Source organism: Streptomyces sp. ISL-36, assembly GCF_018614205.1.
Taxonomy (GTDB): domain Bacteria; phylum Actinomycetota; class Actinomycetes; order Streptomycetales; family Streptomycetaceae; genus Streptomyces.
On the sequence record NZ_JAGGOS010000033.1, the window covers coordinates 1 to 53,470 of the forward strand.

Consider the following 53,470-nt stretch of genomic DNA (forward strand, 5'->3'; position numbering starts at 1 on the left):
TGTCATGAACAACAAGGGGGGGAAGTCATGCCGGACCCGAAGGCCGGTGGCCCCGTTGCGGAGCCACGAAAAAGGTAACGGGGGGGGGAGGGGCGGGCACTGTGTGGTGCCCGCCCCTCGGTGCGGAGGCCGGTCGTCAGGCTGTCGCGGGTGTGGGGCGTGCTTCCTGCGCGGGTTCGGCGAGGCGGCCCGTACGGTGCAGGCCGTGGAGCGCCGCGGCGCAGGCGAGGCCGAGCGCGAGCAGCGCGAGCCAGGGGATGGCCGGGACGCCCGCCGTGCGGGCGGCGTCCAGGGCTGCGCCGGTGAGCAGGTTCCCCACGGTGATGCCGATGCCGCAGATGGTGTTGTACAGCCCGTAGTGGGTGGCGACGAGGTGGTTGCCGGACAGGCGGACGATGGTGTCCATCTCGAACGGGTAGGCGATCATCGTGCCGACGGCGAGCAGGAGTGCGGCGAGGATCGGCGGGAGCGCCGCGAGGGCCCAGAGTCCGGGGCCGCCGTCGGGTACCGGAATCGCCGACGCGGCGAGCAGTGGTACGAAGGCGGCGCCCATGGTGAGCAGGCCCCAGGCCAGGGCCCGGCCCGGCTCCATCCTGGCCTTGCACCAGGCCGTGATCTTCGTCTGGTAGAGGATCGTGCTCAGCCCGGAGACGGCGAAGAGGACGGCCACCGCGCCGGTGCCGAAGGTTCCGTCGCCGCCGAGGCGGCGGACTTCGAGCGGCAGCGCCAGGTACACCTGGAACGTGAGGACGTACGAGCCGATCATGGCGGCGGAGAACAGCAGGAACGGCCGGTTCCGCAGGATCCCGCGCCACTGGGCGAGAACACCCTCCCGGTGCTCCGCCTTCTTGTCGTCGGCGTCGGTGCCCCGTCGCTGCGGCAGGCTGCGGATCTGCACGATGCTGAGCAGCGCGAAGACGCCGGCAGACACGAGGCAGGTGACGCGGAAGTCGACGCCGGTCAGCACCATGCCGACCAGCGGGCCCAGCAGGATGCCGGCCTGGTAGAAGACGTTGAACAGGGCGAAGGCTTCCACCCGCCGTTCCCCGGAGTCCGCGGCGAGGTAGGCGCGGACGGCGGGGTTGAACAGAGCCCCGGCGAGCCCCGTCGCTGCCGACGCGGCCAGCAGTGCGGGCAGGGAGTCCACGAGCCCGAGGGTCGCGAAGCCGACAGTGCGCAGCACGCAGCCGGCGACGATGAGCGGCTTGTAACCGAATCGGTCGGCGAGGGTGCCGCCGACCAGGAACATGCCCTGCTGGCTGAAGTTGCGTACGCCGAGGACGAGTCCGACCACCCAGCCGGCGAGCCCGAGCGTCCCGGACAGGTGCGCGGCCAGGTAGGGCATGAGCATGTAGAAGCCGAGGTTGATGGTGAACTGATTCGCCATCAACAGCTGGACGCTCCGGGGGTAGGAACGGACCTGTGCGAGGGTGCTCTTCACCGCTGGTCGTCCTCCGGCTCGTCTTCCGGCTGCTCGGACTGGGCGCCGAGCGCGAGGGGGTCGACGACGGTGCTGCACCGGGTCCAGCGGGTGACCTCCTTCTCGTCCACGGCGCCGATGACCTCGGGCTCAAGCGGGGGCGGTCCGTCGAGCAGGCCGTGGGCGGCGCAGTAGTCGTCGTCATACACCGTGCCGAGGTAGCGTTGCGGGCCGTCCGGGAAGACGGCGGCGATCCGGGCGTCCGCCGGGAGCGTACGGGCGAGCCAGCCGGCGACCAGGGCGACGGCGCCCACGCTCCACCCGCCGGTGGCGTAGTGGGAGGAGGCAAGCTGTCGGCAGGTCCGGACGGCTTCGCCGGGGGCTACCCAGTGCACCTCGCTGAAGTTCTCGTACGCCACGTTGCGCGGGTAGATGCTGGAGCCGAGTCCGCGCATCAGCCGCGGCCTGGCCGGCTGGCCGAAGATGGTGGAGCCGATGGTGTCGACGCCCACGACCTTCAGGTCCGGATAGAGCTGGCGCAGGACCCGGGAGACGCCGGCGGAGTGGCCGCCGGTGCCGACGCTGCACACGAGAACGTCGATGTGGCCGAGTGCTGAGGCGAGTTCGAGGGCGAGCGGGGTGTACGCGGTGGTGTTGTCGGGGTTGTTGTACTGGTCCGGGCACCAGGAGTCGGGGTGCTGGGCCATCAGTTGCTTCACGCGCTCGCGGCGGGCCTCCTGCCAGCCGCCTGTCGGGTGCGGTTCGGAGACCACGTTGACCTGGGCGCCGTACGCGGTCAGGAGGCGGGTCATCGACATCTCAAGGCCCGGGTCGGTGACCAGGGTGACGGGGTGCCCGTGGACCATGCCGGCCAGCGCGAGGCCGAGGCCGAGGGTGCCGCTCGTGGACTCGATGATCCTCGCGCCGGGCTTGAGCTCGCCGCGGGCGCGGGCGCGTTCGACCATGTGCAGGCCGGGCCGGTCCTTGATGCCGCCGGGGTTGAAGCCTTCCAGCTTGGCCCAGAAGCCGCGCCCGTAGGAGGCGAAGGGTTCGGTCACGCGGAGGAGGGGCGTGTTGCCGACCAGCTCGGAAAGGGCGGTGCGGGCGGCGACGGTCGTGTCGGTGGGAAGGGTGGTCATCATCGGCTCTCATTCGTAGATGGCGGTGTGGTGCGCGCATCTCGCCTGCCGTCGTGTCCGGGGAGCCCGGCGACGACGGCTCGGCGGCGGCCGGCTGGTGCCGGTCGCACGAGGGAGCTCTAGATCCGCCAGCAGCAGATGCCGGTGAGGGTGGCGCGGCCGCTCCGTATGTCTGCCGGACCGATGGGAGGCGCGGGGCCGGCCGTTGGGTGCGCGGCCTCGGAGTCGTCGAGGGACGTCAGGGCCACGGCAGCGGGCATCGTTCGCGAGGCTGCAACTTCCGCCCTGGGACTCGGCGCGGATGGAACGCACGACTCGGCCGAATGACGTTCCTCGGAGCCGTGGGCGTACGTGAGGTCGATCTCTGCGTGCTGGGACGCCGAGGACGTCCGGCCGTGGGTGTGGCCTTCTGCCCGGGAATGGTCGACGCAGACGACCGCGACGACGGTGAAGAGAAAGAGGAGACAGGCGAGGACGGAGCGCAGTGCGGGCGCTCCGGTGACACCAGGAATTGCGTGTTTCCGAATCGGCACATTTCCTCCACGCGGAGTCTTCATTCCCGACGGGCCGACTCGACACTCGGGACTGAAGGTGACGGGTGATGAATTCCGGCCATGACGAATTCTGGCGACTTTTCCGGTGCGGCGCGCGGCGCCGTCGGGCTGTCGATCGTCAGTGGGCGTGGAGGTCTACACCCGAAGGATGTGTGCCGCTCTTGTCGGCGTGTGCGCCGCTCTGCTTCTCGGGGCGCTGTCGGCGGTGGCCGCAGGCTGCGCTGGTGCAAGCCGAGCGGGCGCCACATGCCGGTCCGAGCAGGCGCTCTGTCGAACGGCTTCGTGCTCGGCCTGGGCCGGGGCGCACTGCTCCAAGGGGAGTATGCGGCTGTCCGGATGGGGCGCCGTGGGAGAGGCGGTTGCCGTCACCTTTGCGACGTTCACGGCAGCGGCCGAGTGATCCTCCGGAGGCGCTCCGTGGATGGAGAGGAGACTGACCGTGAGGAGAATCGACCAAAGCGCGCACAGCGGACCCGAGGGAATTCGGGTCCGCAGAACACCGATAGGTGAGGGCGCCGTGATCATGCCGTAATCCTAGCGTGCGTCATCCGCCTTTTGGCAACTCACTCCTCAGAGGTCTCTGCCACATCGCACATTTGGTGCGGGTGTGGATATACGAATGAGTGAGCGTTGAGCGAAAATTGGTGTGGACCTTTCCCGGCCTCCTGGGCGAGAGTCATTTTCCTCAGGTGCTGGAGACGGTCAGGCGCTTGTCGAACGTCTTTCCGCCGTCCTTCGACTCGTACACGCCGTCCTGGGTGGCGACGAGCAGGTGCTGCGGCGTGACGGCCGTGAGGGCCTGCGGCCGCCCTCCTGGCACGGTGGAGACGCTCTTCCAGGACTTTCCGCTGTCGGTGCTCCGGTTGAGCGTTCCGCCCGGATCCACGCCGTACAGCCCGTCGTCTCCCGCCCAGGAGGTGAACGCGAGGACGGGTGCCGCATCGGTGCCGAACGTCCTGCCTCCGTCGGTGCTTCTGGCGATGCCCTCCTGGGTCGTCGCGAGGACGACGTCCGGGGCGGCGGGGTTCACCGCGATGTCCAGTGCGTCGAGGGTCGCACGGTTCTCCCAGGAGACACCGTCCTTGCCACGCGGAGCAGGCCGTTCGTGCTGTCGTACCCGAAGATCTGGCCGTTCGCGTACTCGAGCGCGTGTAAGTCCACCTCGCCGGCGAGGGACTTGGTCTTCCAGGTCTTGCCGGTGTCGGTGCTCTCGGTCAGGCCGCGGTTGCCGGGCTCGTCGCTGCCCGGCTCGGGGTAACCGCTGGCCAGGAAGGTGCGTTCGCGGGCGACGGTGAAGCCCATGAAGTCGGCCTTGCTCGGCCGACGAGTTGGGGAGCGCCGCTGTCATCGGGCGTGTAGACGCCGTCGTGCGTCGCGACGTAGAGCCGGCCGTCGGCCGGGTCGACGCCGAGTCCGTGGATGTGACTCAGGGACCCGCCGGTCGCCTTGTCGCCCCGATGCGTCGACGCCGGCTCGGTCCTCGTGGTGCATCTGCTGGGCTTCGCGGGAGTGAACCAGGGCGTCGGCCTCGTCGACGACGAGGATCTGTACGGCGCGAGCACCTTGGGGGCGTCTTGGCGACGACCGGAAGCCCGTCGAACGACTTGGGCGAGCGGGAAGACAAGAGTCTGATCCGAGTCGCCTGGAAACTGCCAACGGCGCGTACGTGTACGCGCCGTTGCAGCTATCGCCGTGACCTTGGCGGCCGAGACTACGGGTACGCGTTCACTCTCCGTCTTCCGGTGCCGCCCCGTGCAGCGCAGCACGGACGAGAGGGACGTCCACGGCAGGGATGGCGAGTTCCCAGTGGCGATCGGCGGCTTGTAGGGACAGCAGACGGAACTGTCCCTTGCTGATCCCTTGGCTGCCCCGGCCGGCGACCGGGCCCACCCCATGGACGTGAAACGGAGCAACCAGGGCGACGCCTTCACGGGATCGGCCGAGGACTCGGAACGGCAGCCACACCACCGGCGACGCCGCGGCAGGATCCAGAATCAACGATCCCTGTCGGAAGCGATGGCCGTCACGGGCGAACGCGGTGACTTCCCGCGCCTCTCCCGCGTTCAACGCTACGAGGTCCGCCTCGGCGCGATGCCGAGCATCTCCGGTGAACTGCCCGACGAGACGACTCGGATGCCGCAGCAGATCCGAGAACGTCTGCGTCCCCGCGGCCCGTCGCAATTTTCGCCCCACCTTTGCCCCCTTGCATCGCGGTCGTACCCAGATTAGCGACGGGGTGGGCGGGATCATTCCTCAGCCACGTGCGCGTTCAGCGGGTGGGGGAGCCGACGGGCCGGACGGCTGGGTTCGGGCCCCCCGGGGCACCGCCCCCCGGCCCCGAGGCACCGGCCCCCCCGAGGCACGTTCTCAGCGTCGGGGGGCGCGCTACGTGCCGGCCGGATTCGCCACGCCGTTTGCATCGACCACGAAGTGGCCGTTCACCGCGCCGTCGAAGGTCCCGGCCTTGATCCATTCGATCACCGCCGCCTGGTACGTGGCGTGCGGGCCGGCCCAGGGACGGCCGGGGCGGCCGCCGTACGGCGTTCCCGATTCCGGGGTGCACCGTGGGCCGGTGCAGCCGCCGAGGTGGAGCAGGTGGCTGCCGCACTCCACCTGCACCAGCACCTTGTTGCGCACGGTGAGGCTGTTGTAGAGGACGGTCGAGCCGCTCGGCGCGGCGACGGTGTCGTCGAGACCGTGGATGACCAGCGCCGGCGTGGACTGCTGCGCCGCGACGGTGGCGTTCCAGCCGTACAGGTTGAGTGTGGGCGCGCGGCTGACGCCGGCCGGGTGCGCCGGGTCACTGCCGCCCCACGTGCTCCCCAGGGGGTCTTCCTCCATCATCTGCTGCCACAGCTGCTCCTGCGTGCCGGGGATGCGATGGCCGGTGCAGACCGCGTCACGTCCGGGCGGCAGCGTCGGCCCGGACAGGATGTTCTCTTCCTGTGTAAGTCGGGTCGGGAAGGTCGGGAAGCCTCCCGGCGGGGTCACCTCCTCGGTCGGAGTCCCGAAGGGCGACGACTGGAACACGGCGCGGTCGACCTTCTTGATGACGTCTGCGCTCCCGGGGATGACCGGGTTGGCCGCGTACAACGTCCGGCCCACGTACGCGGCGCCGAAGGACCAGCCGATCAGGGTGACCTTGCCGCCCCTCGGCTTGGCGCGCGCGATGGCGTCGTCGATGACCTGGCCGATGTCGCGTACGAAGACGTCGGCACGGGCGAAACGGGTGAAGGTCGAGTGCGCGCGCCGCTGCCCGTCGAGCGGGTTGTTCAGGAGCAGCATCCCCTGCTGATCGAGCGGGGCGGGCGGGGTACCGGGGCGGTCGCACCCTTCGGGGTGGGGGCAGCTGCCGTCCGCCGAATAGGGCCGAAGGCTCGCGTTGCCGGGATCGTCGAGACCGTCCGCGAATCGCGTCGAGAGGCCATAGCCCAGAAGGCTGGGCGCGAAGGTGTCGATTCCGGCTTGGGCGAGCGCCCGCTGTGTGCTGAGCGTCCCGCCGTCGGGGTCGCTGTGGCGCAGGTCGAACGACGGAGTGCCGGAGACGCCGCTGCCGTGGACCAGCACGGCAGCGCGGTTCGGCACCCTCGGGCACTTGCCGTGCGCGTACACCGGTTGGACGCGGTGGACCTGGATCTTCGCCGGGCGGCCGTCGAACTTCGGGTCGGGCATCAGCCCCGGCGGCACGGTGAAGGACAGCCAGTGGTCCGTCGCACTGACGCCGGTCGGCTCCCGGTCGCAGCGCACGGCCGAGGGTACGGCGCCGGCGGCGGCCGCGAAGCCGGAGCCGAAAGTGCTCGCGATCAGGCCGGCGGACAGGAGGAGGAGCCACGGCTTGCGAGCCCGGGACCTCGGGCGCGAGCCGGTGCGGTGTGCTCCGGCCGGCCACGGGCCCCGGCTGAGTCGGGACCGCTCGGTCCGTGCCGTACGTGCCCGCTGTGCGGCAGACCCGCTGGTTGAGCCCACAACTAAGCTGGTCGGCCGGTCATCGCCACGGATCACCACGGCTGCTGTGCACGTGAAAGTGCGCCCGGTCCGGCTCTCTGTGTCGGCGCGTCGTCCGGCCCGCAGGGCAGGCCGTCACCACTGTCCGGCGCGCCGACGCTGTATCAAATGACGCCGAAGGCCAGCGCTTTCGGTTCGGCGGCGCTCAACTGCTCGCTCGGGTTGCGCTGTTGTGGAGGGAGTCGAGGAGGGCCAGCTCGTCCGTGGAGAGGCGCAGGGCACCGGCGGCCACGTTGGCGGCCAGGTGGTCGGGGTTGCCGGTGCCCGGGATGGCCAGTACGTGGGGGCCCTGGTGCAGCGTCCATGCCAGCCGGATCTGGGCCGCGCTGGCCCCGTGCGCCCGTGCCAGGGCCCGTACCTCGGCGCTGTCGGCGACGCCGCTCGCACCCGCCTCGCGCCCGGTGCCGGCGATCGCGTAGAACGGCACGAAGGCGATGCCCTGTTCACCGCAGGTGCGCAGGAACGCGTCGTGCTCGGGCCGTACGCCGATGCCGTACATGTTCTGGACGCAGACCACGGGCGCGATGGCCCGGGCCTCGGCCAGGTGGTGAGGCTGGATGTTTGAGAGGCCGAGGTGGCGGATGAGGCCGGCCTGGCGGAGTTCGGCGAGCGCGCCGAAGCGGTCCGCGATCGAGTCGGTCCCGACGATGCGCAGGTTCACCACGTCGAGGTGTTCCCGGCCGAGCTGGCGCAGGTTCTCCTCCACCTGGCCGCGTAGCTGCTCGGCGGTGGCGTGAGGCAGCCAGGCCCCTGACGGGTCCCGGCCGGGCCCCACCTTGGTGGTGATCACAAGATCGTCCGGGTAGGGGGCCAGCGCCCGGTTGATCAGCTCGTTGGCGGAGCGCAATGGGGAGAAGTAGAACGCGGCGGTGTCGATGTGATTCACCCCCAACTCCCGCGCACGGCGCAGCACACCGATCGCCTCGCCGCGGTCGCGGGGGACGGCGTCGGGGGTGAGCGCCTCGCCGCTCTGCGGCAGGCGCATCGCGCCGAAGCCCATCCGGTTGACCGTGCGGTCGCCGAGCGTCCAAGTGCCGGACGCCGCTGCTGTGATCGTCTGTGAGGTCATGTCGGGATGATCTCCGCCCGGTAGGCTGCGGGGCCATTGGTTAAGAAATACGTGAATCCTCGGGGTGGGTGTGCTGGCGGAGCTGGCGTTTTCGGTGAGCGACTTGGCGCGGATGCGGTTCGTGGTCTCGCCGATGTGGGAGGTCGGGCCCAGCATGCGCCTGATGCGGGTCGGCTCCGTCCACCCGGCGCACCGGAAGTGGGCCTCGCAGGTACGGCCACGGCTGGCAGCCGCGGGCCTCGACCGCGGCATGCTCGCCGAACTGGTCCCGTCGTCGGGGTACGTGCCCGACTTCCTCAACCCGGCGCCCATCGGGCCGGCCCCCACTCTGGAGGAGGAGCTCGCCAGGATCCGGGCCACTCCCGCCGGCCGTGTCCGCCGGGAACTCGACCGCATGGCGCACGAGCAGAGGGGTCTCGGCCCCCTGCTGCGCAGCCTGTACGCCGATCCGCGAGGCGAGTTGGTCCGGGTCGCGGAAGAGATCGAGACCTACTGGGAGCTGGCCTTGGCGCCCTACTGGCCACGGGTCCGGGAGGTGCTCGACTCCGACATCTTCCACCGACTCCGGCAACTGGCGGAGCACGGGGCGGCCCGTCTCTTCAACGAGCTGCACCCGTCGGTGAGCTGGGACGACCATGCCCTGCGGCTCGCCGGGCGCCCGGGCCCGCTGTCCCGGCGGACGGCCGGCACAGGACTGCTGCTGATCCCGTCGGCGTTCACGGGGCCCGGTCTGTTCACCCGCGCGTCGCCGCCGGACCCGCCGCAACTGGCTTACCCGGCCCGGGGTACCGGCTCACTGTGGGAAGCCCGGCCCCTCCCGCGGACCGATGCCCTCACCGGCGTGCTGGGCCGCTCGCGAACCAGGCTGCTGACCGAGCTGGACTCCCCGGCCTCCACGATCGAACTCGCCCGCCGCACCGGGCTCTCGGCGGCCGGCGTGTCCCAGTGCCTCACCGCGCTGCGTGACGCGGGCCTGGTCAGCGCCCACCGAGTCGGCCGCCGCGTGCTCTACGCCCGTACGTCCGTCGCCGAGGACCTCTGCGCCGCCTCCGCTCCCGAACGCCCGTGAGACGGCGAGGGGGCGCCCGATTCCTTGCCGCCGGGGGAAGCGCTGTGGGGCGGTTGCCCAGCGCCGACCGCCCCCGCGCCCTTCGGGGCTCCTCGCTCGCCCTGCGCCGGACGGATCGCTCAGGCTCCCACGACTCCGTCGACACCCTCACGGAGGAAGTCCGCGTGACCGTTGTGGCGGGCGTACTCCAGGAGCACGTGTATCAGCACCATGCGGAGCGACACCTCCTCGCCCCACCGCGGCTGGTAACCGGCAAGGTCGAGTGACTTGGCCGCCCTCTCGATGCGGCGCGAGTTCTCGACCTCGGCCTCCCAGGCGGCGAATGCCTCGGCCCCGGTCGACTCGCTCGCGTCGTACGCGGCCTGGAAGTCGATCCTGTCGCACCAGACCATCGGCGCTTCGTTGTCATCGAACACCCGGCGGAACCAGGCGCGTTCCACCTCGGCCATGTGCCGCACCAGGCCCAGCAGCGAAAGAGTCGACGGCGCCATCGACTGCTGCCGCAACTCCTCGTCGGTGAGCCCGTCGCATTTCATCGCGAGCGTGGCACGGTGGTAGTCGAGGAAGGCGCGCAGCGTCTCGCGTTCACTGCCGAAGTGGGGCGGACCGATACGGCTGTCCTTGGTCATCGTGGTGCTCCTCGTCGATCGACGGTCCCAGAAGGTCGCCCACGCTAACCGCGATCGTGATCGACGGACCACCTCCGCCGCGCAAGTCCGGAGCACTCACCGACACAGACCGGCCGCCAGCCGGAGCCGACAGCCCAGCCCACCATGATCCCTCGGTTCCCGGTCATAAGAAATCTTATGAAGCTCATGGTGCCCAGGGATGATTCGTGATGGATTCTGGGGTTGCTCCCACAGCCGCCCGAGAACCGGCGGCACGCGACAGTCGACCATTGCGTTCCACTCCACCGACAAGGCCAGGTACACCCCATGCCGAAGATCGTCATGATCATCTCCGCTGCCACCAGCCTGCAGCTGGCCGACGGCTCCACCCACCCCACCGGCTACTGGGCCGAAGAGGTCGCCGCCTCGCACCAGGTCCTGAAGGCGGCCGGTGCGGAAGTGGACATCGCCACCCCGGCAGGCGTCCGCCCCACCGTCGACGCCCTCAGCCTCAGCGAGCAGGGCGGCGTCTCCGAGGCGGACGCCGCGGAGTTCCGGGCCTACCTCGCCGGCATCGAGGAGCAGCTCGCGACGCCGCTCGCCCTGTCCGAAGTCGCTGCCGGCGACTACGACGCGATCTACATCCCCGGCGGCCACGCCCCGATGGCCGACCTCGCCGGCGACGCCGACCTCGGCCGCCTGCTGAACGAGGCCGATGAGCGGGGCACGACCGTGGCAGCCCTCTGCCACGGCGTCGCGGGCATGCTCAGCGCCACCAAGGAGAACGGCGACTTCACCTTCGCGGGCCGGGCTCTGACATCCTTCACCGACGAGGAGGAGCGGCAGGGCGGCCTCGGCGAGAACACACCCTTCTTCGTCGAGACCCGACTGCGGGAGAAGGGCGCGGTCGCGCGGACCGGCGCGGCCTGGAGCAACACCGTCGTCGTGGACGGCAACCTGATCACCGGCCAGAACCCGCAGTCCAGCACGAGCACGGCCGAGGCCGTCCTGAAGGCGCTCACCAACTGACGTGAACCTCGGCACGAACGTCGGCACGAAGAAGGAAAGGGGAACATCTGTGACCGGCCCGGTCCTCAACCAAGGTCTCGACCACATCGCCCTCCGCGTCTACGACATGGTCGGGTCGCCGCCCTCGTGCACTTCGCCATCCGTACCGACGACGTCGCCGCGCTCTTCGACCGGGCCGTCGGCGCCGGTGCCCGCCCCATGGGAGGGCCGATGAAGATCATGACCGACGGCGAGGATCCGATGTCCTTCCAGGCCGCTTTCGTCCACGGCCCGAACGACGAGGTCATCGAGGTCATCGAGTTCATCGACCGCGAGACGAGCGAAGGAAGCACCCGGTGAACGGCGGCGAGCGAGGGGAGCACCCGGTGAACGGCGGCGAGCGAGAGCGACCGATTCTGGCCGTGGTCACTTCGACCGGGGAAGCCCTCCGCTTCTTCGACGGCTTGACCTACGACCCTCTCGGCGACCTCCCGGTCACGGCCCAGCCGCACGAGATCGCCGTCGATCAGGACGCCGGACTGCTGTACGTCTCGCACACGTACCGCTCGGGGGTCTACACCGCCCCCGGCGTGAAGGCCCACGAGATCTCCGTCGTCGATCCCTACCGGCGGGAAGTCGTGGACGTCCTCTCGCTCGCCCCCGAGGAAGCGCCCCACGGCCTTGCCCTCGACCCCGCTCGCGGCCTGCTGTACGCGACCGTCGAGGCCGGCCCCGCGGGAGGCGGTGCCGTCGTGGTCGTGGACACCACCACACGCGAGCAGCTGGACCGGATCGAGGTCGGTGCCCGCGGCCCGCACTGGTTCGCGATCACCCCGGACGGCCGAAAGGGATACGCCACCAACAAGGCCGACCCCTTCATCTCCGTCCTCGATCTCACCGAGCGCGCCCTTGCCGGGCGGATCCCCGCCCCGTACGGGACCGAGGAGGTCGCCGTGTCCCCCGACGGCCGCCACGCCTACGCGTCCGGCATGGCCCTGCACCACGACGACAAGGGCGCCGGCCGGCCCGCACCCACGCTGATCGTCATCGACACCGCCACGGACCGCGTCATCGGCCATGAACCCCTGGACGCCCCAGGATGCCCGGTACACGTGGCCGCGGACGGCCGCGTCCTGGTCGGCCTCGTACGTAGCGACGCGGAGGGGCGATCGAGGGACGGACAGCTGGCCGTCCTCTCCGCCGGCCGTCGTACGCCGCTCCTCACCGCTCCCGCCGGACAGGTGCCGATCACCATCCGCACCACCCCGGACGGCGACCGTGCCTTCGTCGCCAACCTCCGCTCGGGCACCCTGCACGTCGTCGACCTCGCCACTGGCACGGTGAGCACCGTCCTGGACATCGACCCAGGCGACCCCGACACCACCCAGGGCGCGCACGGCATCGCCTACCTCTCCTGACATGGAGCGCACGCCCGTTGCCGACACGGGCGTTCTCCACGCGACGGCTCCTTACACTGTGCCGCTGTGCCGCTGTGCGCTGTGCGCTGTGCGCTGTGCCCACGTCCCGCGCACCCGGCGCCGCCTGGGCGATCGATGGAAGGAAGGCCACGTGCCGAGCCTCGACCTGCTGGCCACGTTCCTGGAGATCTACCGCGCGGGCTCCCTCTCCGCGGCCGCCCAGCGCCTGGGCGTGACCCAGCCCGCCGTCACCGGGCAACTCGCCCGGCTGGAGGAGCAGATCGGGGAGCAACTGTTCGTTCGCTCACGTCAGGGCGTCGCCCCCACCACCCACGCCGCCGCCCTCGCGGCACGGGTCAGCCTGCATCTGGACGGACTCCGCGATGTCCTCGGCTCGACGGGGGCGGAACCGGCGCTGCGGGGTACGGTGCGGATCGGCGGCGCGGCCGAGGCCATGACCGTTCGGGTACTGCCCGCGCTCGCCCCGCTGACCGGCCGCGGCCTGTCACTCCATGTGGCGCTCGGCCTGGCCCAGGATCTGCTCGCGGAGCTGGCCGAAGGCAGGCTCGACCTGGTCGTCTCCGCCGTCCGCCCCACCCAGCGAGCGCTCCTCGCCGTACCGCTCGTGGACGAGGAGTTCCTCCTGGTCGGGCCGCCGTCCGCCGCCCACACCGTGGACGCCGAGCGGCTCCGCACCGCCCCGGCGGACGCACTCGCCGCACTGCCGCTCGTCGCCTACGCCGAGGAGCTGCCCATCGTGCGCCGGTACTGGCGCAGCGAGTTCGGCCACCGTCCCGCCAACCCCGTCGCCCTCCTCGTCCCCGACCTCCGCGCGGTCCTCGTGGCCGTCGAGGCGGGCGCGGGCATCTCCGTTCTGCCGCGCTATCTCGTCGAACCGGCCCTGGCCGCGGGCCGCGTCGTCCAGCTCCACCACCCCGAGGTCCCGCCACTGAACACCCTCTACCTCGCCACCCGCCGCGGCACACCGATCAACCCGGCCCTCACCGTCGTACGCGACCAGCTCATCGAGGCAGCGGCCGAATGGGGCGGACTGTGAAGTGACGACGGCCCCGGCCGATCACCCGTGACGCCTGGTGGGGAGGGGGCCCCACCAGGCGCGCCGATGCTGTGTCACGGGGTGAGGGAGGTGAGCAGGAGCTGCACGAAGCAGGTGATCCGAACCACGAGGACACGGCAGGGAAGCTTCTGGTCATTCTCGACGGCGCCCAGGTACTCGCCGCCGCTCTGGCGACCGACACCCCGGGTGATCGCGTGATCCAACTGGCTGAGCAGGTCCTCGACGCGAGGCTCGCCGTCACCTTCCTGACGTGGCCGGCCGTCATCTCCTGACGTGGCCAGGTCGCGCGCGCGACGTGATGCGCCGCGGGTTCACGCCGACTGCGGGGTGTGGCCGTCCGGCACGGCCTCCTCGCGGGCCACCGGTTCGGGCGGTGTGCCGTCGCCGAACGGGCGGCCGCCCAGCGCCGCGCGGTCATGGGGTGCGAGCCAGCCCGACAGGTCCGGGCCGTCCGGCACGATCCCGGTGGGGTTGATGTCCCGGTGGACCAGGTAGTAGTGCCGTTTGATGTGGTCGAAGTCGACGGTGTCACCGAAGCCGGGCGTCTGGAAGAGATCGCGTGCGTACGCCCAGAGGACCGGCATCTCGGACAGCTTCCGCCGGTTGCATTTGAAATGACCGTGGTAGACGGCGTCGAAGCGCACCAGCGTGGTGAACAGCCGCACGTCAGCCTCGGTGAGGGTGTCGCCGACCAGGTACCGGGATCCTTCGAGCCGCTGCGAGAGCCAGTCCAGGCGGGCGAAGAGGCGCTCGAACGCCGCGGTGTACGACTCCTGGGAACCGGCGAACCCGGCGCGGTAGACACCGTTGTTCACGTCCTGGTAGACCACCTCGTTCACCGCGTCGATCTCCGACCGCAGCGCGGGCGGGTAGAGCGCCGGAGCTCCGACGCGGTGATGCGGCAGCCACTCCAGCGACAGGTCGATCGTGATCTGCGCGAAGTCGTTGGTCACCACCTTGCCGGTCGGCACGTCGACGATCGCCGGCACCGTGATGCCCCGGTCGTACGCCGGATCGCGGGCGAGGTACGCCTCCTGGAGCCGCTCGATCCCGAGGACGGGGTCGCGGCCACCGGGGTCGAGGTCGAACGTCCAGCTGCGCTCGTCGTGCGTCGGACCGGCGACGGCCATCGGCAGCGCCTTCTCCAGTCCGAGAAGACGCCGCACGATGACCGCCCGGCCGGCCCACGGACAGGCCCGGCTGACCACCAGCCGGTAGCGGCCGGGCTCCACGGGGAAGCCGTCGCGGCCGTCGGCGGTGATCCGGGTGGTGATGTAGCGGCTGTCGCGGGAGTACTCCCCGCCGGGGTTCACGTAGCTCACGTTCTTGCCCTACCCGGAATCGGCCCGGGCGATCGCGGCGCACCCCTGGACGAACAGGGTCGGGAACCTGGCATCGTGCAGCGGGACAGCGGGACAGCGGGACAGCGGGACAGCGGGACAGCGGGACAGCGGGACAGCGGGACAGCGGGGCCACAGCGAGGGGGGGCGGGACGGTGGGGCGGCGGGGTGACGTGGGTCACGGGAACCCGCGGCGTCCGCCGGACAGTCGATGGATGTGACCACTGACATGCGCGCGCGCATCCGGGCCGGAGACCCAGCGGCTTTCGCCGAACTCTTCGACTCCTGTGCCAAGAGCGTCTACAACCATGCCTTCCGACTCACGGGTGACTGGTCGGTCGCCGAGGACGTGATGGCGGCGACCTTCATGGAGGCCTGGCGCCTGCGGCTCAAGGTCGAGCCCGAGGGCGGGTCGCTCCGCCCGTGGCTGCTCGGCGTCGCCACGAACGTCGCCCGTAACCATTGCCGTGGGAACCGCCGCTACCGCACCGCGGTCGCCGCCTACGTCGCGACCGGCGCGGCACACAGGGACGTGCCGGACTGTGCCGACGAGGTCGCAGGCCGGCTGGACGACCGGCGCCGCATCCAGGCCACGCTCCAAGCACTGGGCGCGCTCCGCAGGACGGAGAGGGAGATCCTCGTTCTCTGCCTGTACGAGGGACTGGAGTACGCCGAGGCCGCGAAAGCGCTGCGGATCCCGGTCGGCACCGTCCGATCCCGCCTCTCGCGCGCCCGAACCAAGCTGCGTCGACTCGCCGACGCGGAATTGGAGCGGCCGCGACGGGAACCCGCCGCGCGCCCACGACAGACAACAGGTGATCGCGCGAACGCGGTCCGGCCCGCACAGGAGGGAACCCGATGAACGTCCACCGCAGTGAGCACCGTCCGGTCGGCAGCCGGCAGAGCGAAGACCTGCCGACGTTCGAGGAGCGTGACCTTCCCGCCGGCCGTCACCAGTTCCACAAGGAGCGCCTGATGAGCCAGATCCACCACGACCGCCTTGCCGACGCCGCGGCACGGAGTCCGCGCAACCCGTTCTTCCGGAAGGCGGTCCTCGTGCCGGCCGCGGCCGCTCTCGTCGGCGCGCTGGCCATCGGTGTCCTCGCCCTCACGCCCGGCGACGCCGTCGACGCGGGGAGCGACCGCGCGACCGGACCCGTCCTCACCACCGAGATCGGCGCCGCGGACCCCCAGGGCGCCCCGCGGCTGCTGGACCGTATCTCGCTCGCCGCCGCGGGGACCCAGGCTCCGCGTCCGAGCACCGGTCAGTACATCTACATCGAGACCAAGAGCGCGAACACCTACGTCAGGACGGTCGGCGACAAGGCCTCGCTGGTCAGCGAGCCCCTCCACACCCGCCGTTCCTGGAGGTCGCCCGACGGTCTCAAGGGCTGGCTGATCGAACCGGGCACCACAGGCCCCGAGGGCATCACTCTCGAAGGCACCGACGAGAAGGGCAACGTACCGACGCCGCACCTCGGCGCCCCCTCGCACAACTACCTCGCCGCCCTGCCGACCGACCCGGACGCCCTGCTGCGCAAGATCTACAAGGAGACCGAGGGTCAGGGGAACGGGCCGGACCAGCAGGCGTTCACGACCATCGGCGACCTGCTGATCGAGAGCTGGCCCTCTCCTCGGCTCAGCGCGGCGCTCTACAAGGCCGCCGCGAAGATTCCCGGAGTGGTCATGGTGAACGACGCGACCGATGCCGCGGGCCGCCGAGGTGTCGCGGTCGCCCGGCTCGACGAGACCAGCGGTCAGCGCACGGAGTGGATCTTCGACAGCAAGACCCTCACCTTCCTGGGCGAGCGGACGGTTCAGGTGAGGGAAGCCGCCGACAACGGTGTGCTCATCAAGCCCGGGACCGTCGTCTTCACGCACGCGATCATCAACCGCGCCTTCGTCGACGACATCAAGCAGCTCCCGGTGCGGAACGGCTGACGCGCGGCCCGTCATCCGTATGGGCATCCAGCACTGACCCGCCGGGCGGGACGGCCTCGTTCGTGGAGGAGGCCGTCCCGCTTCCGAGCACCCGATCCGCCTCCGTACTGGCATTGACTCACAGAAACCGATCACATTACGGTTTTCGTGGTCGCAGGGGTGCGAGCCGTTCAGGCGCCCCCTGTCCGGCCTGCCCCTGGGCACCACACCCCGCCGGCGATGCGTTGCCGGCCCTCCAGACGGAGAAACACCATGAGGTATTCCGCTCGACGTAGTGCTCTCGCGGCCGGCGTGGCCGTGGCCTCACTGGTCCTCGCGGGCTGCGGGGGAGGCGGCGGCTCCGCGCAGGGCGATGCGGCCACGCTCGACATCGCCACCCTCACCACGGCCCGAAGCCTCGACCCCGCGGACGCGATCGGCAGTGCGCTCCCGTACTTCCAGGCGGTCTACGACACGTTGATCCAAAGGGCGCCGGACGGCGCGTACCGCCCGATGCTCGCCACCGAGTGGGCCTACGACAAGAGCCGGACGCGGCTGTCGCTCACCCTTCGCCAAGGCGTGAAGTTCAGCGACGGGACCGCCTTCGACGCCACCGCGGTCAAGGCCAACATGGAGCACTTCAAGAAGGGCGGCGGCGGCGCGGCGAAGTACCTCGACACGCTGAAGGGCGTCACGGTCGAGGACGCCACCCACCTCACGCTGGAACTGACCGCGCCCGACCCCGCGATGCTCTTCCACCTGAGCGACGCGGCCGGCCTCATGGCGAGCCCGGCGAAGCTCGCGGACGGTTCGCTCAAGACGACCCCGGTGGGCACCGGCCCGTACACCCTCGACAAGGCCAGGACGGCCGTCGGCAACAAGTACGTCTTCGAGCGCAAGCAGGACTACTGGGGGCAGGAGCTTCCCTACAAGGCGCTGACGATCAGCGTGTTCGACAACGAGACGGCCGTCGTCAACGGGCTCAAGACCGGCCAGATCGACAGCGCCGTCCTCCAGGACGCCAACCAGCAGGCCGCGCTCGCGTCCGACACCCGGCTGAAGAAGGACGAGTACACCTTCGACTTCCAGGGGCTCCTGCTGTTCGACCGGGCGGGTGTCCACACCCCGGCGCTGCGCGAGGTCAAGGTCCGGCAGGCGCTGAACCACGCCCTGGACCGCAGGACGATGCTCGCCCAGATCAGGCAGGGGCGCGGCGAGAGCACCGACCAGGTCTTCGGCCCGGAGACCAAGGCGTACGACAAGGCTCTCGACACGTACTACGCGCACGATCCGGCGAAGGCGAAGCAGCTGCTGGCGCAGGCCGGGTACGGGAAGGGCTTCACCCTGAAGCTGCCTCGCATCTCCGCCATCGTCGGCGACGCGCTCGCCTCGTCGATCCAGGCCGATCTGAAGGCGGTGGGCATCACCGTGGTCTGGGACCAGCTCGACGGCGGCAGCGCGCTGCAGAAGGTCTTCCGTGAGCGCGCGTACTCCGCCATGGTCATGAACATCGGTCAGTCGCCGAACGACTGGGTGGCCGCACAGGAGTTGGTGGCCCCGGGCACCTTCAACATGTTCGGCTCCTCGGACCCGACCGTGCAGCGCCTGCTGCCGCAGGTCCGGACGGGTTCGGACCAGCAGGCGGCCGAGGCGGCTCGCGCCCTCAACAAGCACCTGGTGGTGGAGGGCTGGTTCGTGCCCTTCTACCGGATGACCTACCAGCTCGTCTCGAGCGCCGATGTGAAGGTGCTGCCGCAGTCCGGCATGGCGGTGCCCTCGATCTACAACTACAGCCCGGCCGCTTCCTGACCGGCGACCGGCGACCGGCGACCGGTGACCGGCAGGCGTGAGGCGTGAGGCGTGAGGGGGTGAGGGGCCGGGGGCGGCTGAGCCCCCGGCCCGCGGTCGCGTTCCGGGTCCGTTTCCGGGTCCGGCTCCGGACCGTCCGGTCGCCTCGGCGTGTTCCGGGACCGTCCGGTCGTGCTTCGGTTCAGTGCCAGGGGATGTCCGTGGCCGGGAAGTGGGCCAGGCCCCTGTCCCGCCACAGCCGCGCGTGCCGGGCGGCGCGGGCGCGGTGCTCGGTCCACTCCGGCGGCCGGCCGGACCAGGCCGTCTCGGCGATCGAGCCGAGCCGGGGCAGGAGCATCGTGGTCAGATCGTCCAGCCCCCGCAGTGTCTCGCCGAACAAGGTGGCCTCCACACCGGCGATCCGGTCGTCGGGGATGCCGTGGGAGGCCGGGTTCCAGGAGGCCGTGTACCGGACATCGCGCGGTCGGTAGCCGGGGAATCCGAGGCGGGCGGCGTCCGCCGCCGCGGCCGGAGGGGTGACGTCGAAGGCGTAACCTCGGTCGAGATAGAGATGGGACTGCGGCGAGAGGAGCAGCTTCCCGCCGCCCGCCAAGACCCGCTCGACGTCGTGGTCGGACGGGGCGAAGAACCGCCGGAGCGCCTGGACCAGCTCAACGGTGTATCCCGCGGCCCGCAGTTCGGGGCGTGCGGCCAGCTCCTCCGCCGTGTCGGGCAGATCCATCATCGGTACGTCCACCCAGAACTGCGCGATGTCGTCCGGGGTCACCCCGGCCCGCGCCGACTCCTGCCAGGCCAGTGGGCGCTTGCCGAAGCTCCGTACGAGAGTACGCAGTCGACGGACGGCGGTCGCGAAGCCGTCGTCCGTGATACCGACCGCCTCGTCGCCGCCGATGTGGACGAACGGTCCGGTGGTGAGGGCGCACACGTCGGCCAGTACGTCGGAGACGACGGCGTGGGTGTCCGGGTCGGCGAGGTCGAGCGGCGGCACGTAGGGGAAGCGACCGGCCAGCCCTTCGGGCGCGGGCGCCGGCGGGAGCCCGGGCAGGGCGGCCCGCAGGGCCGCGCAGTGGCCGGGCAGGTCGATCTCGGGAACGAGGGTGACGTGACGGCGGGCCGCGTACGCCTGGAGCGCCCGGTACTCGTCCGCGGAGTAGAAGCCGCCGTCGCCGCCGTCCAGACGGCCGGCCGTCAGGGCGGGAAGCGAGGGGACCTCGATGCGCCAGCCCTCGTTGTCCGTGAGGTGCAGGTGCAGCACGTTGAGCTTGTAGAGCGCGGCGAGGTCGATGACGCGACGCACCTCGTCGGGGGTGATGAAGCAGCGGGCCGGGTCGATCATGAGGCCCCGCCAGGCGTAGTGCGGGGCGTCCGACACGTCCTGGAAGTCGAGGAGCCCGGAGGGCCCGGCGGCGGCCAGCAGTTGGAGGGCCGTGGTGGCGGCGCGGAACACGCCCACGGCGGTACGGGCGCGGCAGGTGATGCCGCCCGGTCCGACGCTCAGCCCGTACGACTCGTCGGCGGGCGCCGTACCGCCGTCCGGGGCCACTCCGGTGACGGCGCGCGGCGGCGGGGGCGGGGCGTCGAGCGTCAGGTGCAGGACGGACGGCGGGGGCGGGGCGTCGAGCGTCAGGTGCAGGACGGACCCGGGCGCACCCGCCACGCCCGCCGTGCCCGCCGTGCCCGACGTGCCCGACAGGTCCGAGGCGCCCGGCACGACCGTCAGGTCCGAGGCGCCCGACGCGCCGTGAGGGAGCAGGCGTTCGCCCAGGTGTGGCTCGAGAAGGGCTCGTACGGTCTCGGTGACCGTTTCCAGTTCCGGGTCGGCCCGGAGCTGCCAGGGCCCGGCGGCCGGCAAGGCCCCTTCCGATCCGCGGGCGGCTCGCACCGCGGGGGCGGGAATGACGGTGTTCATGATTCCTCCGCCGGACGCTCAGGGGCCCAGGGACCCGAACGCCGGTGTCAGGTGCGGCGTCCGGCCCCTGGGCGATCGGACCGGTCCCGGCCGTGACTTCCCCCCAGGAGCCCCTTCCTCCCGGACCGGAACCGCCTGTACGCTAACACGAAAACCGATCAATGAACGCTTTTTGTGGTGCCGTACCGACGCTCGGCATCGCGGGCGAGAGGAGCACCCTCATGACACCCTCGGCCGGGCGCCGATTCCCTTTGCCCGACGGCTTTCTGATGGGCGCCGCCACCTCCGCCCACCAGGTCGAGGGGAACAACGTCTCCAGCGACTGGTGGGCCCTGGAGCACGGGCCGGACACCTTCGTCGCCGCGCCGAGCGGGGACGCCGCCGACAGCTTCCACCGGTGGCCCGAGGACATGGATCTGCTGCGTGAACTCGGCTTCAACTCCTACCGTTTCGGCATCGAGTGGGCACGGATCGAGCCGGAGCACGGCCGCGTCTCACGCGCCGCCCTCGCCCACTACCGCGCCATGGTGCGCGGAGCGATCGAGCGCGGCCTGACGCCGGTGGTGACGCTGCACCACTTCACCTCGCCGCACTGGTTCAGCGCACGGGGCGGCTGGCTCGCACCCGACGCGGCGGACCTGTTCGCCGCGTACGCCCGCACGGCCGTCGAGGTGCTGCGGGAAGGCGTACGCCATGTCGCGACGATCAACGAGCCCAACATGATGGCCCTGATGTACGCGCTGCGCCGGCTCGCCACCGAGCACGGCTGGTCCGCCCTCGCCGAGGGAGGCAGCACCGGCGGCGCCGCTTTCGACCCCTCGGCCGTCGAGCCCGACCCCGACGTGACCCGGGCGCTGGTGAAAGCGCACCGGGCCGCGTACACCGCCCTCAAGGAGGCCGACCCCGACCTCCAGGTCGGCTGGACCGTCGCCAACCAGGTGTACCAGGCCGAGCCGGGAGCCGAGGCGGTCGCGGCGGCGTACGCACGGCCCCGCGAGGACGTCTTCCTGGAGGCCGCCCGCGAGGACGACTGGATCGGTGTACAGGCGTACACCCGCCACCGCATCGGGATCGACGGGCCGCTGCCCGTGCCCGAGGGCGCCGAGACGACGCTGACCGGCTGGGAGTTCTACCCCGAGGCGCTCGGTGAAGCCGTCCGCCACACCGTCCAGGTCGTGGGGGCGCAGATACCGATCCTCGTCACCGAGAACGGCATAGCGACCTCCGACGACGAGCGGCGCATCGCCTACACCGCACGGGCGCTCGCCAGTCTCTCCCGGGAGATGCGGGAGGGCGCCGACGTGCGCGGATACTTCCACTGGAGCGCCCTCGACAACTACGAATGGGGCACCTACCGTCCGACGTTCGGACTGATGGCCGTCGACCCGGACACCTTCGCCCGTACGCCCAAGGAATCCGCCCGCTGGCTCGGCTCACTGGCCCGCGACGGCCACCTCCCGAGCGGCGCCGCACCGGCTCCGGCCGCCACCTCCGCCGCACGTTAGGGTGATCCGCATGGCGAAACGGGGCCCGTACGAGAAGGGCGAGGCGAAGCGCAGCGAGATCTTGCACGCGGCACTGGAGATCTTCGCGGCGGAGGGGTACCGCGGTACCTCGCTGCGGAAGGTCGCCGCCCGGTGCAGCCTCAGCCTGCCGGGCCTCATGCACTACTTCGACTCCAAGGAAGACCTCCTCACCCAGGTCCTGCGGATGAGGGACGAGACGGCCCGGGCGCGGCACCGGGAGCTCACCGGGCCCGAGAGCTATCGCGAGATCATCCGTGAGGGAGCACGCACCCCCGGGCTCGTGGAGCTGTTCGTCTCCATGGCCGCCGCCGCGAGCGACCCGGGGCACCCGGCCCACGACCACTTCGCCGAACGCTATCCCGCGATCCGCGAGCAGATCGCCACGTACTTGCGCGGGCGGATGGACGAGGGCGCGATCCGTTCGGACATCCCGCCGGAGCGGCTGGCGGTGCTGCTGGTCGCGGTGGCGGACGGGGTCCAGCTGCAGTGGCTGATCGACCGGTCCACGGACATGGAGCAGCCCGTCAACGACATGATGCAGCTGCTGGCGCTGCGGCCCGACACGACCTGACCGGGCGCGCGGCCGACGACGGAGGGCTCAGTCCGCCTGCGCCTCCCGTTCCGCCTGCGCCTCCGGTTCCGCCTCCCCTTCGGGTTCCGGTTCCGTCGCCCTCGCGTCCCGGGTGGCGGCCGCCGCCGCCCGTTCCGCGAGGTCCTCGACGTCCTTCGGTGACACCGGGCTCTGCGGGAACTCGGAGATCACGTCCAGCGGCATCCCGGCGAGGAACCGCCGCATCACCGGGTCGGTCAACGCGCCCGCGCCGGCCTGAGGATCGCGCCGGCTCGCGAACGTGTCGAGCAGCAACGGCCCGCCCACGGGATGAGCCAGCCACTCCGCCAGCGTGTTCCGCCCGGTCAGACGGATCCGCGAGGGATCCCCCTCCACCGGCAGCGCTACGGAACACCGGATGTCACGGGAGGAGGCACCGACCTCGATGCGGTACGTACCGCCCTCCACCCGCCAGCCGCCCTCCCGCTCGCTGAAGTACGCGAGGTCGGCCCGGTCCAGCTCCAGCAGCACCTCGCGGCTCTCGCCGGCCGCCAGGTCGACCGCGGTGAACCCGCGCAGCTCGCGCACCGGGCGGGAGACCCTGGATTCCCGCGGGCCCCGGCTGTAGACCTGCACCACTTCACGTCCGGCGCGCTCACCCGTGTTGACGACGGTGACCCGTACCCTGAAACGCCCGCCGCCGGCTTGGGGAGTGACCGAGAGTCCGGCGTACTCGAACGTGGTGTACGACAGTCCGTGGCCGAACGGGAACGCGACCTCGTCACCGCGTGCGTCGTGCCCCCGGTAGCCCACGAACACGCCCTCGCCATAGCGGACATGGCCTTCCTCGCCGGGGAAGGACAGGTGGGACGGGCTGTCCTCCAGGCGCAGAGGGATGGTTTCGGCGAGCCGGCCCGAAGGGGCGACCGCGCCGAACAGGATGCGGGCGAGCGCCGCGCCCCCGGCCTGGCCGAGGAGCCACCCTTCGACGAGTGACGGCACGCGGGCGTGCCAGGGAGCCGTGCGTACCACGCCACCGTTCGAAAGGACCACGGCCACCCTCGGATTGACCGCGAGGATCCGCTCCAGGAGGAGGATCTGCACCTCGGGCAGATCGATGTGGTCGCGGTCGAAGCCCTCGGACTCGTCCTGGGCGGGAAGGCCGAGGAAGAGCAGGACGGTGTCGCTGCGCGCGGCGAGTTGTTCCGCCTCCGCCGCCAGATCGTCCCCGGCGGCCGTGTTTCCCGCGCCGTCCGGCAACGCGTAACCGGCCGCGAACTCCACGCGGGCACCGACGGCCGCTTCCCGCAGACTCTCCAGCGCCGTGTCCAGCCGGGTCGGCGTCACCTGGGAACTGCCGGCGCCCTGGAACCGCGGGGTGCGGGCCAGTTCGCCGATCACGGCGATGCTGCCCGTCGCCGGGTCCAGGGGCAGCAGATCCGTGTCGTTCTTCAGCAGGACCACACAGCGTTCCGCCGCCGCCCGCGCCAGCCGGTGGTGCTCGTCGTACGAGACGGGGGCAGGGGGCGGAGCCGTGACGGATGCCCGGACCGTCGTCCCGACCGGCTCCGAGACCGGCTCCGAGACCGCCTCCGCGACCGTCCGAGCGGTCGCCTCTCCGACCGTCTCCGCGACCGTCCGGGCGGTCGCCTTTCCGACCGTCTCCGTGACGCTCCCAGCGCTTGCCTCTCCGACCGTCTCCTTGACCGTCCCGGCGGTCGCCCCCGCGACCCCGGTCACACCCGCGCCCGCGGTCACCCGCCGGGCGAGGAGTGCGAGCCGTTCCACCGACCGGTCGAGGACGCCCATGTCCAGTTCGCCGCTCTCGACGGCGGCGACGACCTCGCGGTCCGTCCTTCCGCCGGTGCTCGGCATCTGCAGGTCCAGCCCGGCCCGCAGCGCGGCGACACGGTCGCGCACCGCGCCCCAGTCGGACATCACGACGCCGTCGAAGCCCCACTCCGTCCGCAGGACGTCGGTGAGAAGGCGTCGGTTCTCGCTGAGCGGCACCCCATTGAGAGCGTTGTAGGCGGCCATGACGGACCAGGGGCGGTCCCGGCGGACGATGCGTTCGAAGGCGCGGAGGTAGATCTCGCGCAGCGGGCGCTCGTCGATGTCCGCGCTGACCCGCATTCGGTCGGTCTCCTGGTTGTTCGCCGCGTAGTGCTTCAACGCGGCCGCCACCCCTGCCTCCTGTAGTCCGCGCACCATGGCGCCGCCCAGTTCGGCGGTGAGGAAGGGGTCTTCGGAGAAGTACTCGAAGTTACGGCCGCACAACGGCGACCGTTTGATGTTGATGCCCGGGCCGAGGACCACATGGACGCCGTGGGCCCGGGCCTCGGCCGCGATGGCGGCGGCGACGCGGCGTGTCAGCTCGGGGTCCCAGCTGCTGCCGAGGGCGACGGCGGGCGGGAAGCATGTGGCGGGGGCGGCGCTGTGCAGGTCGACCTGGACACCGGCGCCGTTCTCCTGGGGCAGGCGCAGACCGTGCGGTCCGTCGGACAGCGAAAGCGCGGGCACGTCCCCGACGGATTCGGTGACGAAGTCGCCCGCGCCGCTGGTCAGCGAGGCCTTCTGGGGGAGTGTCAGACCACGTCCGCTCGCCGGGGCGAGGGGGGACGGGACGTACGCGGACGGGACGTACGGAGCCTGCTGGGTCATGGTGCCTGCCAGGTCGGTCGGCGCGACGGCGCTCTGCCGCCAACCCAAAACCGTAAGTTGATCGGTTTTCAGTGTCAAGGTATGTGTCCGGGGCCGTGGCCCGCGGGTGAGGGGTTGGGTGTCGGCGTGTCGGATGGGCGTGCTTTCTCTCGTGCGCGATGAATCGACGACTAGGCATTGACGACTAGAAACCGATCGCTCTACGGTTTTCGCGCTCGACCGGCTCCCTTTCTGCGAAGCCGTGTCTCCCCAGGCTCCGGCCACTCACGAGAAGAGGTACAGCAATGCCGCTGCACCCTGCCCAGAATCCCCCGGCACCTGGAATTCCGCCCGTCCGGAAAGGCGGCCGGCGCCGACGGGCCGTACTGGTCATGGGCGTTGCCGCGGTGATGGCGGCGGCCCTGGTTCAGCCCGCCACGGCCGGACCGGCCCTCGGGCGGCACGCGCCGGCCGCGGCGAAGCAGGCGGTCGGGCACTACGCGGCCCTCGGTGACTCGTACAGCTCCGGTCTCGGTATCCCCACCGAGACGAACGTCAACTGCGGCCGGTCCGACCACAACTACCCCACGATTGTCGCCACGGCCGTGCGGGCCGACGAGGTCACCGATGTGACCTGCGCGGGCGCGGACACCCGTCACATGAGTGGATGGCAGGACTCCGCGCCGCCCCAGCTCGACGCCCTGCGTACGGACACGGCCCTCGTCACCCTGGGCATCGGCGGCAACGACCTCGACCTCCCCGGGGTCATCACGCGGTGCGTCCTGCTCGGGTACGTGAACCCCCAGGGTGCCCCCTGCAAGTCCAGTTACACGCTGCTCGGCACGGACGAGATCCGCTCGCGCATCAACGCCACCGCGCCGAAGATCGCGGCGGCGCTTCAGGAGATCCACGCCCGGTCGCCGCAGGCGAAGGTGATGCTCGTGGGCTATCCGGTGATCTTCCCTGACGACGGCTCCGCCTGCCGGGAGACGATCCCCCTCGCGGTGGGCGACTTCGCCTGGCTGCGGGACAAGACCAAGCAGTTCAACGCGATGCTGGCCCAGCAGGCCGCGGTCTACGGTGCCACGTACATCGACACCTACGGCCCGTCGGTGGGGCATGACGCCTGCAAGCCCGCGGGGGTGCGCTGGATCGAGCCGGCGGACACCGAAAGCGCCGCCGGCTTCCACCCCAACGAGGCGGGGCACCGCAGCACGGCCGACGCGGTGCTCGCCGCCGTCAGCCGCTGACGGCGTTCCGCTGCTGTTCCGGCTTCTCCTCCGGCTTCTCCTCGGGCTTCTCCTCCGGCTCCCGGCCCGGAGCCGCGTCCGACGCCTGCACGTCCAGACCGTACGGGGCGAGGAACTCCCGTACGCGGGCCTCCATCGGCACCTCCCCGGGCTCCAGCATCCACTGCGTCTGCAGACCGTCCATCAGGGCGAGCAGTTGCTGGGCCACGGAGTCGGGGGAAGCCGTCACCGGGGGATCGGACGCGGCAAACAACTCACCCAGGAGCACGCCCAGCTCGGCACGCAGCAGGCGGTAGCGCTTCACGAAGTACGAGCGGGCCGGATGGCCGGGCTCCGACGCCTCGACGGAGAGCTTCGCGTAGAGGGCCACCAGCCCCGGCGTCCGGCTGTTCCGCCCGACCACACCGACGAGCCGGTGGAGCCGCTCGGACGCGCTCGGCTCAGGTGCCCCGTTCTCCTCCGTCGCGCCGTCGAGCAGACCGCCGTCGATGCGACGGCTGTCGATCAGACCGCCGTCGATGCGACCGCCGTCGATCAGACCGCCGTCGATCAGGCCGCTGTCGAGCAGGCCGGGGAAGAGCCATGCGGCGTCGAGCCGGTCGCGCCGGCTCAACACCTCCAGGAGGAGTGGTTCCTTGCCCGAGAAGTGGTGCAGGAGCCCGGCGTGGGTGAGGCCCGCGTGTGCGGCGATCTCCCGCAGGGAGACGGAGTTGTACCCCGAGCGGAAGAACAGCTCGGTCGCGGAGGCGAGGATGCGGGCACGGGTGCGCTCGCCCTTCGTCCGGGGCGCGTGGCTCAACGGGGGTTCTCCTCGGGGGGGCGAGGTCGTCTGCGCGCGGAGGGGCGCGCGGTGCGTCACGGAACCTACCAGCTGGTCAATTCCTCGCGAGAAAAACCTACCAACTGGTTAGTTTCGTGAGTAGGGTGGCCTGCGTTCCCGGCCGACGACATGTCGGGGAACCTTCCTCCACGCCCTGTGCGGCCCCGCCTGCCGTGGGGAGCCCACCCGGCGCGGTTCGCTCCGGCCGATCCGGCCACCGGTCACGGAACCGAGACTCATGCTGAACTTCATCGCCCGCAGAATCGGTGCAGGAGCCGTGCTCCTGCTCGTCATCTCCTTGCTCTCCTACCTGCTGCTGTCAATCCCCGACACGGACGTCGGGCGCCAACTCCTGGGCCAGGCCGCGGCGCAGAGCGATGTCGACGCCATGAACGCCGCGCTCGGTGTGGACCGTCCGGTGCTCGTCCAGTACGCCGACTGGCTCTCCGGCGCCGTCCGCGGCGACCTCGGTACGTCCTGGTTCTCCAGCGAGGACGTCACCCTGGCCGTCGCCAACCGACTGCCCGTCACGCTGAGCCTCATGCTCGGGGTCACGCTCGTGACAGCTCTCGTGTCGTTCCTGCTCGGCGTATGGGCGGGAGTGCGGCGCGGGGCCGTCGACCGCTTCGTCCAAGTGCTCGGCGTGGCCGGATACGCGCTGCCCGGATTCCTGGTGACCCTGGTCCTGGTCCTTGTCTTCGCGGTCCGGCTGAACTGGTTCCCCGCCATCGGCTACACGCCGTTCACCGAGTCGCCCGCCGGATGGCTGGCCACCGTCACCCTGCCCGTGGCCTCTCTGTCGGTCGCGTCCGTCGCGGGCGTCTCGCAGCAGGTGCGCGGCGCCGTCATCGACGTACTGCGCCAGGACTATGTCCGTACGCTGCGGGCCCGCGGCCTGTCCGGCTCCCGGATCGTGTTCAAGCACGTCCTGCGCAACGCCTCCGCGCCCGCGCTCTCCGTGCTCGGCATGCAGTTCGTGGGGCTGCTCGGCGGGGCGGTGCTCGTGGAGCAGATCTTCGGCCTCCCGGGCATCGGGAGCATGACCGTCAGCTACACCACCCGCGGCGACATTCCCGTGATCATGGCGCTCGTCATGCTCACCGTGGTCGGTGTCGTCCTGATCAACCTTCTGGTCGACGTCCTGATCGGCTGGCTCAACCCGAAGGCGAGGACCGCGAGATGAGCGACAACGTGCCGACCACCCCTGAGCCGGCGGACCCGGACCCCGCAGCCCTCAAGCCGGCGGACCCGGAACCGCCCGCCCGTAAGCCGGTTGACTCCGAACCGGCCGCCCTCAAGCCGGCGAACCCGGACCCCGCAGCCCTCAAGCCGGTGGACCCGGAACCCGCCGCGCCCGCCACGGCCTTCCGCCGTCGCGGCACCGTGGCCCGTCTCGTACGCAATCCCCTCGGTGCCGTCTCCCTCACCGTCCTGCTCCTCCTCGTGGCGGCCGTGCTCCTGGCTCCGGTCCTCGCGCCCCAGGGCCCGGGGGACTCCTCTCTCGCCGCCGCCTTCGCCGGGCCGAGCACCGCTCACCCGCTCGGCATGGACTCCGCCGGACGCGACATCCTCTCCCGCCTCCTGTACGGCGGACGCAACACCCTGGGCGGTGCCCTCATCGCCCTCGTCATCGCCCTCGCCCTGGGCGTGCCGTCCGGCCTGTACGCCGGATACCGCGGAGGCTGGTTCGACTCCGCGGCCAACTGGACCGTCGACCTCGTCATGGCGCTGCCCGCCATGGTCGTCCTGCTCGCCTCGCGCGCCATCCTCGGCCCCGACGTCTGGGTGCTGATGGTCGTCCTCGGCGTGCTGGCCGCCCCCAGCTTCTTCCGCCTGGTGCGCGGCATCGTCGCGAACGTCCGCGGCGAGCTGTACGTCGACGCCGCACGGGTCTCCGGACTGTCCGACGCCCGCATCGTGTCCCGACACGTGCTCGCCGTCGTCCGTGGCCCCGTCATCATCCAGACCGCCCTTGTCGCGGGCATCGCCATCGCCCTCCAGGCCGGACTCGAATTCCTCGGCGTCGGCAGCGGGTCCTCCGCCACCTGGGGCGCCATGCTCAACGAGGCGTTCCAGAACATCCAGCGCGCACCCGCCCTGCTCCTGTGGCCCGGACTCGCCCTCGGCCTCACCAACGCCGCCCTCGTCCTGCTGGCCACGGCGGTACGGGACGTCCTGGAGGACCGGACCGGTGAGAGGGCCGGCCGCTCACGTGCCCGGAGGGCAGCCGCCGAGCTCCCGGCCGCCGCCCCCGGCACGGGTGAGCGCGCCGAGCTCCTGTCCGTCCGGGGGCTGGCCGTCGCGTACACCCGGCCGGACGGCGCGGACGGCGCGGACGTCGAGGTCGTCCACGGCGTCGACCTCGACGTCCGCCCCGGCGAAATCGTCGGCCTGGTCGGTGAGTCGGGCTCCGGCAAGACCCAGACGGCGTTCTCTGTGCTCGGCATCCTCCCCGAAGGGGGCCGGATCAGCCGCGGCAGCGTTCTGGTGGCGGGCAGGGAAGTCGCCGGCATGCCCGAGCGCATCCACCGCGCCCTGCGCGGCACCACCGTCGCGTACGTCCCGCAGGAACCGATGAGCAACCTCGACCCGGCCTTCACGATCGGCAGCCAGCTGACGGAGGTGATGCGCCATGTGCTCGGCCTCTCCCGGAAGGAGGCGGCCGGCCGGGCCGTCGAGCTGCTCCGCCTGGTCGAGATCTCCTCGCCCGAACAGGTCATGCGCCGCTATCCGCACGAGATCTCGGGCGGCATGGCCCAGCGCGTCCTCATCGCCGGAGCTATGTCCTGCAACCCGTCGCTCCTCATCGCCGACGAGCCCACCACCGCCCTCGACGTCCGCGTCCAGGCAGAGATCCTCGACCTGCTGCGCCGCCTCCAGAAGGAGCGCGACCTCGGCGTCCTCCTCGTCACCCACAACCTGGGCGTCGTCGCCGACCTCTGCGACCGGGTCGCCGTCATGAACAAGGGCCGCATCGTCGAGACCGGCACCACCGAGCAGGTACTGAGCGACCCGCAGGACCCCTATACGCGCACCCTGCTCGACGCCGTCCTCGACACGACGCCCGCACGGGCACCCTGGCAGCCCCCGCAGCCCCGCGAGGCAAGGAGCATCACCGCATGACCACGGCCACGACCACCGCTCCGAGCCCGGCGCAGTACCTGCTGACCGTACGGGACCTGCGGGTCTCCTTCCCCGGCAAGGGCTGGCGCGCCCCGCGCACCGACGTGCTCCAGGGGGTCGACCTCGACGTACGGCCCGGCGAGACGCTCGGCCTGGTGGGCGAATCGGGCTCCGGCAAGACCACGATCGGCCGCGCGATCCTCGGTCTGGTCCCCGTCACCTCCGGCAGCATCACCTTCGCCGGCGAACGCATCGACACGGCGACCACCGCCCGCCGACGGGCCCTCAGCCGCGACCTCCAGGTCATCTTCCAGGACCCCTACACCTCGCTGAACCCGTCACTGACCATCGGCGACACCCTCAGCGAGCCCCTCCTCGGCCAGGGCATGAACAGCCGCGAGGCGCGGGCCCGCGTCGGCGCTCTGCTGGACCGCGTCCACCTGCCGGCGGACGCCGGCACCCGCCTGCCGCGCGAGTTCTCCGGCGGCCAGCGCCAGCGCGTCGCCATCGCCCGGGCCCTCGCCCTGCGTCCCCGCCTGATCGTCTGCGACGAACCCGTCTCCGCCCTCGACCTCACCACCCAGCGCACGGTTCTCGACCTCCTCCTGGAGATCCAGGAGGAGACAGGCGTGTCCTACCTCTTCGTCTCCCACGACCTCTCGGTGGTCCGCTGCATGAGCCACCGCGTCGCCGTGATCCACCGGGGCGTGATCGTGGAGACCGGCGACGCCCACCGCATCACCCGCTCACCCGAGCACCCCTACACCCGCACCCTGCTTCTGGCGGCCCCCGTCGCCGACGTCGCCGCGCAGCGCCACCGCAGGCAGGAACGCGCCGTCGCCACCCCGACACCCCGGCGATGACGGCTGCTTCCGGAGCACGTCACGCTCAGAACCCGCCACGCGCGCCCGCACCCCCGGACGCGGTGGTGGATCAGAGGGTCAGGTGAGAGCACATGTGCCGGGACAGCGCCCTGACGTCGGCGAGCAGCCGGGCGGGCGGCTGGTCGAGATCCAGCGCGTGCTGGTGGATGACGATGCCGGCGTGCCGCACTCGGTGTGCGGTGTGCGGCGCGTTTCCCTTCGCGTAGACGAGGTGCCCGTCCGGCAGTCCGAGCGCCGTGCAGTAGGCGAGCATCTGGTACAGGTCGGCGTCCGGATAACCGTCCCGTTTCTCGGCCTTGTACTTGGCGTCGGCCACCGCCAGGGGCGCACCGTCCGGGCCGTACACGACCAAGTCGGGCCTCATACGGATCACATCGGCCTCGTCGAGATGGTGCGGGGCCTGGAGACGGCGGTCTGGTTCGGCCCCGCATGCACCAGCGGCACCCGGGTCTTGAGCCCGACGACGGTGAAGTCCGCCTTGTCCACAACGCGGCATCGCATACTGCTGCTCCCTTCGATGGTGAGGCGGAAGGCCATCCGGGACTGGGAGCTGAGTGCGGCTCTGGTACGCCGGGCCTCGCCCGGTCCGATGCCGTGCATGGCACGGAACGCCCGCGCGAACGCCTCGCCGGAGCCGTAGCCGTAGCGCACCGCGATGTCCAGCAGCGTCTCACGGCCCGCGAGCACTTCGGCGCCCGCGAGGGTGAGCCGCCGGCGCCGTATGTACTCCGACAGCGGCATGCCGGCGAGCGCGGAGAACATCCGCCGCAGGTGGTACTCCGAGGTGGCCGCGATGCGTGCCAGCTCGGCCACCTCGATGTCCTGGTCGAGACGGCGCTCGATGTGCTCCATGGCCTGGTTCAGCCGCTCCAGCACGCCCGGTCTCCTCCCTCTTGACGACCACCACGCTAGGCAGCGTCTACCATGCCGGACCCGACATCTTGTGCCCGATCAAGTCGGGTGCACGAGGCGGCCGGGACGGCCGAGCGGCGGTGGTCGACCCGGCTCACTCTCCTTTTGAGGAGCAGCAGCCTGCTGCCACTTCCCGCCGGACGCGGCCCGGCGCTCTAGTGGTTCGCGGAGCCCGTCAGGCGTTCCGGGGTGAGGAGTTCGGCGATGCGCGCAGCGGGGAGGAGGCCCTTCTCCAGGGTGAGTTCGGCGACGCCGCGGCCCGTGCGGAGGGCCTCCTGGGCGATGGCGGTGGCCGCCGTGTAGCCGATGTGGGGATTGAGGGCGGTCGCGAGGCCGATGGAGTTCTCCACGGTCGCGCGCAGCTCCTTGGTGTTGGCCGTGATGCCGGCGACGCAGCGTTCGGCGAGGGTGAGGCAGGCCGCCCGCAGCGAGGTGATGCTCTTCGCCAGGGAGTGCAGGATGACCGGCTCGAAGGCGTTGAGCTGGAGCTGGCCGCCTTCCGCCGCCATGGTGATCGTGATGTCGTTGCCGATCACCTCGAAGGCGACCTGGTTGACGACCTCCGGGATCACGGGGTTGACCTTGCCGGGCATGATGCTCGAACCGGCCTGTACGGCGGGCAGGTTGATCTCGTTGAGACCCGCGCGCGGGCCCGAGGAGAGCAGACGCAGGTCGTTGCAGGTCTTGGAGAGCTTCACCGCCAGGCGCTTGAGGACGCCGGAGAGCTGGACGAACGCCCCGCAGTCCTGGGTGGCCTCGACCAGGTTGACGGAGGTCACCAGGGGCATGCCGGTGATCTCGGCGAGGTGGCGGCGGGCCGTCTCCGCGTAGGCGGCCGGGGCGTTGAGGCCCGTACCGATCGCCGTGGCGCCCAGGTTGATCTCGTGGATCAGCTCGACGGCCTCGCTCAGGCGGTTGCGGTCCTCGTCCAGCATCACGGCGTACGTGGAGAACTCCTGGCCCAGCGTCATGGGCACCGCGTCCTGGAGCTGGGTGCGGCCCATCTTCAGGACGTCACGGAACTCGACGGCCTTCGCCGCGAACGCGTCCTGCAGCACGGCCGTGGCCTGGAGCAGGCCGTGTACGGCCGTGATCGCCGCGATGCGCACGGCGGTCGGGTAGACGTCGTTGGTGGACTGGCTGAGGTTGACGTCCTCGTTCGGGTGGAGATGCCGGTACTCGCCCTTGGCGTGGCCGAGGAGTTCGAGCGCGCGGTTGGCGACGACCTCGTTGGCGTTCATGTTCGTCGAGGTTCCGGCGCCGCCCTGGATGACGTCGACGACGAACTGGTCGTGCAGGTGACCGGCGCGGATCTCCCGGCAGGCGGCGACGATGGCGGCCGCCTTCTCCGGAGTCAGCAGCCCGAGCTCCTCGTTGGCGAGGGCCGCCGCCTCCTTGACGGCGGCCAGCGCGTCGATCAGCTGCGGGTACACGGAGATCGGTGTGCCCGTGATCGGGAAGTTCTCCATGGCACGCAGGGAGTGGATGCCCCAGTACGCGTCGACGGGCACCTCCCGCTCTCCGAGGAGGTCGTGCTCACGGCGGGAGGCAGTCTTCATGGAGGTGTGGGCTTTCGGTGAGGGGTGGGGCGGGGAGGGGGAGGTGTGCGCGCGGGGGAGGGGAGGCCCGCGGCGCGGGGGAGAGGAGGCGCGCGCGGTGCGTGCGGGGGAGGGGCGGGCGCGGGGAGGCAGGCGGTGGGGCCGACGCGCCGCGCGGAGCCGGTGCGGACCGGGCCGGGGGAGGCGCGGTCGGTTACGAGCCGGACCGGGCCGGGGGAGGCGCGGTCGGTTACGAGCCGGGCCGGGTCGGGGGAGGCGCGGTCGGCTACGAGCCGCCGGAGAAGCGGGAGCCGGCGGCCGTCAGGGCCGGTTCCGGGCGGGTGGGGCCGTTGAGGAGGCTGTGCAGCAGCGCGGGGCGCCGGGCCGGGGCGATGTCGGCCAGCAGGGTCGCGAGGACAGCCATCCTGGCCTGCCCCGCCCGCAGCGTGCCGGTCGGTACCGCGCCCGCGGCCACCAGGTCGACGGCCCCGCCGCCGGTGTAGATCTCGGCGACCGGCCCGGAGCTGACCCGTGTGCTGAGGGCCACCAGCGTGCCCTGGGCGACCGCGTCGGCGACGGCCTCGGCTATCTCCGGCGTGGCATTCCCCGCGCCGGTGCCGACCAGCACGACGCCCTGGGCGCCGGCGGCGACGGCCGTCTTCAGCAGGAGCGGGTCGCCGTCGCTGTGGTGCATCACCAGGTCGACCCGGGGCAGCTCCCCGATGCCTTCCGGTGCGGCTGCCGCCGGAAGCGGCAGCGGAGTGGACCGGTCCGGCAGGCGGCGGACGGCCACGCTGCCGAAACCGACCTTCCCCAGGCTCTGCTCGCACGGGTCGGCGAACGCGTCGGCCGCCAGGGTCTGCGTCTTCACCGTGCCCCGGGCCGCGTGGACGAGGCCGTCGAAGACGACGAGGACGCCCAGGTCACGTACCGAGGCGGCCACCTGCATGGCGTCGTACACATTGCCGGGGCCGTCGCCGTCCCCCGTACCGAGCGGGCGCTGCGCGCCGGTGAAGACCACCGGGCGCGGGTCCGAGTGGTGCAGGTCCAGGAAGAACGCCGACTCCTCCAGCGTGTCCGTGCCGTGGGTGACCACCACACCGTCCACGCCGGGGTCGGCCAGCGCCGTGTGGACCGCGTGCAGCAGCGTGAGCTGTCGAGCGGTGGTCATGCGCGAGCTGTTGACGTTGAACAGGTCGACGACCTCGACCGTCACCCCCTCGGGAAGGGAGGAGGTGGCCAGGACGTCGTCACCGGACGCGTCGGCGGCGTAACCGGTGCCCTGCCAGCGGCTGGCGATCGTTCCACCGGTGCTGATGAGGGTGACCCGGCGCGGCCGGTCGTCGCGTGTCCACTGCATGTCTGTCTGTCCCGGAGATCGAGGGGGGTGAAGGTCGTTGCCTCGCAACGATAGGACAGTCGGTGCACAATGTGTTTGCGAATTCAGCACCGGAATCATGGCTTCAGTCGTGCATAATTGCGCAATGGACAAGATCGACCGCAGTATCTTGCGTGAGCTTCAGGAGGATGGTCGTCTGACCAACCTCGACCTCGCCCAGCGCATCGGTCTCAGCGCCTCGGCGTGCATGCGCAGGGTGCGGCAACTGGAGGAGAGCGGGGTGATCCAGGGCTACCGGGCCGTCATCGACCCCGATGCGGTCGGACGGGGCTTCGAGGTGCTGGTCTCCATCGAAGTGCGTCGCGACCGGGAGACCGTCGAGGCCTTCGAGGCGGCGCTGCAGGACATCCCGGACGTCATCGAGGCGTACCGCCTCTTCGGCAGCCCCGGGTGCCTCCTGCGGATCGCGGTCGCCGACCTCGCCGCGTACGAACGCCTCTGGATCGAGCGGTTGACCTCGCTGACCGGGGTCACCGAGGTCAACTCGCAGATCATCATGAAGCGGGTCAAGGAACCGCGCGGGCTGCCGGTCGAACGCTGACCGCGAACCGGACGCGAACCGGACGCGAACCGCACGCGGCACCGGACGCGAACCGGGCCGCGAACCGGACCGTGGGGATGGTGCCGGCCGGACGTGACAGCACCCATGTGCGAATGATCTTGTGTGCCGTGGTGACCGAGTCGTGTCGTGTCGCTGTTGGGCCGAACGAGTGAGGAACGGGAGGATGGGTGCATGAGTAGGTACGAGAGGTACGACGTCACCGACGAGCAGTGGGAGGGCCTCGCCCAGGTCGTTCCCCTGCGGGGCCGTGACGAGTGGCCGTCCAGGGTCGACCACCGCGCGATGCCCGACCAGTACGAGGCCGCCGAACAGCGCCGCATGATCGTCCTGCGCGTGCAGGTCTTCGCCGACGCCCGCGAGGTCGCCGAGTACCTCATCGCCCAGATTCCGGTACTGCTGGATCTCACCGGCGCGGACACCGAAGTCGCCAAGCGCATCCTCGACTTCAGCAGCGGCGTCGTCTTCGGGCTCGGCAGTGCCATGCACCGCGTCGACCGCAACGTCTTCCTGCTGACTCCGGCCGGTACCGAGGTCGAGGGCTCGGAGAGTGCGGAGGCCGAGGAGGTCGCTGTCCCCCGATCGTAGGAAGGTCATCTCGCCGGAACGGTTCGTCATGCGGCGGGCTGCATACGGTCCGATCATGCACTCCATCGGCGGCTCCGCGCCCGAGTCCCTTTCCTCGCCCTCGCCCTCTTCTCCCCCTTTCGCTGCCCCGTCCGGTCGTCCTTCCGGCCGTCCTTCCTCTTTCTCCTCCCGTGCGACGTCTGCCCGCCCGGCCGTCACCGAACTGCGCCTCTCCGCTTTCGCCTCCCACCGCGCCGCCGTCTACTCCCTCGGACCGGTGACGCTCTTCGCCGGAGGGAGCGGCAGCGGCAAGTCCAGTGCTCTGCGGGCGTACGAGGCGTTGGCGCGGCTGGGTGCGGGTGAGGAACTGGCCACCGCTTTCCCCGACGCGACCGACTGCGTTCCCGAGCGGGCCAGGCCCGACGCCCAGGGGAGGCGGGGGTTCCGTATCGGCTGCACGGTCGACGGTCCGGTCGGGCCGGTACGGCTCGATGTCGCCGTTCAGGCCGAGCCGCAGCTCCGCGTCGTCGGCGAACGCCTCACCTGCCGCGGTCGTACGCTGCTCACCACCGCGCTCCGTGACCCGGGCCGCACCTCCGTCCAGGCCGAATGGCACACCGCCGGAGCCACGCCCGTCACCCGTGCGCCGCTTCCCGACGATCTGCTGGGCACCGCCCTCCTGCCGCTGCGCGTGGCCGGCAAGACGAAGGGGCAGCTGGAGGTCCTGGCCGCGGCCGAGCAGGTGGTGGTCGCCCTGCGTTCGGTGTTCGCCTGTGACCCGCAGCCGGACCGGATGCGAGCGCCGGTACCGACGGGCGAAGGGCGTCTGAGGCGAGGGTGCGAGAACCTCGCGGAGGTGCTGCACCGCACCCGTACGGACTGCCCGCGCCGCCACGCTCGGCTGGCCACGGTGGCCGGCGCCGGTTGCGTCGGGCCGGTGACGGGGCTCGGCGTGGAGGAACTGCCCGACGCGAGGGTACGGGCGGTGCTGGAGCGCACGACGGCGGCGACGGCGGGCACGGCGGGCACGGCGGGCATGGCGGGCATGGTCGCGGCGGCGGGCTTCGTGGGGGCGGGGCGGTCCGCGCCGGTTGCCGGGTTGCCGGCGGCGGCACCGGGGGAGGCCCCTTGGGTGACACCGCTCGGGCGGCTCGGCGACGGGGAGCTGCGCTACCTGGCGCTGGCGCTCGTGCTGCTCACCGGCCCGGGGGTCCTCGCCATGGACCAGCTCGGCGAAGTGCCGGACGCCATGCGGACGCTGACCGTCCTCGCCGACGGGTTCGACCGGGGGCTCGACCGGCGTCAGCTCCACGAACTGCTCGGCCTCGCCGCGGCCATCTGCGCCGGCGGGCACATCAGGCTCGTGGGAACGGTCGGGGAGGCGGTCGCAGGAGGTGCACGGGAGATGCCCGGGGTGACAGTGGTAGACCTGAGCCGTGAGTGAACTGGATGTAGCGGGATTGCAGCGCAGGCTGACGGAGTTCGCGGCCTCGCGGGAGTGGCAGCCGTACCACACGCCGAAGAACCTGGCGGCGGCGCTCAGCGTCGAGGCGGCCGAACTGCTGGAGATCTTCCAGTGGTTGACTCCGGAGCAGGCGGACCGGGTGATGGACGACCCGGACGCGGCGCACCGGGTGGCCGACGAGGTCGCGGACGTGCTGGCGTACCTGCTCCAGTTCTGCGGGGTTCTCGGTGTCGATCCGCTCGCCGCCCTGTCGGCGAAGATCGACCGGAACGAGCTCCGCTTTCCCGTGGGCAGGCCGCCGGGACGGAGCGCGCGCCCGGAGAACGGTGATCGTCACTCTTCGGAGTGATCGAGTTTCCCCCATCGAGCCTGCTGTCCACAGATTTCCGAATTCCTCTGGCGTCGGGGCTCAGGCAGCCTCACTCTGGGTAATGGACTGAGTGGGTAGTAAGTCGTACGAACGGGGGCGGCGTACATGGAAGCCGAGCGACTCATCGCGATGGGCCGGCACGCGCTGGCACAGAGCAGGACGGCGCTGGACATCGTGGCGGAGGCCTGGCAGGCCCAGGCCCTCGCGCAGGCGATAGGAAGTCAACTCGCGCTCTGCGGACCGTTGGAGGTGCGGGGCGAGGCGCGGGGGCTGAGCGAGATCGGCTGCGGGCGCGGGGTGATCGACCATCCCGTGCTGCGGACGGGCGGGCCGAGAGCCGCCCAGCTGACCGAAGTGGGGGACGCGCGTGGGGCGTTGACGGCGCTCGGCGCGCTTCTGGGAGAAGTGGGGATCGCCCTCGTCGGTGTGGCCTGTGTGACCGACGAGGAGGGGCTGTACTGGCAGTGCATCGAGGCGATCGATGCCGCCGACGAGTCGAACGACCGGGTGCGCGGGATGCTGCGCCGGCTCGCGGTGCGGGAGCGGGACCGGCCGCCCGATGCGGCCCGCGGCCGGGCGGGTCCGGTGGCGGGACCGTGGTGAACGGGGGCCGTGGCCGATCGAGCCCGTGCCGCTGGAGTCGGGGCCGATACTGTGCGGCTGAGGGAGTTGCGGGGGCCGCGGGGCTGCGGCGCTGCCAGGCTCTTGGTGTGCGAGCGGGCGCCGTCCGGACGGGGACCGTGCGAGCGGTGGCTGGAGGGGGCAGGGCTGGAGGGACAGGGGGTGGGCGGCCGGAGAGGCCGGGTCAGAAGGCGCGTTCGTCTCTTACGCGGCCGTGGGCGGGGCCGGAGGCGGGAGAGTCCGAACGAGGGGAGGTCTCGCGCGGGCCTTCGGCCACTGCGCCTTCGTGGGTCGGCTGGTTCGCGGCGGGCTCACCTGCTGCTTGCGGACGGGTCTCGTGACGGTCGGCCGTGGACTGAAGGTCGGCGTCGAGCTGGGAGAGATCGGCGGTGAGCGCCGCCATCAGCTCCTCCATCTGCTGCAGCAGGCCCTTGGGGGCGCCTTTGCCCTTCTGCTCGGGAACGGACTGCTGCTCCGACTGCTTGGGCATCGCCCGTTCCGGCGCGGCTTCCTGGGACATGGCGGACTCCTCGGCCCAGGCCCCGCCCACAGGGGAGGGGCCATACGTGAGAGCGACGCACCGGCAGCGGCCGCCGGCGCGCGGGCCGGGCGGTCCGGCTCCGCCCGAGCCAACGACGGGCGCCGGGCCACGGTCACTGGCCCGGCGGGACGCGGCCCGCCGGGGTGCGGGATATTCACCCGACCGAGCCGGAGCGCGCCGGGCGCTGACGGAGAGGTTGACGGTCGCACGGCGGTGCAGGATGGGGGGTATGGATCTTCGAATCTTCACCGAGCCCCAGCAAGGGGCCGACTACGACACCCTGCTCTCGGTCGCCAAGGCCAGCGAGGACCTCGGTTTCGACGCCTTCTTCCGGTCGGACCACTACGTCAGCATGGGTTCCGGTGACGGGCTGCCCGGGCCGACGGACGCGTGGATCACTCTGGCCGGCCTGGCCCGGGAGACCAAGCGGATCCGCCTCGGCACGCTGATGACCGCCGGTACCTTCCGGCTCCCGGGCGTCCTGGCCATCCAGGTGGCCCAGGTCGACCAGATGTCCGGCGGCCGGGTCGAACTGGGGCTGGGTGCAGGCTGGTTCGAGGAGGAGCACCGGGCGTACGGGATTCCGTTCCCCAAGGAGAAGTTCGGCCGGCTGGAGGAACAGCTGGCGATCGTCACCGGGCTGTGGGAGACCGAGCTCGGCAAGACCTTCTCCTACGAGGGCGAGTTCTACCAGCTCACCGACTCGCCCGCGCTGCCCAAGCCGGCCCAGTCCAGGATCCCGGTCCTCATCGGCGGGCACGGCGCCACACGGACGCCACGCCTCGCCGCTCGCTACGCCGATGAGTTCAACATCCCCTTCGCCTCGCTGGAGGACAGCGAGCGGCAGTTCGGCCGGGTCCGGGCGGCCGCCGAGGCAGCGGGCAGGCCGGCCGACGCGCTCGTGTACTCCAACGCCCTGGTCGTCTGCGTCGGCAGGAGCGACGCCGAGGTGGCCCGCCGGGCGGCGGCGATCGGCCGTGAGGTGGAGGAGCTGAAGGCGAACGGTCTGGCCGGTTCACCCGCCGAGGTGGTCGACAAGATCGGCCGGTACGCGGCGATCGGGGCGTCCAGGGTCTACCTGCAGGTACTCGACCTGGACGACCTGGACCACCTGGAGCTGATCTCCGCACAGGTCCAGTCCCAGCTGAATTGAGCTGAGCTGAACTGAACGACAGAACGAGAGAACGAGAGGAGGACCGATGGCCCGCAACCCCGGAACGGAGCGGTCGCCGGCCGAGGCGCTCGCCGACGAAGTGCTCGTGCTCGACGGCGGGCTCTCCAACCAATTGGAGGCCCAGGGCTGCGACCTGAGTGACGAGCTGTGGTCGGCTCGGCTGCTCGCCGACGGTCCCGAGCAGATCGAGGCGGCGCACACGGCGTATGTGCGTGCCGGTGCCCGGGTCCTCATCACCGCCAGCTATCAGGCCACCTTCGAGGGCTTCGCGCGGCGCGGGGTCGACCGCGCCGGTGCGGCGCGGCTGCTCGGGCGGAGCGTGGAGCTGGCCCGGGCGGCGGCGGAGGGGGCGGCGCAGCAGGTGTGGGTCGCCGGGTCGGTCGGCCCTTACGGGGCGATGCTCGCCGACGGCAGTGAGTACCGGGGGCGGTACGGGCTCACCGTGCGGGAGCTCGAACGGTTCCACCGTCCCCGGATCGAGGCGCTGGTGGAAGCCGGGCCCGATGTCCTCGCTCTGGAGACGGTGCCGGACGCCGACGAGGCCGAGGCGCTGCTCAGGGCGGTCGAAGGGTGCGGGGTGCCGGTGTGGCTCTCGTACACGATCGCCGGGGAGCGTACGCGTGCCGGTCAGGGGTTGTCGGAGGCGTTCGGGCTCGTGGCGGGCAACGACCAGGTGATCGCGGTCGGGGTCAACTGCTGTGAGCCGGACGACGCGGCCCGGGCGGTGGAGATCGCCGCGGGCACGATCGGGAAACCGGTGGTCGTCTACCCCAACAGCGGGGAGGAGTGGGACGCCGGCGCCCGGGCCTGGCGCGGGGCCGGGGCCTTCGACCCCGGCCTGATGAGGGGCTGGGCCGCCGCGGGAGCGCGGCTGATCGGCGGCTGCTGCCGCGTCGGCCCGAACCGGATCGCCGCGCTGGCCGCCGCCCTGGCATCGGCGCCCTGAGGAGGCCGAGGGTCGGGCGGAACGAGAGAGCGGCCCCGCACCCGGGGCGGGTGCGGGGCCGAGGTGAGGCGGTAAGGCCGAAGGATCAGCCGTCAGTGGCGGGACGCCGTCGCTTCCACCAGATCAGGGCCGCGCCCGCCGCGGCGAGGGCGGCGGCGATGCCCGCGATCAGTCCGACAGGAAGGTCGGAGCCGGTGTCGGCGAGGTCGCCTTCGGGGTCCTTCGCGGGCGGTGTCTGACCGCCGCTGCCGTTGCCGGGCGTGGAGGGATCCGGCGCCGGGGTCGACGGCTGGTCGGTCGGCTTGGGGTCGTCCGGGTTCGTCGGTGTGGGCGTGGGTGTGGGCGTCGGCGTGGGGTTGCCCCCGCCGGAGCTCTTGCCGGTGTTGTTGCCGCCGAGGAAGGCGGTGTCGGTGTCGGCATAGGCGGTCGTCGACTTCACGGCCGCGTTCACGGCGTCGGGCATCTCCGGGTTCTCGGCCTGGAAGCGTGCCTTGGTGATGTTCTGCTTGGGCTGCTTGGAGAAGTCCACGCCGCCGAGGTAGAAGGAGAACTCCAGGACGGAGCCGTCCTGCGGGTACTCCCGCTTGAAGTGGAAGTCACCCTCGCGGAAGGACTTCAGGTAGGCCGCGTACACCTTGTCGCGGTCCCACTTGGTGCGTGAGGGCCATGCGGTGGCGTCGTCGGATCCGATGATCTCGTGGAAGTCACCCGGCTTCACGGCGTCGCGCTGCTTGATCCACTCCGCGGCGATCCGGGAGGTGTACACACTGCGCAGGTCGGCGTACTGGGGCGCGGTGTTGACCAGCTTCTCGACCTCGGGGATCGCGATGCGCTTGATCTGCTGGAAGTTGTACTCCTGGACGGCTTCGGGCTGCTTGCACTTGTAGCCCTCGTTGAAGTCGATCTTCGCGGCCTTGACGTCCATGGGCGCGTCGAGGATGTACAGCTTGCCGTCCTCTTCACGGACCTTGGCCGGGGCCGGTTCGATGTAGTACCGGTAGGTTTTCCAGCAGGGCGCTCCGTTGACGTGCTGGAAGGAGTCCCACAGGCGGTTGCCGACCGGGTTGTCCGGGACCATGACCCTGGCCAGGTCGTGCTTCATCTCCAGGTCGGCCTCCAGCAGGACGCGGCCGGCGTCGGTCTTGGCCAGCTTGTCGTCGGTGACCTGGTCCGGCTGGTCGGGGTTGAGGTTCACCCAGAACCGGTTGGGGTGCAGGGCGAGCCAGGTGAACATCGCGTCGGAGGAGAGGTCGATCTTCGCGCCGCCGCCCCACGAGGGGTTCTCGTCCTCGTCCTCGTTCATCGTGGCCTTGAAGCCGTAGTCCATGCCCTTGCCCTTGACGGGCTCGGTGATGTACCGCAGCTCCATGGTGGTGAAGTCGATGCCGCCCGGGCCGCGCATCCGGTTGGGTACGCCGGGCATGTTGCGGATGGCCGCCTGGCGGCGCTGGGCTTCTTCCTTGGTCTTGCCGGAGTTGCGGGCCATGTCGTTGGCCGCGCCGCTGGAGCTGCCGCAGCCGCGTGCGGGCGCCTTGCCGGCGGCCAGGGTGGTGGCGGTGTTGCAGCCCTTGCCGGTGAAGGCGGGGTCCTGGCGGGTGTACCGGGGGTCGGGGGTGAACTTGGCGTCCGGTACGGCGCGGTGCTGGTACCAGGAGACGCCGTGGGCCCTGAGCTTGCGGATGACGCTCTGGCTCGGCGGCTCGCCGAAGACGTAGACGACCTTGTAGCCGCGTTTGGCCAGCGCCTTGTCCACCAGGAGCTGCTTGCTGTCGATCTGCTTCGTGCCGGACTTGAACTCGTAGATGACCTTGTCGCGACCGTTGGTCTTGATCGCGTCGAAACGGCGGTCCTTCTTGACGTTCTCCTCGCCCAGCTCGTCGACGAGTTCCTGGAACAGCTCGGGCATCTCCTCGGCCAACGAGTACTGGCAGTACCAGTTCTGCCCGCCGAGCTTGAAGTACTGGGCGATCTCCCGCTCGTAGGCGAGGCCGCCGCGGCTGTTGGCCTCACCGTTGACGTAGTAGCTGTTCACATACTCGTTGAACGTGCCCTTGTAGGGCTGCTTCCCGGCCTGGTTCTGCTTCCAGTACGCCCAGGCGTGCTTCGGTGTGGCGTTCGGGTACTTGCTGGGGTCGGGCAGGATCTCGCCCAGCTCTTCCGGGCTGGGGAGTTGCAGACCCGACAGGGCCTTGCGGGGGGTGTCGAAGGAATAGGCGCGCTTGGTGTCGCCCTTGGTGCGCCACTGGTAGGGCCCGCTCGGCTTGAAGCCCGGCAGGCCGTTCATCCGCGGGGCCCGGTTGGGCGTCTGGTACGTCTCGGTGCAGCGCTTGGCCGCGGCTTCCGCTTCCTGGACGTTGTCCAGGACGGGCAGGCCGCCGGAGAGGATGCCGACGCTCACCGCGAGGACGGCCGCGCGGCCGAGCCAGGCGGAGCGCCGGGGTATGGCGTGAGTCAAGGTGATGTGTCCCATGGTCAGGGGGCACGGGATCGACGTGCGGACTGGGCCAGGTCACGGCCCCCGTGGAAGTGACCTGTGCAGGGTTCACGGTAAGGGCAGGAGTGTGAAGAAAATGGCAGGGACACGCTAGGGTTTTGAGAGCAACCACCGTACGCGTACGGCCAGTTCGAACCCGCGGGCGCCATCGGTCCGGTGTCCTAGAGTGGCCCGCATGTCTGACCACACGAACGGCCCCACGGGCGAGGCGGCGGCCGATGAGCAGGTGGCCCAGTGGATCGGTGACGTCCCGGCGCTGGTGATGCGGCTGGACACCTGGTACACCCCGGAGGAGTTCCACCCGGACATGTCACAGGAGTCCCTCCGGCTGCTGGAGGAGGCCGTCGTGTTCACCTACCAGCCCGAAGGCACGCCCGAATCACGGGACTTCCTGCAAGGGGCGATGGCCTACCTCGGCGAGGCGCTGATGGCGGTCGGCGGCGGCCGGTGGGGACGGAGCGCCGACGGACATCCGGTCGTGCTGCCCGACCCGGAGCTGCGCCTGGAGCCGCTCGACCCGCTGAAGCTGATCATCGCCGCGCAGGAGCGGGACGAGTTCGGCGCGTTCACCGAGGCCGTCGACGCGCTGCGCGCCGCGGTCGCGGAACGCGGCGAGCGGGAGCCCGGATGGAAGCCGGTCAAGGAGCCGACGCCGGGCCTGGACCCGTGGGCGGCGGAGGAGCCGCACCCCTGGCTCGCCGGATGGCTCGAGGAGCGCCGAAACGGCTTCCCCGCCTGGGCGGCCGAGACCGGGAGCGAGATCCAGGTGTGGGACTTCTCCCCCCGGTCGCTGGAGACCCTGGGCCGCCTGGTGGTGGAACGGTTCGGCAGCAGGGAGGCGTTCAAGGCGGCCGAGGACACCCCCTTCGTCCAGGGCGCCATCTGGTACGTCGGCGAGGTCGCCGTCCACCACAGGCGAGGGGCATGGACGTACCGCGAGGCGGCCGAGCGGATCCCGCGCGAAGAGGTGGAGAAGAACATCTACCTGGAGCGGCCGTTCGTCAACCAGCCCACCGTCCGCGACGGCGTGGGCGAGGTGCCGTTCTACGCGTTGCTGGCCACTGTGGGCCGCGAGGAACCCGCCGTTCTCCTGGAGCGCCTGGACCGCTACAAGGAGCCGTCCGAAGGGGACGACTCCGTGATCCACCGGGGCGTCTGAGGGCGCACGCGTGGCGGAGTGAGGCGTCACCCCCCGCGGGGACGCCCTTCGGGGGCAGCGGCCGGGCATCCGATGGAGCCCAGGAGAAAATGCCTGGTCGCAAGGGGCGTACGGGACCATACTCGGACGTGTGTTCCTGACGATCAGCACGACCGGCACCCCCGAACGTCCCGCGACCGATCTGGGCTTTCTGCTGCACAAGCATCCCGACAACGCGCAGGCGTTCTCGACCTCGCACGGCACGGCGCACGTCCTCTACCCCGAGGCGTCCGACGAGCGGTGCACGGCCGCGTTGCTCCTCGAGGTGGACCCCGTGGGGCTGGTGCGGCGCGGCAAGGGCAAGGGCCGGGGCGGCGCCCCCGACTCCGCGCTCGCGCAGTACGTGAACGACCGGCCCTACGCCGCGTCCTCGCTGCTCGCCGTCGCCCTGGCCACGGTCTTCAAGAGCGCCCTGCGGGGTGCCTGCAGGGCGATGCCCGAACGGGCGGCCGCGCCGCTGCCGCTGCGCATCGAGGTGCCGGCGCTCCCCGCACGCGGCGGGGCCGCACTGGTCCACAAGCTGTTCGGTCCTCTCGGCTGGGACACGGTGGAGGCGGAGCCGGTGGCGCTGGACCCCGTGTTCCCCGAGTGGGGCGACTCGCGCTATGTCCGCCTCGTTCTCGAAGGGGAGCTGCGGCTCGCCGACGCGCTCAACCAGCTCTACGTCCTGCTGCCGGTGCTCGACGACGCCAAGCACTACTGGGTCGCGCCCGACGAGGTCGACAAGCTGCTGCGCGCCGGTGACGGCTGGCTCGCCGAGCACCCCGAGCAGAAGCTGATCACCAGTCGCTACCTCTCGCGCCGCTGGGGCCTGACCCGGGAGGCCATGGAGCGTCTGGAGCTGGTACGGCTCGCCGAGAGCGACGGCCTGGACGTGGACGAGGTCGACAACGCCGTCGACGAGACCACCGACACGGAGGAGAATCCGGTACCGCTCGCCGAGCAGCGCCGCGAGGCGATCCTCGCCGCGCTGCGCACCGCCGGCGCGGCCCGCGTGCTCGACCTCGGCTGCGGTCAGGGCCAGTTGGTTCAGGCACTCCTGAAGGACGTGCGCTTCACCGACATCGTGGGCGTGGATGTGTCCGTACGGGCCCTGACGATCGCGGCGCGCCGGCTCCGGCTGGAGCGGCTCGGTGAACGGCAGGCCGGCCGGGTGAAGCTGATCCAGGGCTCGCTCGCGTACACCGACAAGCGGCTGGCAGGCTACGACGCGGCCGTGCTGAGCGAGGTCATCGAGCACCTCGACCTGCCGCGGCTGCCCGCGCTCGAATACGCCGTGTTCGGCTCCGCCCGCCCCCGCACCGTCCTCGTCACCACGCCCAACGTCGAGTACAACGTCCGCTGGGAGTCCCTGCCCGCCGGGCACGTCCGGCACGCTGACCACCGTTTCGAGTGGACCCGCGAGGAGTTCCGCACCTGGGCGGGGCGCGTCGGCGAACAGTACGGGTACGACGTCGCGTTCACGCCCGTCGGCCCCGACGACCCCGAGGTCGGCCCGCCCACCCAGATGGCCGTCTTCACCCGGAACAGCCCGACCACGAAGGAGGACACGGCATGACGACCCCCGACCCGACCGCCACCCGCAAGCTGCCCGTCACCGACCTGTCCCTCGTGGTCCTGATCGGTGCGAGCGGCTCCGGCAAGTCCACCTTCGCCCGGCGGCACTTCAAACCCACCGAGGTCATCTCCTCCGACTTCTGCCGCGGCCTGGTCGCCGACGACGAGAACGACCAGAGCGCCAGCCGGGACGCCTTCGACGTCCTCCACTACATCGCCGGCAAGCGTCTGGCGGCCGGTCGGCTCACCGTCGTCGACGCCACCAACGTCCAGCCGGAGGCCCGGCGCCAGCTGGTGCAGCTCGCCCGCCAGTACGACGTGCTGCCCCTCGCGATCGTCCTCGACCTGCCCGAAGAGGTGTGCCTGAGCCGCAACGCGGCCCGCCCCGACCGGGCGGACCTGCCCCGCCATGTCGTCCAGCGCCACCGCCGTGAGCTGCGCCGTTCGCTGCGCGGCCTGGAGCGCGAGGGCTTCCGCAAGGTCCATGTGCTCCGCACCGTCGAGGAGGTGGACGCGGCCGAGGTCGTCCTGGAGAAGCGCTTCAACGACCTGCGCCACCTCACCGGCCCCTTCGACATCATCGGTGACATCCACGGCTGCCGCTCCGAGCTGGAGACCCTGCTCGCCAAGCTCGGATACGTCGACGGCCACCACCCCGAGGGACGTACGGCCGTCTTCGTCGGCGACCTCGTCGACCGGGGCCCCGACAGCCCGGGCGTGCTGCGCCGCGTCATGGGCATGGTCGCCGCCGGGGACGCGCTCTGCGTGCCCGGAAACCACGAGAACAAGCTCGGCCGCTGGCTCAAGGGCAGGAAGGTCCAGCAGACCCACGGGCTCGCCGAGACCATCGAGCAGCTGGGACGCGAGAGCGAGGAGTTCCGCGCCGAGGTGGGCGCCTTCATCGACGGCCTCGTCAGCCACTACGTCCTCGACGAGGGCAGGCTCGTGGTCTGCCACGCCGGTCTGCCGGAGAAGTACCACGGCCGCACCTCCGGCCGGGTGCGCTCGCACGCGCTGTACGGGGACACCACCGGTGAGACCGACGAGTTCGGGCTGCCGGTGCGCTACCCGTGGGCGGAGGAGTACCGCGGCAGGGCCACCGTCGTCTACGGGCACACGCCCGTGCCGAACACGTCCTGGATCAACAACACCATCTGCCTGGACACGGGCGCCGTCTTCGGCGGGAAGATGACCGCGCTGCGCTGGCCGGAGCGCGAACTCGTCGACGTACCGGCGGAGAAGGTCTGGTACGAGCCCGCCCGGCCGCTCGCCACCGAGGCACCCGGCGGACACCAGGGCAGGCCGCTGGACCTCGGCGATGTGCACGGGCGGCGGATCGTCGAGACCCGGCAGATGGGGAACGTCGCCGTACGGGAGGAGAACGCGGCCGCGGCCCTGGAGGTGATGAGCCGGTTCGCGGTCGATCCGCGGCTGCTCGCCCACCTCCCGCCGACGATGGCTCCGACGGCGACCTCGAAGGAGGACGGCTACCTGGAGCACCCGGCCGAGGCGTTCGCTCAGTACGCGTCGGACGGCGTCGAGCGGGTCGTGTGCGAGGAGAAGCACATGGGCTCGCGGGCCGTCGCGCTCGTCTGCCGGGACGCCGACGCCGCCCGGGAGCGGTTCGGCGTCGACCCCGCGGAAGGGATCACCGGCGCCGTCCACACCCGTACGGGACGGCCCTTCTTCGCCGACGGCGCCGTCACCGAGCAGGTCCTGGACCGGCTGCGGAAGGCCGTCACCGCCGCCGGCCTGTGGGACGAGCTCGACACGGACTGGGTGCTGCTCGACGGCGAGCTGATGCCCTGGTCGCTGAAGTCCGCCGGGCTGCTGCGCTCGCAGTACGCGGCGGTCGGCGCGGCCTCCCGCGCCGTCTTCCCCGGCGCGCTCGGCGCGCTGGAACAGGCGGCGGCCCGAGGCGTGGCCGGCGTCGACGCGCTCCTCGCCGAACAGCGGGAGCGGGCGGCCGACGCGGACGCGTTCACCGAGGCGTACCGGAGATACTGCTGGCCGACGGAGGGCCTCGACGGGGTGCGCTTCGCACCGTTCCAGGTCCTCGCGGTGCGGGGCCGCTCGCTGGCGGCCGTGCCCCACAACGAGCAGCTCGGGTGGCTGGACCGGCTGGTCGAGCACGATCCGACGGGCCTGCTGCAGGTCACGCGCCGGCTGATCGTCGACACCGGCGACGAGACGTCCGTGCGGGCCGGTGTCGAGTGGTGGCTGGAGATGACGGCGGCGGGCGGCGAGGGCATGGTCGTCAAACCGCTGGCGGCACTGGTCCGTGACGGCAAGGGCCGGCTCGTGCAGCCGGGCGTGAAGGTGCGTGGCCGGGAGTACCTGCGGATCATCTACGGCCCCGACTACACGCGCCCGGAGAACCTGGAACGCCTGCGCAACCGTTTCCTCGGCCACAAGCGCTCGCTGGCCCTGCGTGAGTACGCGCTCGGTCTGGAGGCGCTGGACCGGCTGGCGGAGGGGGAGCCGCTCTGGCGCGTGCACGAGGCCGTCTTCGCGGTCCTCGCACTGGAGTCGGAACCGGTGGACCCGCGTCTGTGACACAGCCGCCGAGGGGGAAGACAGGCCGTCCCACGGGGGGCGCAGGAGAGCGGATCACAGCGCTCCCTTGCGCTCCCGTGCTCGTTGACGCGGCGCCGGGAGCTGTGCGACCTCGTCGCCAGGGGCTGTTCGTGACCGCCCCCCGCACGTCGCTGCGCGGCGCGTCCGGCGACGCCGAACGGGCGGCCGACGCCGCCGCGCTCCACCGCCGGGCGGTCCGGCCGCTGCTGGACGCGGGTGACGTCCCGGTCCGCACGCTCGCGGCGCTGCTGTCCGGACTCCGGTCGAGCCCCGACCCGGCCGCCCGGGCCGCGTTCCGGCAGAGCGTGGACGGCGAAAGGCCTGGACTTCCCGAGGAGGTCTGGCGGGCGCTGCCGAGGGAGGCGTACGCCGGCCCCAGGCCCCAGGCCCCAGGGCCCAGGCCCCAGGGCCCAGGCCCCAGGGCCCAGGGCCCAGGGCCCAGGGCCACGGTCCGGGGCCCCGCGGCAGGCGCCCCCGCACCGGCCGGCACCTCCGCCCGCCGCCCCTTCGGCACCGACCACCTACGCGGCGGCGTCCGGTGGCGACGGCCGGGTCATCGCCTTCGCCGTGATCGGGGTGATCCTGTTCCTGGTCGTCTTCATCGTCGCGTACCTGATGACGGCAGACGGTCGACCGTTCCGAGAACCACGCGCGAGCCGTCCGGCTCCGTCAGGATGGGCGCATGGGATTCCATGTCGATTCCGAGACCGGGCGGCTCCGCCGCGTCATCCTGCATCGGCCCGATCTGGAGCTGAAGCGGCTGACCCCCTCCAACAAGGACGCTCTTCTCTTCGACGACGTGCTCTGGGTCCGCCGGGCCCGGCAGGAGCACGACGGTTTCGCGGACGTCCTGCGAGACCGGGGCGTCGAGGTCCATCTCTTCGGGGATCTGCTGCGGGAGTCGATGGAGCTGCCCGCCGCCCGCGGGCTCGTGCTCGACCGGGTCTTCCACGAGAAGGAGTACGGCCCGCTCGCCGCCGACCATCTGCGCGCGGCCTTCGACTCCCTCGACGCCGCCCAGCTCGCCGAGGCGCTGGTCGGCGGGATGACGAAACGGGAGTTCCTGGCCGCGCACCGCGAGCCGACCTCCGTTCGGTTCCATGCGATGGATCTGGACGACTTCGTCCTCGGGCCGCTGCCGAACCACCTCTTCACCCGGGACACCTCCGCCTGGATCTACGACGGCGTCTCGATCAACGCGATGCGCTGGCCGGCCCGCCAGCGTGAGACGGTCCATTTCGAGGCGATCTACAAGCACCATCCTCTCTTCACGGGCCCCGAGGCAGGGCACTTCCACCACTGGTCCGAGGGGCAGACCGACTATCCGTCCACGATCGAGGGCGGGGACGTCCTCGTCATCGGCAACGGCGCCGTCCTGATCGGGATGAGCGAGCGGACGACCCCGCAGGCGGTGGAGATGCTCGCCCGCGGCATGTTCGCGGCGGGCTCGGCGCGGATGATCATCGCCCTCGACATGCCGAAGCGGCGTGCCTTCATGCACCTCGACACGGTGATGACGATGGTCGACCACGACACCTTCACCCAGTACGCGGGGCTCGGGATGCTCCGCTCGTACACGATCGAACCGGGCGACGCGGGGCAGTCCCTGCGGGTGACCGACCACCCGCCGGAGCACATGCACAGCGCCATCGCCGCGGCGCTGGGTCTCCAGGAGGTGAGGGTCCTGACGGCGACCCAGGACGTCCACGCCGCGGAGCGCGAGCAGTGGGACGACGGCTGCAACGTCCTCGCGGTCGAGCCGGGTGTGGTCGTGGCGTACGAGCGGAACGTCACGACCAACACGCATCTGCGCAAGGAGGGGATCGAGGTGATCGAGATCCCCGGCAGCGAGCTGGGCCGCGGCAGGGGCGGGCCGCGCTGCATGAGCTGCCCGGTGGAGCGGGACGCGGTCTGAGGGGAGCGGCGGCGCCGGGGGCGGGTCGCGGTGCCGGGAGCCCGAGTGGCGCCGGGAGCCGAGTGGCCCGCATCACCGTATAGGAATACTGGACTACGTATACACTTCCAGGGTCGTCCGGGCGTCGTCCCGGGCGTCCCCCGATCACGTCCCGACCTCGCCGGTCCCTGCCGTCCTCTTCCGCGAATACAGGAGCGCCCCCATGGCCACTGACCTCATCGGCCGCCACTTCCTCAAGGAGCTGGACTTCACCGCCGAGGAGTTCCGCGGTCTGATCGACCTGGCCGCCGAGCTCAAGGCCGCCAAGAAGGCGGGCACCGAGGTCCAGCGGCTGCGGGGCAAGAACATCGCCCTCATCTTCGAGAAGACCTCGACCCGGACCCGCTGCGCCTTCGAGGTCGCCGCCGCGGACCAGGGGGCCTCCGCCACCTATCTCGACCCCTCCGGCTCGCAGATCGGCCACAAGGAGTCGGTCAAGGACACCGCGCGCGTCCTCGGCCGGATGTTCGACGGCATCGAGTACCGGGGCGACAGCCAGGCGAACGTCGAGGAGCTCGCCGCCTTCGCCGGCGTCCCGGTCTTCAACGGTCTGACCGACGACTGGCACCCCACCCAGATGCTGGCCGACGTGCTCACCATGACCGAGCACTCGGACAAGCCGCTCGACAAGACGGTCTTCGCCTACCTCGGCGACGCCCGCTTCAACATGGGCAACTCCTACCTCGTCACCGGCGCCCTTCTCGGTATGGACGTCCGGATCGTCGCCCCCAAGGCGTACTGGCCGAACGAGGAGGTCGTCGCCTCGGCGCGCGGGCTCGCCGAGGCGAGCGGTGCCACGATCACCCTCACCGAGGAGGTGACCGAGGGCGTCCGCGGCGCGGACTTCGTCGCGACCGACGTCTGGGTCTCCATGGGCGAGCCCAAGGAGGTCTGGGACGAGCGGATCGCCGATCTCTCCCCGTACGCCGTGACCATGGACGTCCTGCGCGCCACCGGGAACCCGGACGTGAAGTTCCTGCACTGCCTGCCGGCCTTCCACGACCTGGGCACGGCGGTCGGCCGGGACATCCACGAGCGCCACGGGCTGACGGAGCTGGAAGTCTCCGACGAGGTCTTCGAGTCGGCCCACTCGGTCGTCTTCGACGAGGCCGAGAACCGGATGCACACCATCAAGGCCGTCCTGGTCGCCACGCTCGCGGGCCCCGCCGCCTGACGATCGCCGTACCACCCTTCCGGCCGGGCACCGTCCCCCACCCCTTCCGGCCGGGCACCGTCCCCCACCCCTTCCGGCCGGGCACCGACCTCACCCCTTCGGCCGGGCACCGACCTCACCCCTCCGGCCGGGCGCCCACCCCCACCCCTTCGGCCGGGCACCGGCCCTCGGCCCTCAGTGCTCCGGGCGGCGCTGCTTCGGTACCGCGGGGAGGGTGAACCAGACCGCCTTGCCGTGCGCGGTGGGCCGATGACCGCAGTCGGCGCTGAGGGCACGGATCAGCAGCAGGCCGCGGCCGTGCTCCTGCCAGGGGTCGGGCTCCTGGCCCGGCTCCGGGCCGAGCGGCTCGCCCGGGCGGGCCGGCCGCCGGTCGTGCACCTCGACCTGGCAGCCGCCCGGCAACAGCTCGACGACGAGCTCGATGGGGTCCTCGCCCTCGGTGTGTTCGACCGCGTTGGCGACGAGCTCGGCGGTCAGCAGCTCCGCCGTGTCTCGGTCGGCGGGCGCGTCGGCGTCCGCCAGCGCCGTACGGATCAGGGCACGGGCGATCGGCACGGCGACCGTGGTGTGGGGCAGCCGCGTACGCCACGAGGTGGGGCTGGTGGCTTCGGCCATGGCGGGTCCGTTCCGAGCGGGGCGGGTCGGGAGGGTGGAGTCCAGGACGTCCTGCTTTCAACCTTACGGACCGCAAAAGCGAAACCCAGGGGCGCCCCTCCCCTTCCCGCGGGGCCCTGCGTCACCTCCCGCCCGGGACCTCCGCCCACGGCCCCCGCCTCGTACGTCACAGCCTCGCCCCGTCGCCCCGCCCTGCCGCGTATCGCGTACTCGTGACGACAGTCACAGAGTGGTGATACGCTCGCGTCAGGAGGAGGGAGGCCGTTCCGTATGAGCCCCTTTATCGGCTCCGCACCCCGTACCGAGCAGTGGCGGCATCTGCACCTGGCCGTCGACGACGGCGTCGCCACCGTCACGCTCGCCCGCCCCGAGAAACTCAACGCGCTCACCTTCGGCGCCTACGCCGACCTGCGCGACCTGCTCGCCGAACTCTCCCGGGAACGGGCCGTGCGCGCCCTCGTCCTCGGCGGAGAGGGACGGGGCTTCTGCTCGGGCGGCGACGTGGACGAGATCATCGGCGCGACCCTGTCCATGGACACGGCGCAGCTGCTCGACTTCAACCGGATGACCGGACAGGTCGTCCGCGCGATCCGCGAATGTCCCTTCCCGGTGATCGCCGCCGTCCACGGCGTCGCCGCCGGCGCGGGAGCCGTCCTCGCCCTCGCCGCCG

At 71.3% G+C, this 53,470-nt stretch carries 45 protein-coding genes and 2 pseudogenes; 28 read left to right on the forward strand and 19 right to left on the reverse strand.

What is annotated here, in order from left to right:
• Positions 1 to 136: 136 nt before the first annotated feature.
• The 7 genes from J7E93_RS08450 to J7E93_RS08480 all read right to left on the reverse strand — a co-directional run bounded on the left by J7E93_RS08450 (position 137) and on the right by J7E93_RS08480 (position 8,187).
• Positions 137 to 1,441 (reverse strand): MFS transporter, encoded by a 1,305-nt coding sequence (locus J7E93_RS08450; RefSeq protein WP_215067022.1) that lies wholly within the window; start codon positions 1,439 to 1,441, stop codon positions 137 to 139.
• On the reverse strand, positions 1,438 to 2,562 hold the full coding sequence (locus tag J7E93_RS08455; protein WP_215067024.1) for a PLP-dependent cysteine synthase family protein: 1,125 nt from the start codon (positions 2,560 to 2,562) through the stop codon (positions 1,438 to 1,440). Before J7E93_RS08455 ends, J7E93_RS08450 begins: the two co-directional genes overlap by 4 nt.
• Positions 2,563 to 3,798: 1,236 nt before the next feature.
• Positions 3,799 to 4,143 carry a hypothetical protein gene (locus J7E93_RS08460; protein WP_215067026.1) on the reverse strand — a complete coding sequence of 115 codons (345 nt, stop codon included), beginning with the start codon at positions 4,141 to 4,143 and terminating at the stop codon, positions 3,799 to 3,801.
• Positions 4,140 to 4,415, reverse strand: coding sequence for a hypothetical protein (locus J7E93_RS08465; protein WP_215067028.1), 276 nt, complete (start codon positions 4,413 to 4,415; stop codon positions 4,140 to 4,142). Before J7E93_RS08465 ends, J7E93_RS08460 begins: the two co-directional genes overlap by 4 nt.
• Before the next feature lie 423 nt (positions 4,416 to 4,838).
• A complete protein-coding gene (locus J7E93_RS08470) occupies positions 4,839 to 5,306 on the reverse strand; it encodes a hypothetical protein (protein WP_215067030.1) in 468 nt (155 codons plus the stop codon).
• Between the two features lie 192 nt (positions 5,307 to 5,498).
• Positions 5,499 to 6,860, reverse strand: coding sequence for an alpha/beta fold hydrolase (locus J7E93_RS08475; protein WP_215067032.1), 1,362 nt, complete (start codon positions 6,858 to 6,860; stop codon positions 5,499 to 5,501).
• 403 nt (positions 6,861 to 7,263) lie between these two features.
• Entirely contained in the window at positions 7,264 to 8,187 is a 924-nt protein-coding gene (locus J7E93_RS08480) for an aldo/keto reductase (protein WP_215067034.1), read from the reverse strand.
• Positions 8,188 to 8,299: 112 nt separating this feature from the next.
• Between J7E93_RS08480 and J7E93_RS08485 the strand changes: the two genes are divergently transcribed.
• A complete protein-coding gene (locus J7E93_RS08485; protein WP_215067098.1) occupies positions 8,300 to 9,256 on the forward strand; it encodes a DUF5937 family protein in 957 nt (318 codons plus the stop codon).
• Between the two features lie 119 nt (positions 9,257 to 9,375).
• Here the strand turns inward: J7E93_RS08485 and J7E93_RS08490 are convergent, their stop codons facing one another.
• Complete coding sequence (locus J7E93_RS08490; RefSeq protein WP_215067036.1) at positions 9,376 to 9,885, reverse strand: DinB family protein; 510 nt, start codon at positions 9,883 to 9,885, stop codon at positions 9,376 to 9,378.
• A gap of 306 nt (positions 9,886 to 10,191) precedes the next feature.
• On the opposite strand from J7E93_RS08490, the gene J7E93_RS08495 reads away from it, so the two are divergent.
• From J7E93_RS08495 to J7E93_RS08515, 5 genes are all read left to right on the forward strand, one after another.
• A complete protein-coding gene (locus J7E93_RS08495) occupies positions 10,192 to 10,893 on the forward strand; it encodes a type 1 glutamine amidotransferase domain-containing protein (protein ID WP_215067038.1) in 702 nt (233 codons plus the stop codon).
• Between the two features lie 126 nt (positions 10,894 to 11,019).
• Positions 11,020 to 11,232: a VOC family protein gene (locus J7E93_RS08500; protein WP_215067040.1), complete on the forward strand. Its 213-nt coding sequence runs from the start codon at positions 11,020 to 11,022 to the stop codon at positions 11,230 to 11,232.
• 62 nt (positions 11,233 to 11,294) lie between these two features.
• Positions 11,295 to 12,290, forward strand: coding sequence for a YncE family protein (locus J7E93_RS08505; protein ID WP_215067041.1), 996 nt, complete (start codon positions 11,295 to 11,297; stop codon positions 12,288 to 12,290).
• Positions 12,291 to 12,441: 151 nt separating this feature from the next.
• Positions 12,442 to 13,347 (forward strand): LysR family transcriptional regulator, encoded by a 906-nt coding sequence (locus tag J7E93_RS08510; protein WP_215067043.1) that lies wholly within the window; start codon positions 12,442 to 12,444, stop codon positions 13,345 to 13,347.
• 71 nt (positions 13,348 to 13,418) lie between these two features.
• Complete coding sequence (locus tag J7E93_RS08515; RefSeq protein WP_215067045.1) at positions 13,419 to 13,640, forward strand: hypothetical protein; 222 nt, start codon at positions 13,419 to 13,421, stop codon at positions 13,638 to 13,640.
• 39 nt (positions 13,641 to 13,679) lie between these two features.
• On the opposite strand, the gene J7E93_RS08520 is transcribed toward J7E93_RS08515, so the two are convergent.
• Positions 13,680 to 14,681: a glutathione S-transferase family protein gene (locus J7E93_RS08520; RefSeq protein WP_215067100.1), complete on the reverse strand. Its 1,002-nt coding sequence runs from the start codon at positions 14,679 to 14,681 to the stop codon at positions 13,680 to 13,682.
• Positions 14,682 to 14,925: 244 nt separating this feature from the next.
• Between J7E93_RS08520 and J7E93_RS08525 the strand changes: the two genes are divergently transcribed.
• The 3 genes from J7E93_RS08525 to J7E93_RS08535 all read left to right on the forward strand — a co-directional run bounded on the left by J7E93_RS08525 (position 14,926) and on the right by J7E93_RS08535 (position 18,437).
• Positions 14,926 to 15,570 (forward strand): RNA polymerase sigma factor, encoded by a 645-nt coding sequence (locus tag J7E93_RS08525; RefSeq protein ID WP_215067047.1) that lies wholly within the window; start codon positions 14,926 to 14,928, stop codon positions 15,568 to 15,570.
• Complete coding sequence (locus tag J7E93_RS08530; protein WP_215067049.1) at positions 15,567 to 16,649, forward strand: CU044_5270 family protein; 1,083 nt, start codon at positions 15,567 to 15,569, stop codon at positions 16,647 to 16,649. Before J7E93_RS08525 ends, J7E93_RS08530 begins: the two co-directional genes overlap by 4 nt.
• Before the next feature lie 252 nt (positions 16,650 to 16,901).
• Positions 16,902 to 18,437, forward strand: a complete 1,536-nt coding sequence (locus tag J7E93_RS08535) for an ABC transporter substrate-binding protein (protein ID WP_215067051.1) — start codon at positions 16,902 to 16,904, stop codon at positions 18,435 to 18,437.
• 181 nt (positions 18,438 to 18,618) lie between these two features.
• On the opposite strand, the gene J7E93_RS08540 is transcribed toward J7E93_RS08535, so the two are convergent.
• Positions 18,619 to 20,346 carry a family 20 glycosylhydrolase gene (locus tag J7E93_RS08540; protein ID WP_215067052.1) on the reverse strand — a complete coding sequence of 576 codons (1,728 nt, stop codon included), beginning with the start codon at positions 20,344 to 20,346 and terminating at the stop codon, positions 18,619 to 18,621.
• A gap of 221 nt (positions 20,347 to 20,567) precedes the next feature.
• Between J7E93_RS08540 and J7E93_RS08545 the strand changes: the two genes are divergently transcribed.
• On the forward strand, positions 20,568 to 21,851 hold the full coding sequence (locus J7E93_RS08545) for a glycoside hydrolase family 1 protein (RefSeq protein ID WP_215067054.1): 1,284 nt from the start codon (positions 20,568 to 20,570) through the stop codon (positions 21,849 to 21,851).
• A gap of 10 nt (positions 21,852 to 21,861) precedes the next feature.
• Positions 21,862 to 22,443, forward strand: a complete 582-nt coding sequence (locus tag J7E93_RS08550; RefSeq protein ID WP_215067056.1) for a TetR/AcrR family transcriptional regulator — start codon at positions 21,862 to 21,864, stop codon at positions 22,441 to 22,443.
• Positions 22,444 to 22,470: 27 nt separating this feature from the next.
• Here J7E93_RS08550 and J7E93_RS08555 read toward each other — a convergent pair whose 3' ends face one another.
• A complete protein-coding gene (locus J7E93_RS08555; RefSeq protein ID WP_215067058.1) occupies positions 22,471 to 25,083 on the reverse strand; it encodes a glycoside hydrolase family 3 C-terminal domain-containing protein in 2,613 nt (870 codons plus the stop codon).
• 371 nt (positions 25,084 to 25,454) lie between these two features.
• Here J7E93_RS08555 and J7E93_RS08560 point away from each other — a divergent pair, with 371 nt between their 5' ends.
• Entirely contained in the window at positions 25,455 to 26,312 is an 858-nt protein-coding gene (locus J7E93_RS08560; RefSeq protein WP_215067059.1) for an SGNH/GDSL hydrolase family protein, read from the forward strand.
• Here the strand turns inward: J7E93_RS08560 and J7E93_RS08565 are convergent.
• Positions 26,302 to 27,111 (reverse strand): TetR/AcrR family transcriptional regulator, encoded by an 810-nt coding sequence (locus J7E93_RS08565; RefSeq protein WP_215067061.1) that lies wholly within the window; start codon positions 27,109 to 27,111, stop codon positions 26,302 to 26,304. The genes J7E93_RS08560 and J7E93_RS08565 overlap by 11 nt on opposite strands.
• A 259-nt stretch (positions 27,112 to 27,370) precedes the next feature.
• Here J7E93_RS08565 and J7E93_RS08570 point away from each other — a divergent pair, with 259 nt between their 5' ends.
• Genes J7E93_RS08570 through J7E93_RS08580 form a run of 3 tightly spaced genes read left to right on the forward strand, consistent with a single transcriptional unit; the run spans position 27,371 to position 31,118 of the window.
• A complete protein-coding gene (locus J7E93_RS08570; protein ID WP_215067063.1) occupies positions 27,371 to 28,315 on the forward strand; it encodes an ABC transporter permease in 945 nt (314 codons plus the stop codon).
• On the forward strand, positions 28,312 to 30,255 hold the full coding sequence (locus J7E93_RS08575) for a dipeptide/oligopeptide/nickel ABC transporter permease/ATP-binding protein (RefSeq protein WP_251066248.1): 1,944 nt from the start codon (positions 28,312 to 28,314) through the stop codon (positions 30,253 to 30,255). The genes J7E93_RS08570 and J7E93_RS08575 overlap by 4 nt, the downstream gene beginning before the upstream one ends.
• Positions 30,252 to 31,118 carry an ATP-binding cassette domain-containing protein gene (locus J7E93_RS08580; RefSeq protein ID WP_215067065.1) on the forward strand — a complete coding sequence of 289 codons (867 nt, stop codon included), beginning with the start codon at positions 30,252 to 30,254 and terminating at the stop codon, positions 31,116 to 31,118. Before J7E93_RS08575 ends, J7E93_RS08580 begins: the two co-directional genes overlap by 4 nt.
• 70 nt (positions 31,119 to 31,188) lie before the next feature.
• Here J7E93_RS08580 and J7E93_RS08585 read toward each other — a convergent pair.
• The 4 genes and pseudogenes from J7E93_RS08585 to J7E93_RS08600 form a co-directional block, all read right to left on the reverse strand.
• Positions 31,189 to 31,545 (reverse strand): annotated as a pseudogene (locus tag J7E93_RS08585) (restriction endonuclease); the annotation flags it as partial.
• Positions 31,518 to 32,015 (reverse strand): annotated as a pseudogene (locus J7E93_RS08590) (helix-turn-helix transcriptional regulator); the annotation flags it as partial. The pseudogenes J7E93_RS08585 and J7E93_RS08590, both read right to left, overlap by 28 nt.
• Positions 32,016 to 32,206: 191 nt before the next feature.
• Entirely contained in the window at positions 32,207 to 33,610 is a 1,404-nt protein-coding gene (gene aspA, locus J7E93_RS08595) for an aspartate ammonia-lyase (protein ID WP_215067067.1), read from the reverse strand.
• 265 nt (positions 33,611 to 33,875) lie between these two features.
• Positions 33,876 to 34,949 carry an asparaginase gene (locus tag J7E93_RS08600; protein WP_215067069.1) on the reverse strand — a complete coding sequence of 358 codons (1,074 nt, stop codon included), beginning with the start codon at positions 34,947 to 34,949 and terminating at the stop codon, positions 33,876 to 33,878.
• 124 nt (positions 34,950 to 35,073) lie between these two features.
• Between J7E93_RS08600 and J7E93_RS08605 the strand changes: the two genes are divergently transcribed.
• The 5 genes from J7E93_RS08605 (at position 35,074) to J7E93_RS08625 (ending at position 38,552) form a co-directional block, all read left to right on the forward strand.
• Positions 35,074 to 35,529, forward strand: a complete 456-nt coding sequence (locus J7E93_RS08605; RefSeq protein ID WP_215067071.1) for an Lrp/AsnC family transcriptional regulator — start codon at positions 35,074 to 35,076, stop codon at positions 35,527 to 35,529.
• Between the two features lie 192 nt (positions 35,530 to 35,721).
• Complete coding sequence (locus J7E93_RS08610; RefSeq protein ID WP_215067073.1) at positions 35,722 to 36,135, forward strand: cell division protein SepF; 414 nt, start codon at positions 35,722 to 35,724, stop codon at positions 36,133 to 36,135.
• A gap of 55 nt (positions 36,136 to 36,190) precedes the next feature.
• A complete protein-coding gene (locus tag J7E93_RS08615; protein WP_251066249.1) occupies positions 36,191 to 37,558 on the forward strand; it encodes an ATP-binding protein in 1,368 nt (455 codons plus the stop codon).
• Complete coding sequence (locus J7E93_RS08620) at positions 37,551 to 37,928, forward strand: nucleotide pyrophosphohydrolase (protein WP_215067074.1); 378 nt, start codon at positions 37,551 to 37,553, stop codon at positions 37,926 to 37,928. The genes J7E93_RS08615 and J7E93_RS08620 overlap by 8 nt, the downstream gene beginning before the upstream one ends.
• 126 nt (positions 37,929 to 38,054) lie before the next feature.
• Positions 38,055 to 38,552, forward strand: coding sequence for a DUF6099 family protein (locus J7E93_RS08625; RefSeq protein WP_215067076.1), 498 nt, complete (start codon positions 38,055 to 38,057; stop codon positions 38,550 to 38,552).
• A 202-nt stretch (positions 38,553 to 38,754) separates the two neighbouring features.
• Here the strand turns inward: J7E93_RS08625 and J7E93_RS08630 are convergent, their stop codons facing one another.
• Positions 38,755 to 39,090, reverse strand: a complete 336-nt coding sequence (locus J7E93_RS08630) for a hypothetical protein (RefSeq protein WP_215067106.1) — start codon at positions 39,088 to 39,090, stop codon at positions 38,755 to 38,757.
• A 250-nt stretch (positions 39,091 to 39,340) separates the two neighbouring features.
• On the opposite strand from J7E93_RS08630, the gene J7E93_RS08635 reads away from it, so the two are divergent.
• The gene (locus J7E93_RS08635; RefSeq protein WP_215067078.1) at positions 39,341 to 40,264 is read left to right on the forward strand and encodes an LLM class F420-dependent oxidoreductase; all 924 of its coding nucleotides are present in this window, start codon (positions 39,341 to 39,343) and stop codon (positions 40,262 to 40,264) included.
• 46 nt (positions 40,265 to 40,310) lie between these two features.
• Positions 40,311 to 41,231 (forward strand): homocysteine S-methyltransferase, encoded by a 921-nt coding sequence (mmuM, locus tag J7E93_RS08640; protein ID WP_215067080.1) that lies wholly within the window; start codon positions 40,311 to 40,313, stop codon positions 41,229 to 41,231.
• A gap of 85 nt (positions 41,232 to 41,316) precedes the next feature.
• Here the strand turns inward: mmuM and J7E93_RS08645 are convergent, their stop codons facing one another.
• Positions 41,317 to 43,701, reverse strand: coding sequence for a hypothetical protein (locus tag J7E93_RS08645; protein WP_215067082.1), 2,385 nt, complete (start codon positions 43,699 to 43,701; stop codon positions 41,317 to 41,319).
• 199 nt (positions 43,702 to 43,900) lie between these two features.
• On the opposite strand from J7E93_RS08645, the gene J7E93_RS37785 reads away from it, so the two are divergent.
• The 5 genes from J7E93_RS37785 (at position 43,901) to argF (ending at position 52,185) form a co-directional block, all read left to right on the forward strand.
• Positions 43,901 to 44,884, forward strand: a complete 984-nt coding sequence (locus tag J7E93_RS37785) for a hypothetical protein (protein WP_215067084.1) — start codon at positions 43,901 to 43,903, stop codon at positions 44,882 to 44,884.
• Between the two features lie 130 nt (positions 44,885 to 45,014).
• Positions 45,015 to 46,481 carry a 3' terminal RNA ribose 2'-O-methyltransferase Hen1 gene (locus tag J7E93_RS08655; RefSeq protein ID WP_215067086.1) on the forward strand — a complete coding sequence of 489 codons (1,467 nt, stop codon included), beginning with the start codon at positions 45,015 to 45,017 and terminating at the stop codon, positions 46,479 to 46,481.
• The gene (locus J7E93_RS08660; RefSeq protein WP_215067088.1) at positions 46,478 to 49,036 is read left to right on the forward strand and encodes a polynucleotide kinase-phosphatase; all 2,559 of its coding nucleotides are present in this window, start codon (positions 46,478 to 46,480) and stop codon (positions 49,034 to 49,036) included. Before J7E93_RS08655 ends, J7E93_RS08660 begins: the two co-directional genes overlap by 4 nt.
• A 703-nt stretch (positions 49,037 to 49,739) precedes the next feature.
• Positions 49,740 to 50,972: an arginine deiminase gene (locus tag J7E93_RS08665; RefSeq protein ID WP_215067090.1), complete on the forward strand. Its 1,233-nt coding sequence runs from the start codon at positions 49,740 to 49,742 to the stop codon at positions 50,970 to 50,972.
• 202 nt (positions 50,973 to 51,174) lie between these two features.
• On the forward strand, positions 51,175 to 52,185 hold the full coding sequence (gene argF, locus J7E93_RS08670; protein WP_215067092.1) for an ornithine carbamoyltransferase: 1,011 nt from the start codon (positions 51,175 to 51,177) through the stop codon (positions 52,183 to 52,185).
• 174 nt (positions 52,186 to 52,359) lie between these two features.
• On the opposite strand, the gene J7E93_RS08675 is transcribed toward argF, so the two are convergent.
• Entirely contained in the window at positions 52,360 to 52,800 is a 441-nt protein-coding gene (locus J7E93_RS08675; protein ID WP_215067094.1) for an ATP-binding protein, read from the reverse strand.
• 270 nt (positions 52,801 to 53,070) lie between these two features.
• Here J7E93_RS08675 and J7E93_RS08680 point away from each other — a divergent pair.
• A partial coding sequence (locus J7E93_RS08680; protein WP_215067096.1) for an enoyl-CoA hydratase-related protein occupies positions 53,071 to 53,470 on the forward strand: 400 nt, incomplete at its 3' end.

Excerpts from the sequence above, each read along its gene's own strand:
- J7E93_RS08550 (WP_215067056.1), top strand. The coding sequence starts at position 21,862 with ATGGCGAAACGGGGCCCGTACGAGAAGGGCGAGGCGAAGCGCAGCGAG.
- J7E93_RS08615 (WP_251066249.1), top strand. The coding sequence starts at position 36,191 with ATGCACTCCATCGGCGGCTCCGCGCCCGAGTCCCTTTCCTCGCCCTCG.
- mmuM (WP_215067080.1), top strand. The coding sequence starts at position 40,311 with ATGGCCCGCAACCCCGGAACGGAGCGGTCGCCGGCCGAGGCGCTCGCC.
- J7E93_RS08665 (WP_215067090.1), top strand. The coding sequence starts at position 49,740 with ATGGGATTCCATGTCGATTCCGAGACCGGGCGGCTCCGCCGCGTCATC.
- J7E93_RS08465 (WP_215067028.1), bottom strand. The coding sequence starts at position 4,415 with ATGGGCTTCACCGTCGCCCGCGAACGCACCTTCCTGGCCAGCGGTTAC.
- J7E93_RS08480 (WP_215067034.1), bottom strand. The coding sequence starts at position 8,187 with ATGACCTCACAGACGATCACAGCAGCGGCGTCCGGCACTTGGACGCTC.
- J7E93_RS37785 (WP_215067084.1), top strand. The coding sequence starts at position 43,901 with ATGTCTGACCACACGAACGGCCCCACGGGCGAGGCGGCGGCCGATGAG.
- J7E93_RS08630 (WP_215067106.1), bottom strand. The coding sequence starts at position 39,090 with ATGTCCCAGGAAGCCGCGCCGGAACGGGCGATGCCCAAGCAGTCGGAG.
- J7E93_RS08675 (WP_215067094.1), bottom strand. The coding sequence starts at position 52,800 with ATGGCCGAAGCCACCAGCCCCACCTCGTGGCGTACGCGGCTGCCCCAC.
- J7E93_RS08610 (WP_215067073.1), top strand. The coding sequence starts at position 35,722 with ATGAGTAGGTACGAGAGGTACGACGTCACCGACGAGCAGTGGGAGGGC.
- J7E93_RS08605 (WP_215067071.1), top strand. The coding sequence starts at position 35,074 with ATGGACAAGATCGACCGCAGTATCTTGCGTGAGCTTCAGGAGGATGGT.
- J7E93_RS08490 (WP_215067036.1), bottom strand. The coding sequence starts at position 9,885 with ATGACCAAGGACAGCCGTATCGGTCCGCCCCACTTCGGCAGTGAACGC.
- J7E93_RS08485 (WP_215067098.1), top strand. The coding sequence starts at position 8,300 with ATGCGGTTCGTGGTCTCGCCGATGTGGGAGGTCGGGCCCAGCATGCGC.
- J7E93_RS08495 (WP_215067038.1), top strand. The coding sequence starts at position 10,192 with ATGCCGAAGATCGTCATGATCATCTCCGCTGCCACCAGCCTGCAGCTG.
- J7E93_RS08580 (WP_215067065.1), top strand. The coding sequence starts at position 30,252 with ATGACCACGGCCACGACCACCGCTCCGAGCCCGGCGCAGTACCTGCTG.
- J7E93_RS08545 (WP_215067054.1), top strand. The coding sequence starts at position 20,568 with ATGACACCCTCGGCCGGGCGCCGATTCCCTTTGCCCGACGGCTTTCTG.
- J7E93_RS08625 (WP_215067076.1), top strand. The coding sequence starts at position 38,055 with ATGGAAGCCGAGCGACTCATCGCGATGGGCCGGCACGCGCTGGCACAG.
- argF (WP_215067092.1), top strand. The coding sequence starts at position 51,175 with ATGGCCACTGACCTCATCGGCCGCCACTTCCTCAAGGAGCTGGACTTC.
- J7E93_RS08600 (WP_215067069.1), bottom strand. The coding sequence starts at position 34,949 with ATGCAGTGGACACGCGACGACCGGCCGCGCCGGGTCACCCTCATCAGC.
- J7E93_RS08575 (WP_251066248.1), top strand. The coding sequence starts at position 28,312 with ATGAGCGACAACGTGCCGACCACCCCTGAGCCGGCGGACCCGGACCCC.
- J7E93_RS08645 (WP_215067082.1), bottom strand. The coding sequence starts at position 43,701 with ATGGGACACATCACCTTGACTCACGCCATACCCCGGCGCTCCGCCTGG.
- J7E93_RS08555 (WP_215067058.1), bottom strand. The coding sequence starts at position 25,083 with ATGACCCAGCAGGCTCCGTACGTCCCGTCCGCGTACGTCCCGTCCCCC.
- J7E93_RS08635 (WP_215067078.1), top strand. The coding sequence starts at position 39,341 with ATGGATCTTCGAATCTTCACCGAGCCCCAGCAAGGGGCCGACTACGAC.
- J7E93_RS08540 (WP_215067052.1), bottom strand. The coding sequence starts at position 20,346 with ATGAACACCGTCATTCCCGCCCCCGCGGTGCGAGCCGCCCGCGGATCG.
- J7E93_RS08455 (WP_215067024.1), bottom strand. The coding sequence starts at position 2,562 with ATGATGACCACCCTTCCCACCGACACGACCGTCGCCGCCCGCACCGCC.
- J7E93_RS08560 (WP_215067059.1), top strand. The coding sequence starts at position 25,455 with ATGGGCGTTGCCGCGGTGATGGCGGCGGCCCTGGTTCAGCCCGCCACG.
- J7E93_RS08570 (WP_215067063.1), top strand. The coding sequence starts at position 27,371 with ATGCTGAACTTCATCGCCCGCAGAATCGGTGCAGGAGCCGTGCTCCTG.
- J7E93_RS08530 (WP_215067049.1), top strand. The coding sequence starts at position 15,567 with ATGAACGTCCACCGCAGTGAGCACCGTCCGGTCGGCAGCCGGCAGAGC.
- aspA (WP_215067067.1), bottom strand. The coding sequence starts at position 33,610 with ATGAAGACTGCCTCCCGCCGTGAGCACGACCTCCTCGGAGAGCGGGAG.
- J7E93_RS08535 (WP_215067051.1), top strand. The coding sequence starts at position 16,902 with ATGAGGTATTCCGCTCGACGTAGTGCTCTCGCGGCCGGCGTGGCCGTG.
- J7E93_RS08660 (WP_215067088.1), top strand. The coding sequence starts at position 46,478 with ATGACGACCCCCGACCCGACCGCCACCCGCAAGCTGCCCGTCACCGAC.